17 protein-coding genes (2 of these 17 running past the window's edge) are annotated in these 57671 nt (G+C 69.9%); 7 read left to right on the top strand and 10 right to left on the bottom strand.

Going from position 1 to position 57671, the window contains the following annotated elements; genetic code table 11:
• On the top strand, positions 1 to 330 hold the 3' portion of the coding sequence (locus FOH10_RS16645) for a TetR family transcriptional regulator (protein WP_143981426.1). It extends 288 nt beyond the left edge of the window; only the last 330 of its 618 coding nucleotides appear in the window; its start codon lies beyond the left edge, outside the window; its stop codon occupies positions 328 to 330.
• Between the two features lie 37 nt (positions 331 to 367).
• On the opposite strand, the gene FOH10_RS16640 is transcribed toward FOH10_RS16645, so the two are convergent.
• Together FOH10_RS16640 and FOH10_RS16635 are read right to left on the bottom strand one after the other, a co-directional pair.
• On the bottom strand, positions 368 to 1525 hold the full coding sequence (locus FOH10_RS16640) for a DUF7802 domain-containing protein (protein ID WP_143981425.1): 1158 nt from the start codon (positions 1523 to 1525) through the stop codon (positions 368 to 370).
• Positions 1525 to 2457, bottom strand: coding sequence for a metal-dependent hydrolase (locus FOH10_RS16635; RefSeq protein ID WP_143981424.1), 933 nt, complete (start codon positions 2455 to 2457; stop codon positions 1525 to 1527). Before FOH10_RS16635 ends, FOH10_RS16640 begins: the two co-directional genes overlap by 1 nt.
• A gap of 161 nt (positions 2458 to 2618) precedes the next feature.
• Here FOH10_RS16635 and FOH10_RS16630 point away from each other — a divergent pair, with 161 nt between their 5' ends.
• Positions 2619 to 3242, top strand: coding sequence for a TetR/AcrR family transcriptional regulator (locus FOH10_RS16630; protein WP_143981423.1), 624 nt, complete (start codon positions 2619 to 2621; stop codon positions 3240 to 3242).
• A 556-nt stretch (positions 3243 to 3798) separates the two neighbouring features.
• Here FOH10_RS16630 and FOH10_RS34855 read toward each other — a convergent pair.
• Positions 3799 to 3963: a DUF6374 family protein gene (locus tag FOH10_RS34855; protein WP_186000870.1), complete on the bottom strand. Its 165-nt coding sequence runs from the start codon at positions 3961 to 3963 to the stop codon at positions 3799 to 3801.
• A gap of 154 nt (positions 3964 to 4117) precedes the next feature.
• Between FOH10_RS34855 and FOH10_RS16625 the strand changes: the two genes are divergently transcribed.
• The gene (locus FOH10_RS16625; RefSeq protein WP_143981422.1) at positions 4118 to 4492 is read left to right on the top strand and encodes a DUF6300 family protein; all 375 of its coding nucleotides are present in this window, start codon (positions 4118 to 4120) and stop codon (positions 4490 to 4492) included.
• A 27-nt stretch (positions 4493 to 4519) separates the two neighbouring features.
• Here FOH10_RS16625 and dnaE read toward each other — a convergent pair whose 3' ends face one another.
• The 7 genes from dnaE to FOH10_RS16560 all read right to left on the bottom strand — a co-directional run bounded on the left by dnaE (position 4520) and on the right by FOH10_RS16560 (position 54083).
• Positions 4520 to 8038, bottom strand: coding sequence for a DNA polymerase III subunit alpha (gene dnaE, locus FOH10_RS16620; protein ID WP_244962088.1), 3519 nt, complete (start codon positions 8036 to 8038; stop codon positions 4520 to 4522).
• A gap of 169 nt (positions 8039 to 8207) precedes the next feature.
• Complete coding sequence (locus tag FOH10_RS16615) at positions 8208 to 9008, bottom strand: thioesterase II family protein (RefSeq protein ID WP_244962022.1); 801 nt, start codon at positions 9006 to 9008, stop codon at positions 8208 to 8210.
• Between the two features lie 78 nt (positions 9009 to 9086).
• Positions 9087 to 9545 (bottom strand): nuclear transport factor 2 family protein, encoded by a 459-nt coding sequence (locus FOH10_RS34850; RefSeq protein ID WP_186000869.1) that lies wholly within the window; start codon positions 9543 to 9545, stop codon positions 9087 to 9089.
• Positions 9542 to 20551 (bottom strand): type I polyketide synthase, encoded by an 11010-nt coding sequence (locus FOH10_RS35240; protein ID WP_221937990.1) that lies wholly within the window; start codon positions 20549 to 20551, stop codon positions 9542 to 9544. The genes FOH10_RS34850 and FOH10_RS35240 overlap by 4 nt, the downstream gene beginning before the upstream one ends.
• A gap of 15 nt (positions 20552 to 20566) precedes the next feature.
• Entirely contained in the window at positions 20567 to 34831 is a 14265-nt protein-coding gene (locus FOH10_RS16570; RefSeq protein WP_143981419.1) for a type I polyketide synthase, read from the bottom strand.
• Positions 34832 to 34878: 47 nt separating this feature from the next.
• Positions 34879 to 52743, bottom strand: coding sequence for a type I polyketide synthase (locus FOH10_RS16565; protein WP_143981418.1), 17865 nt, complete (start codon positions 52741 to 52743; stop codon positions 34879 to 34881).
• A 293-nt stretch (positions 52744 to 53036) separates the two neighbouring features.
• The gene (locus tag FOH10_RS16560; RefSeq protein WP_143981417.1) at positions 53037 to 54083 is read right to left on the bottom strand and encodes an aldo/keto reductase; all 1047 of its coding nucleotides are present in this window, start codon (positions 54081 to 54083) and stop codon (positions 53037 to 53039) included.
• 189 nt (positions 54084 to 54272) lie between these two features.
• Here FOH10_RS16560 and FOH10_RS35685 point away from each other — a divergent pair, with 189 nt between their 5' ends.
• The 4 genes in view from FOH10_RS35685 to FOH10_RS16545 are tightly spaced (at most 17 nt apart) and all read left to right on the top strand, a layout consistent with a single transcriptional unit that may run on beyond the window.
• Complete coding sequence (locus FOH10_RS35685) at positions 54273 to 54425, top strand: hypothetical protein (RefSeq protein ID WP_244962021.1); 153 nt, start codon at positions 54273 to 54275, stop codon at positions 54423 to 54425.
• On the top strand, positions 54426 to 55535 hold the full coding sequence (locus FOH10_RS16555) for a cytochrome P450 (protein ID WP_244962020.1): 1110 nt from the start codon (positions 54426 to 54428) through the stop codon (positions 55533 to 55535).
• Positions 55536 to 55552: 17 nt separating this feature from the next.
• Positions 55553 to 56818 (top strand): LLM class flavin-dependent oxidoreductase, encoded by a 1266-nt coding sequence (locus tag FOH10_RS16550; RefSeq protein ID WP_143981416.1) that lies wholly within the window; start codon positions 55553 to 55555, stop codon positions 56816 to 56818.
• Positions 56815 to 57671: the 5' portion of an LLM class flavin-dependent oxidoreductase gene (locus tag FOH10_RS16545; RefSeq protein ID WP_143981415.1), read on the top strand. It continues 127 nt past the right edge of the window; only the first 857 of its 984 coding nucleotides appear in the window; the start codon lies at positions 56815 to 56817; its stop codon lies beyond the right edge, outside the window. Before FOH10_RS16550 ends, FOH10_RS16545 begins: the two co-directional genes overlap by 4 nt.

Genomic DNA, 57671 nt, shown 5'->3' with positions numbered 1-57671 from the left:
CGCGAGGACCTGGTGCGACAACGCCAGACCGTCATTGCCGCCAACCCCGAACTCCAGGAACGCGAACTGGCCAAACTCGCCGCACTCGCCGCCGCACTCACCCGGGTGCTGCGCGAACGCGGTCTGGACATCACCACCGCATCACTTGCCGCGGAAATCGGGATCGCCGCATTCAAGATCGCCTATGAACACTGGGTCAACGACCCCGACGGGCGCCCCCTCACCCAGCACATTCGGGAAACGCTCGACACGGCCGGGCGCCTGACCACGCCGGAACATGCCGCCGCGACCGACAACGTGAGTTTTACGGGTCAGGAGGGAGCGGCATGAATGCGGTGGCAGTCACTTCACACGGTAGTTCCCCGCGCTAACTAGCCTCGGTGGCAATGGGTTCGGCCTCTTCCGGTCGATCGTCGCGTGAATCACCCTGCGGCACGGTGAAAATGGCGACGGCGGCCGCGACGGCGATCACGAAGCAGGCGATCGTGTACCAGAGGTTGCCGATGGGGTCGCCGTTGGCGGTGACGCCGTCCTCCGCGGCGAGGAAGTCGGGGAGGGCGGTGATCCAGAGCAGCGCCATGACGGCCAGATAGATCACGGCGTACGACTGCACGAAGCGGTTTCGGTAGCCGGGTGGTGTGGCGGTGCCGTTGCGCAGCGCGGACCACTGGCGGGCCAATAGCACCACCGCCACCACCGACAGCACGAAAAGCTCCGCGGCGTAGAGGAATCCGCGCACGGCGTCGCTGCCCATCCCGAAAATCGTCGCGGGCAGTGGCAGGACGAAGGTGCCGACCGACGCCAGCAGACCGATAACCACTGTGCGCCAGACCAATTGGGGGCCGCTGAAGTGCTGCCCGGAATCGACGTGGCGGCCGACGAAGTACTGCACGCACAGTGCCAGCGACATCGGCCACAGCGCCGCGAAGACGACCACGCTGGGCAGCGGCACCGAATCGAACATCGGTTGGTTGATCGGATTGTCGACCGCCCACTCCCACCAGCGCAGCTGCGGGCCGATCTGATCGAAGAGCTCGTAGTAGGCATGGTGGACGAACCCCACGCAGGCCGCGCCGAGGAAAACCCCGTAGCGCCGGAAAACGCCCAGCATCCGGACGGTTTCGTAGGCGAGCGTGGCCATCAGCGGATAGATCGCGATGATGTAGAGCGGCAGCCGCCCCCACAGGAATTCCACCGTGAACAGGTTGTGCGCGAACATCGTATCGACGTGTTCGGCGATGCCGAAGGCCGACGGGAAGTACAGCGGCGGTTCGATGATGAACAGGTAGGCGGTCGCACCGAACCAGAGCACCAGGTTGGTGGGGTCACCGTGCCTGCGTAGCCGGATGATCGCGTACACGAGCGCGAGCACCGAGCCGAGCACGATGGTCAGCTCGAGCACCGGCAGCGTCCAGTTCTCCAGCGCGGCGGGATTACGGAATTCGACCAGCCCGCCGGTCTCGTCGCAGGAGAAGCCCATCCGCGCGGCGAGATCGGCGAAGGTGGGTGTGCACAGGTCTGCCATCAGTTCACCTCCGAAGCGGTCAGCGCGTCGGCGGTGTACCAGCGGGTGCAGTCGTACCCGGCGTCGTAGCGCTCGAACCAGCGATCGGCCAGCTCGGGCAGCTTCTCGTGTGCCGGATCATGTTTGGGCAACTGGCTGCGGACCACACCGGCGAGGGCGGTGAGCTGCTCCCGCCGCGACAGACCGTCGAAGGCACGCGGCATCGGACCCTTGGTCAGATACGGCGCGAAGTACTCCAGCACCCGCTGCTTGGCGCGGTGCCGGGCGAACATGGACAGCGAGTCGACCTGCCGGTCGGCCAGCGGGACGTGCTGGTTGAAACCGGCGCACGCGATCCGGATCACCTTCATCACATGCGCGAAGATCGACGGCGCCATCCGCATCCGATAGAGCTCGTCGCCGACGAGGGCGTTGAACAGGATCAGCGCGGAGCTGCGATGTTCGACCTCCTCGACGAAATGCCAGATGAACAGCGAGGCGACCCGGTCGTCACCCGGCCGGAACAGTGTGTCCTCGTTGTCGAGCATGAGCTTGAACACCGGTGTGAAGGTCGCCTCCAGGTCGGCGGTGTAGGCCAGTCGATAGTTGTGCGAGGTGGCCTCGGTGAGCAGATCGAATTCGCCGATCACCGCGTCGAGGGTGTTCTGCAGCCCGGGATACCGCTTGATGAGCGCCTTGACGTGCTGCCGGTGCGCGGTCGAGTGGTGGCCTTCCTGTCGCATGAACGCGTTGGCCTCGGCGGCCACTTCCGGATCGGTGAGCACCGGCTTGAGCTGCATGATCAGCTTCACGATCATCTTCTCGAAGCCGACGGCCAGGAACGAGACCGCGTTGGACATGCTCGACCAGGCCGGATTCTGCGGATTCCACAGGAAGGGGACGTCGGCGTCTTCGAAGCCGAAATCCATTTTTCGGGGTTGCACATGGGTCACAGGGCGTACCTCGCCTCGGGATATGGGGGTCGATCGGGGTGTCGCGCCCGGTAGGCGCGATACGACAACCATACAAGTACGTGTCTCACTGTATGATCACTTTGTCGGGAATCCGCTACTCCTGCGCGGAGGCGGAGCGGTGCTGTGATACTGTCCGCCCGGTGGCGCGCAGACGCGGATGGGGCGGGAGTCCGCCCGCGAATGACCAAGAGGCGCATAGTCGTATCGTCGCCACCGCGGTCGAATTGATCGGGGAGACCGGCGCGGCGATCGGCATCGCCGACGTGGCGGAGGCGCTCGGCATCATCCGACAGACCGTGTACCGGTACTTTCCCAGCGCCGACGCCTTGATGACGGCGGCGGCCATCGCCTCGGTCGACGGCTTTCTGGACCGGCTGACCGCGCACGTCGCGGGCCTGGACGACCCCGTCGAAGCCATGACCGAGGGCGTGATCTACACCCTCGCCGAGGTCCGCCGCACCCCGCACCTGGGCATTCTGCTATCCAACTCCTACTCCAACGTCGACCCCGACAGCCTCACCTCCGAACAGGCCAAAGCCTTCGGCATGTCGATGATCCGGCGCTTCGACGTGGACTGGGAGAAGTACGGCTACGACGACGCGGCGCTGCTGGAACTGGTCGAGTACGTGCTGCGCACCATGCACTCGTTCTTCGTGTCCCCGGGCAGTCCGCCGCGCACCGAGGAGCAGTTGCGCGCCTATCTGCGCCGCTGGATGGGTTCCGCGATCGCCGCCCAGCGCGCATACGCGCAGGGCGGACTCTGACGCACTGACATCGTGAGACGCGTGTCCGCGTGGAATCGCGCGGCGGGCGCGAGCGGCAAACAGGGCGGAAACCGGGCCGTGTCGGCCGGCGCCGAGTTTGCGGAATGTTCGACTGTCCGCGCGTGAGCACGTATCGTTGTCGGTGTTCCCCCTGGAGTCCTGAAGCGTGGCCGGGGATGTGTCCACGCTGACAGGAGGAGTGTCGTGGTATTCGCAGCAGTGGCATCGGCAAGCGCCGCACGAACTTCCGCCGCCATCGCGGAATCGCTGCTATCACCTGTTCTGCTGGATCACCCGCACATCCTGCTCTGTGAACGCTGGTGGGCGTCCTGCGCCGATGCCGATCGCCTGCGCGCCGGGGACGATCGCCGACGGTATCGGACCTAGCACATTCAGAGCATGGTCGCTCGCGGTTCGTTCCTGTCATAGCTGTGCCCCGGCCGAAGCCGTAGCCGCGGAACCGCTTCGTACGCTCGCCGAGTGAGATGCCTTGCCCTGGCGGGCCTTACGATGGCTCGATCGGCACGATGGCGGTCGCGGCCGAGAGGTCGATTCGTCAGGTCTCCTCGGTAAGAATCCGCAAGCTCTCGGAGAGTTTTGCGGCGAGGTGTTCGAGCTGGTCGGGTGTGATGCTCTTGCCGAAGGCCGCGGCATCAAGCAGTTGGCGCCGTACATTGTCGATCTGCGTCTGGGCAAACGAGATTCGAGATAGTCCGAGCACTCGGGAAGAATACATCACGGCAGGATCCGTTCTGGTGCTGTGTGTTATCGACAACTGGCGGTTGGGAATTAGGTGTGTTGTTTGTTGGACAAGGAAGTGAGGATCTAGTCGAATCTTTTCGCAGGGCATGCTCGCAGCAGAGAGAGGCGGCGAAGTGATCGAGACCGGGGACGGGCGAGTGAGCGACTCGCCGGGACTGGAATGCGAATTCCTGCTGGTGGAAGATCTTCCGTGTCACAGGTGTGGCGATTCGTTGATTTGTGCGGTGCGGACACGGAGTTCGTTTCTGCGCGAGGATGGTCTGGAGGTGCGAGGATTCCGGACCGTGGGTCTCTGTTCGAACTGCGACAGGTTGAATCCGGCGGCTCGAGCGGTCATCGACTACGTCGCGGGCCGTGGTGGAATGACCGATTCGTCACTGCTGGAGTTCGCCACGGTACTGAGCGACTGGCTGAGCGAGGTCGTACCCTCCCGAATCGACGAGGCTCAACTCGCAGTTTTCCGTGAAGGCGGCCCCGCTTCCGCCTGATCAGGGTGCGAATTGTGAACACCGTTGTCATGACATCACTTTCACGCCTCTAACCGCTCGCAACTCACCCAGCAGGGCGGATGTCACAGTCACCGGGAAGTCGTCGACCGCGAGTGTGGTCCGGCGTTCCCGGTAGCACAGGACGAGACGTACTGGAGTTCCCCCACGGTGGGATCGCAGAGCGGACTTGAGTTCGAGTACGCTGTCCCGATCGGTGGTCTCGGCATTGATCTCGAGCATCAGCGGGGGTGTCTGCTCGCCACGTTCCACGGAACCGACGTCGAGTGGTGCGAGGTGAGTGCCGAAAACCCCCAGCTTCTCTTCGCGCCAATTGACCCGTCCCTCTACGACCACAACCGAGTCGACGACGAGATCGGCCGAGAATACGCTGTAGCTCTTGGGGAAGAACAAAACCTCGACCGAAGCATCCAGATCTTCGATAACGGCGATCGCCCAGCTTTCACCCTTCTTGTTGACTCGGCGTTCCAGCGCGGAGATAATTCCCGAGATCGTGATCGTCCCTTCGCGCGGAGCGTTCGCCAACACAGTCGCGATCGGCTTTGGAGCTGCCTTTCGGAGAATATGGCTTGTGCCATCGAGGGGGTGACCGGATACGTACAGCCCCAACATTTCTCTCTCGATGCCGAGTAGTACTTTGCGAGGCCACTCTTCGCCGTCGAAGCTCAGGTGGCTCAGTGGCGAGGAGTTGCTGGAGTCTTCCTCCGCACCACCCTCGATACCGAACAGATCGAACTGCCCCATCGCCTCTTGACGCTTGAGGCCCGTAACAGCATCCACGGCTTCCTCGTGGACGTCTATGAGCGCCTTGCGCGGATGGCCGAACGAGTCGAACGCACCAGCCTTGATCAGGGATTCCAGGACGCGCTTGTTGCAGCAGACCAGTTCCGACTTCTCGACGAAATCGGCAAAGGACGTGTACTTGCCCTTCTTGTTGCGGGTGTCGATGATCGACTCGACCACGTTGGCGCCGACGTTGCGAATGCCGCCGAGCCCGAACCGGATGTCGTTGCCGACGGCGGAGAACCGCAGCGAGGACTCGTTGACGTCGGGCGGCAGCACCTTCAGGCCCAGCTGTCGGCACTCGGCCAGGTAGATCGCCGACTTGTCCTTGTTGTCTGCGACCGAGGTCAGCAATGCCGCCATATACTCGGCCTGGTAGTTGGCCTTGAGATAGGCCGTCCAGTAGCCGACCAGTGCGTAGCCCGCAGCGTGTGACTTGTTGAACGCGTACCCGGCGAACGGCAGAACCGTGTCCCACAGGGCCTGCACCGCCTCGTCGGAGAATCCGTTCTCGCGCATGCCCGCCCGGAAGCCTTCGAATTCCTTCTCCAGAACCTCGAGCTTCTTCTTGCCCATCGCCCGGCGCAGGACGTCGGCGCGGCCCATCGAGAAGCCGGCCACCCGTTGAGCGATCTGCATGATCTGTTCCTGGTACACGACCAGGCCGTAGGTCTCGGCCAGAATGTCGCGCAGCGGCTCGGCCAGTTCCTCGTGGATCGGCTCGATCGCCTGCCGGCCGTTCTTGCGGTCGGCGTAGTTGTTGTGCGTGTTCATCGCCATCGGTCCCGGCCGATACAGTGCGTTGACGGCGATGATGTCCTCGAAGCCGGTGGGCCCCAACCGGCGCAGCAGGTCGCGCATCGCGTTGCCATCGAGCTGGAACACCCCGAGGCTGTCGCCGCGGCCGAGCAGCTGGTATGTCTTCGGGTCATCGGTCCCGAGCGAATCGAGCTCCACCTTCTCGCCGCGGTTGGCCTCGATGTTGTCGATCGCGTCGCCGATCACGGTGAGGTTGCGCAGGCCGAGGAAGTCCATCTTCAGCAGGCCGATGGCCTCACAGGACGGGTAGTCCCAACCCGTGATGACCGCGCCGTCGTCGCGCTGCCACAGCGGGATCACATCTGCCAGAGGTTCCGAGGACATGATCACCGCGCAGGCGTGCACGCCCGCGTTTCGGATCAAACCTTCCAGCCCGCGGGCGGTCTCGAAGATGGTGGAGACGTCTTTGTCGGTCTCGATCAGTGAACGGACCTCGGCGGCTTCGGGATACCGCTCGTGCTTCGGATCGACGATGCCCGCCAGCGGGATGTCTTTCGCGGCGACGGGCGGCGGAAGGGCTTTGGAGATCCGGTCGGCGATGGAGAACCCCGGCTGGCCGAAGTGGACCCGGGCGGCATCCTTGATCGCCGCCTTGGTCTTGATCTTGCCGAAGGTGATCACCTGCGCGACGCGATCGGTGCCGTACTTTTCGGTGGCATAGCGCACCATTTCCCCGCGGCGACGATCGTCGAAGTCCATATCGATATCAGGCATGGACACGCGCTCGGGGTTGAGGAACCGCTCGAACAGCAGGCCGTGCTCGATGGGGTCGAGATTGGTGATGCCCAGCGCGTAGGAGACGAGCGACCCGGCCGCCGACCCGCGACCCGGGCCGACCCGAATGCCTTGCCTGCGTGCATGATTCATCAGGTCGGCGGTGATGAGGAAGTACGCCGGAAATCCCTTCTGCACGATGATGTCGATTTCGAACTCGGCGCGGCGGATGTACTCGTCGGGTACGCCGGCGGGCAACCGCCACTCCAGGCCGCGCATGACCTGTTCGCGAAACCACGAGGTCACGTCGTAACCCGTGGGCGCCTCGTAGATCGGCATCCGATCGGTGTGCTGCCACACCTCGGAGTAGGACTCGACCCGTTCGGCGATCAACAGGGTGCTGTCGGCCGCACCCGGGACCTGGGTGTCCCAGTACGCCCGCATCTCCTCGGCCGACTGTAGGAAGTAGCCGTCGCCGTCGAACTTGAACCGAGTCGGATCGCTGAGCGTCTTGCCGGCCTGGACGCACAGCAGCGCGGCGTGGGCGTCGGCCTGATCCTTGGTGACGTAGTGAGAGTCGTTGGTGGCCACCGGGGGCAGGTCGAGTTTCGCGCTGATCTCGAGCAGGCCCTCGCGGACCGACCGTTCGATGGGCAGGCCGTGGTCCATCAATTCGACGAAGAAATTGTCCTTGCCGAAGATGTCCCGGTAGTCGGAGGCGGCCTGGAGGGCCTCGGCATGCTGGCCGAGCCGCAGCCGGGTCTGCACCTCGCCGGAGGGGCAGCCGGTGGTGGCAATGATTCCCTCGGAGTGCGCGGCGATCAGTTCGCGGTCCATGCGGGGCTTGCGGTAGTAGCCCTCCATGCTCGCCAGCGAGGACAGCTTGAACAGGTTGCGTAGCCCTCGGGCGTTCTGCGCCAGCATGGTCATGTGTGTGTAGGCACCGCCGCCGGAGACGTCGCCGCCGACGCCCTCCCCGTTGGAGCCGCGCTGGTTGGCCTGGCCCCAGAACACCGGCTTCTTGTGGAAGCGGCTCCCGGGAGCGACGTAGGCCTCGATGCCGATGATGGGTTTGATGCCCATCTTCGTGGCGACCTGGTAGAACTCGTCCGCGCCGAACATGTTTCCGTGGTCGGTCATGCCCACCGCGGTCATACCGAGTCGACCGGCCTCCTCGAACAGTGGCTTGATCTTCGCCGCACCGTCCAGCATCGAGTATTCGGTGTGAACATGCAGGTGAACGAACGAGGACAACGGACGCCTCCAGACGCGACTCAGGCTCGGATCGACCTATTCGAGCCGAGCCGACGATCGAGGGTCAAACAATCGACACGCACACTGTGACAACCACTGGTTGTCTTGGCTGGCCCTGTGCCGCAAGCTATTCCGCGCGCGGACCGGACACGCTGAGCAAGGTTTTCGTGATCGTGTCGAGGACGGCGGTCCGGTGGGTGGTCAGGTAGAAATGCCCGCCGGAGAAGATCAGGGTCTCGCACGACGCGGTGGTGTGCCGCGCCCAGTCGCGCGCCTCGTCCACGGTCGTCTTCGCGTCGTCGTCACCGACGAGCACCGTGATCGGGGATCGGACGGTGGCCCCGGGGGCGCACCGGTAGGTTTCGATCGCCTTGTAGTCGCTGCGGATCGCGGGCAGGATCATGCGCAGTATCTCCTCGTCGCCGAGCAGCGTGCTGTCGGTGCCGCTGAGGGATCGAAGCTCCGCGACGATCGCGTTGTCGTCGCCGGTGTGCACGTGCTCGTCGCGATGCCGGGAGGGTGCGCGGCGGCCGGAGGCGAACAGCATGGCCAGCACGACCCCGTCCCGCTCCTCGAGCAGCCGCGCGACCTCGAAGGCCAGGATCGCGCCCATGCTGTGGCCGAAGAAGGCCAGCGGGATATCGGTCCACGGTGTCAGCGCGGCGTAGATCTGTTCGGCGAGTGCGCCGATATCGTCGATACACGGGTCCAGGCGCCGGTCCTGCCGCCCCGGGTATTGCACGGCCAGTACTTCCACCGCACGCGAATCCGCACCGGACAGCGCCGCCGAAACCGGGAAGAAGAAGCTCGCCGAACCCCCGGCGTGCGGGAAGCAGACCAGCCGGATCGCCGGTGCGGATGCCGGATGGGGTCGTCGGATCCAGAGCGCGTTGTCCGCCGTCGGTTCGGCCATGCGTTGGGTACTCATGTGTTCTCTCGGTCGAAATTCCCGCTCCGCCAACCGGTAATCGGCCGGCGGAGCGGGGGGGGGATGGGCTCGCGGTGGTCAGTAGCGGCGCTCGCCGTCGCCGCTCAACGGCGACCACCACTGGGTGTAGTTCGTGGCGCCGTCACCGAAGATCCCGCCGGCGCCCTCGACGACCTTTCCGTTCTCCCACTTGAGCATCTGCACGCCGGAGATGTCGAGCACGTCGAACGGGGAGGTGCTGCCCTCCGGCGCGCCCTTGCGCACGGCGTGGATATGGTTGGCGTCGATGGAATAGCCGTCCTCATTGTTGATGAGCAGCGTGACGGGCCGCATGCTCCAGGTGCCGCCGGAAGCCTCCAGCATGCCCTGCACGTAGTCCATGAAGTCGTCGATGCCGATTCGCCAACCCGCCTGCGCGTGGCTGCCCGGCGCGAGGAAGCGCAGGTTCTCCGACCAGTATTGCGCGGTCTTCTCGCGGTCTCCGGAGCTGACCGCCTCGTAGGCGGCGGCGACCAGTTCGGGGGTGATCTCGGTCATGTGTTCCTCTCTTGTTCGGTTGTCACCGGCAGTGCGGTGAGCCACGAATCCACCGCTCGCGCAGCGTCTTCGACATGCTCTCCCACGATCGTGAAGTGGTCGCCCGCGACCGTGAGATCGGCGTCGCAGAGCTTCCAGGACGGTCCCCAGTCGGCGTCGGCCAGCGGGGTTTCGTCGGTGTCGGGCAGCGCGTCGGCGGCGCGCAGGAACAGCGTCGGTACGCCGATGCGCTGCGGCTCCCAGGCGCCGAAGACCTCGAAGTAGCGGCCCATCGCGGTCAGCGACACGTGGTCCATCGACACCAATTCGCTGCGCCGCGCGAACAACCCGTGTGTGAACGCCCTGCTGAGCCTGGGATTCATCTCCAGGGGCAGATAGGTGTCGACGAGCACGACGGCCGTCGGCGGCGAATCGGTCTGTTCCAGGCGGGCGGCCACCTCGTGGGCGATCCATCCGCCCGACGAGTAGCCCAGCAGTGCGTAGGGCTCGCCCGCCGCGTGCTCGAGCACCGCCTGCGCCTGCGCCTCGGCCAGGGCGGCCACGGTGGCCGGGAGCCGCTCTCCGGCGCCGAATCCCGGCTCCGGCAGCACGACGGTGTCACGGCGGTCGCGCAGGGTCGCCGCGAACCGCGCGTATTGGTGCGCGCCGGACATCGCCACCACCGCGGGGAAACAGATCAACCGCGGTCGATGCGGCCCACGGGCCAGCGGTACCGGATTCGGCCGCCGGTCGAGTTCGTCCGGCCCGTGGAACACCGGGCGCAGGCGCGCCGCCACACGCGCCAGCTCCATGCCCGCATCGATCCGGTCCTCGACGCAGGCGAGGCGGAACAGGGCGCCGAGCGTGTCGTCGGCCGCGGACGGCGTCGGCGCGGCCGTCTGTGCCAGTTCGTCGGACAGGAATCGGATCAGCGCGGGTGGCGTCGGGTGATCGAACACCAGGCTCGCGGGCAGGCGCAGCCCGGTCGCGCGTTCCAATCGGTTACGCAGATCGACGGCGGTCAGCGAGTCGAAGCCGAGCTCGGTGAACGCCCGCCCGGCGTCCAGTTCGTCCGGCGAGGCGTGGCCGAGCACGAGGGCGACCTCGCGCCGGACCAGGTCGAGCAGCGCCAGTTCGCGCTCCTCGTCGGACAATTCGGCCAGCCGCGCGGACAGATCCTGTTGCGCCACCGCGGGCGTGCCCGTCCGGGTGGGGCGGATCAGCCCGTGCCAGATCGGTGGCAGCGGCTCCCGGGCGGCCGTGGCCCGGAGCCCGGCGGTATCCGCATGGACCGGCACGAGCAGGGGTTCCGGCCGGGTCAGCGCCGCGTCGAACAGTGCCAGACCCTCCTCGACCCGCAGCGGGACGAGCCCGCCGCGGACGAGCCGGCGTTGCTCGGTCGCCATGCCGTCCTCGATGTCCCAGGGGCCCCACGCCAGCGAAACCGCCGGGAGTCCGTTCGCGGCGCGGTGGGCGGCGAGGGCGTCGAGGAATGCGTTGCCTGCCGCGTACGCGGCCTGGCCCGCCGAGCCGAGGATGCCCGCCACCGACGAGAAGAGCACGAATGCCGTGGGATTCCCGGCCAATTCGTGCAGGTGCCAGGCCGCGTCCACCTTCGGGCGCAGCACGCGCGCGAGTTGTTCGGCGGTCAGCGACTCGACCACGCCGTCGTCGAGCACACCGGCGGCATGCACCACCGCGTGCACCGAACGGCCCGCGAGCAGGGCGGCGACCTGGTCGCGCTCGGCGATATCGCAGGCGGCCACCTCGACGCGTGCGCCCAGATCCGCTAATTCCGTACGCAGGGTGTCCATTCCGCCGCTCCGGCTGACCAGAAGCAGGTCGCGGACGCCGTGTGCGGTGACGAGGTGGCGGGCCAGCAACTGCCCGAGGGCCCCGGACGCACCGGTGACGAGGACGGTGCCGCCGCTCAAATCCACCGGGGCCGACGCGGTCCCGGTGAGCTGCGCGAGCCGGGGCACGTGCACGCCGCCGTCGCGGATCACGGCCTCGGGTTCGCCGGAGGCCAGCACCGCGGCCAGCTGTCGCTCACCGGGTCGATCCGCGCCGGATGCGATATCGACCGTGGTCACCCGGCCGGGATGCTCGGCCTGGGCGGCGCGCAACAGACCGGTGAGTGCGGCCATGATCGGGTTCGTCGCGGCGTCTCGGGTCACCACGACCAGCCGGCTCGCCGAGAAGCGCGAGTCGGCCAGCCACGCCTGCAGGAGCGCGAGGACGCGCGAGGTCAGCCGCGTGGTGGCCGCGGGCAGGTCGCCGCCGGGTGCGGTCGGTGCGAGGAAGACCGCCTCGGGGACGGCGCCGGAAGTCGTTGCCGCCGAGGCCAGCTCGGCCAGATCGGCATACGGCTCCACGCGGGCGCCGCTGTCGCGCACCATCGACGTCAGCCACCGCTGCTCGTCGTCGAGGACGACCCACCACGACGGGGCGGCGGCCTGTTGCGGGGGCAACTCGTGCCAGCGCACGCCGAGCAGCGCCCTGGGGGGCTCGGTCCGCACCTGGTCGATGGCCAGCCGGCGCAGGGTCAACGCTTCCACGCTGCCCACCTCGCGGCCGTCGGAATCGGAAAGATGAAGTGCCACGGTGTCGTTGCCGGTCGACCGGAGCCGCACGCGCACAGCGGTGGCGCCGGAGGACACGACACGGACACCGCGCCAGGCGAAAGGCAAGCTCGGGGCGGAGTCGGAGGCGTCGACGAGGTCACCGAGCCCGATGGCGTGCAGTGCCGCGTCCAGCAGGGCAGGGTGGACGACGTGTCCGGTGAGGTCGGTTCCCTCCGGCAGGGCCACCTCGGCGAACACCTCGTCGGACGTCCGCCACGCGGCACGCAGACCGCGGAACGCGGGGCCGTAGTGCAAACCGTTGTCCGCCAACCGATCGTAGATCGTGTCGAGGTCCAGACTCTGCGCGTCCTGAGGCGGCCACGGCGGCACGGCCTCGGTGGCTCGAGACGAGCTCGGTTCGGTGAGCACGGCGGTGGCGTGACGGTTCCAGGTGTTCTCCGTGCCGGATTCGCGGCTGTGCACGCGGGCGGTCCTGCGGCCCGCGGCATCGGGCGGCTCGACGGTCACCCTGATGTCCAACGCCGCATCGGCGGGGAGCACGAGCGGTGCCTCCAGGATCAGATCGTCGAGCTCGCCGAGACCGCATTCGAGGCCCGCGTGCAGGAGGAGGTCGACGTGCGCGGTGCCAGGGAGCACGACCCGATCCCCGACGGCGTGATCGGCGAGCCAGGGATGCGTGCCGAGGCCGATGCGGCCGCAGAACATCAGCGCATCCGACTCCGGGTCGGCGACCACCGCCGTCAGCAGGGCGTGCCCGGCCCCGTCGACACCGGCCGCTTGGAGATCCGCCGGGCCGGATGCCCGATGGTCGAGCCAGTAGCGCTGGTGTTGGAACGGGTACGTCGGCAGCGCCGTGACGCTCGCACCGGAGCCCGCGAAGCAGTTGTGCCAGTTGGGAGTCGCGCCACCCGCGACCAAGCGGGCGAGAGCCGTGGTGAGGGCGTGGGGTTCTGGTGCATCGGTGCGGAGACTGGCGACGGCTCCGGCGGGAAGGTGGGGGACGAGGGCGGATTTGGGGCCGATCTCGAGGTAGGTGTCGGTGGTGATGTGTGCGAGGGCGTCGGCGAAGCGGACGGTGTTGCGGGCGTGGTGGACCCAGTAGTCCGGGTCGGCGAGGGTGGTCGCGTCGACGGGGCCGCCGGTCACGGTGGAGATGATCGGCAGGGTCGGTGGCGAGAATGTCAGTTGCGCGACGACTTCGCGGAATTCGTCGAGGATGGGGTCCATCAGTGGTGAGTGGAAGGCGTGGGAGACCCGCAGCCAGCGGGTGCGGGTTTCGTGCAATCGGCTCGTGATTGCGGTGAGTGCGGCGCGGTCTCCGGACAGGACGAGGGATGTGGGTCCGTTGACGGCGGCGATGCCGATCTCGTTCTCGTATCCGTCGAGCAGTGGCCGGATCTTGTGTTCGGTCGCCTCGATGGCGATCATGGCGCCGCCCTCGGGCAGGGATTGCATGAGTCTGCCGCGGACGCTCACGAGGGTGGCGGCGTCCGTGAGGGTGAGCACGCCCGCGATGTGGGCGGCGGCGATCTCGCCGATGGAGTGCCCGGTCACGACGGTGGGGGTGATGCCCCACGATTCCCAGAGTCGGTAGAGCGCGACGTGGACGGCGAACAGGGCGGGTTGGGCGTACCGGGTTTGGTTGAGCAGGTCGGGGTTGTCGCCGAAGACGATGTCGCGCAGGGGTTGGGGCAGGTTGGGGTCGAGTTCGGTGCAGGCGGCGTCGAAGGCTTCGGCGTAGACCGGATAGGTGTCGTAGAGTTCGCGGCCCATGCCGGGGCGTTGGGTGCCCTGGCCGGAGAACACCATCGCCACCCCGCCCCGAAACGCGCGGCCGACGACGACGTCCGGATGCGAGCCGCCCCGCGCGAAGGCGAGCAGCGCCTGGGCGCCGCGAGCCGGATTGTTCGCGACCACCACGGCGCGTTCGTCCAGCGCGGCCCGGCCCACGGCCAGCGAGTAGCCGACATCCGCGAGGGCCTTGTCGTCCAGGGCGTCGGCCAGCCGAGCTGCCTGGGCGCGCAGGGCCGTTGGCGTGTGCGCGGACAGTACCAAGGGTACGGCGGTGCCGTTATCGGGTCGTGGTGTGGCGGGGTCGGCCGCGTGCGGTGGTTGCTCGAGGATGACGTGGGCGTTGGTGCCGCTGATGCCGAACGACGACACGCCCGCGCGGCGCGGTCGATCGTGGTCGGGCCACGGCTGGTTCTCGGTGAGCAGTGCGACCGCGCCACTGGTCCAGTCGGCGTGGGGTGTGGGCTCGTCGATGTGGAGGGTGCGGGGCAGGGTGCCGTGTCGCATGGCCATGATCATTTTGATGATTCCGGCGGCGCCGGCGGCGGCTTGGGTGTGGCCGATGTTGGATTTGATCGAGCCGAGCCAGAGGGGTGTCTCGCGGTGTTGTCCGTAGGTGGCCAGGAGTGCTTGGGCTTCGATGGGGTCGCCGAGCCGGGTGCCGGTGCCATGGGCCTCGACAGCATCGATGTCGGACGGTCGCAGACCCGCGTTGGCTAGGGCCTGGCGGATCACCCGCTGCTGCGAGGGACCGTTGGGCGCGGTGAGGCCATTGGACGCACCGTCCTGGTTGATCGCCGAACCACGGACCATCGCCAGTATCGGGTGACCGTTGCGTTGCGCATTGGAGAGTCGTTCGAGCAGAAGCAGACCCACACCCTCCCCCCAGCCGGTGCCATCGGCATCGCTGGAGAATGCCTTGCAGCGGCCGTCGGGTGAAAGTCCGCCCTGCCGACTGAATTCGGTGAATGTGGTCGGGGTGGCCATGACGGTGACGCCGCCCGCCAGTGCCATCGCGCATTCACCGTTGCGCAGTGCCTGGGCGGCCAGATGCACGGCAACCAGCGACGACGAGCACGCGGTGTCGATGGTGACCGCGGGGCCTTCGAGCCCGAAGGTGTAGGAGATGCGACCCGAGGCGATGCTGCCCGCGCTGCCGTTGCCCAGGTATCCGGCGACCTCCTCGGGTGCCCGGTCGAAACGGGCGGCGTAGTCGTTGTACATGACACCGGTGAAGACGCCGGTCTTGCTGCCGCGCAGCGACATCGGGTCGATACCCGCGCGTTCGAATGCCTCCCAGGTGATCTCCAGCAGCAGCCGCTGCTGCGGATCCATCGCGAGCGCCTCGCGCGGGGAGACCCCGAACAGCGCGGCGTCGAATTCGGCGGCCTCGTGCAGAAATCCGCCCTCGCGGGTGACGGACCCGCCCGCAGTGTCCGGGCCGTAGATCCTCGCCTCGTCCCAGCCACGGTCGGTGGGAAAGGCGGTGACCGCGTCCTGGCCGGAGGCCAGCAGCTGCCACATCTCCTCCGGGCTGTCGATGCCGCCCGGGTACCGGCAGGCCATGCCCACGATGACGATCGGATCGTCCTGGGAGGCAACGGCAATCGCCGGTGCGGCGTCGACCGTGGCCGTGCCGAGCAGCTCGCCGTGCAGGTGGTCGACGAGCGCGGCCGCGTTCGGGTGATCGAAGACGAGCGTGGCCGGAAGTTCGAGCCCGGTCGCCGCATTCATGCCGTTGCGGAACTCGACGGCGGTGAGCGAGTCGAAGCCGAGGTCGTGGAAGGCACGCTCGGGCGCGATCGCGGACGTGTCGGCATGGCCGAGCACGGCAGCGACCCGCTCGCGGACGAGGGCGAGCAGGGCGGTGTCGCGATCCGCGGGGGACATCCGACGAAGCCGCTCGCGCAACGAATCCGCCTCGCCCGCAACGGCCCTGCGAGGCGCGGTGGACACGAGTGCACGCAGCAGAGCGGGCACCGACCCCGTGGCGGCGGCGACCGCGTGCGGGTCCAGATGCATCGGGACGATGACGGGGGCACCCGACGTCAGTGCCGCGTCGAACAGCCGAAGACCCTCGTGTTCGGCCAGCGGCCGCATGCCGCGCCTCGTGGCCGCGGCGTTCGCCATGCCGGTGTTCCAGAGTCCCCAGGCGATGCTGGTGGTGGGGTGTCCGTTGGTGGTGCGGTGGTGGGCGAGGGCGTCGAGGTAGGCGTTGGCGGCGGCGTAGTTGGCTTGGCCGGGTGAGCCGAGTGTGGCTGCGGCGGAGGAGAACAGGATGAGGGTGGTGTTGTGGTCGCGGGTGAGTTCGTGCAGATGCCACGCCGCGAGGGCCTTCGGCGCGAACGCGCGGTGCAGGTGCTCGGGTGTCTGGTTGGTGAGGACCGCATCGTCGAGGATGCCCGCGCAGTGGACGACCGCGGCGAGGTCGCGGCCGTGCAGGACGGCGGCGAGCTCCGCACGGTCGGTCAGATCACACGCGATCGACGCCACGTGAGCTCCGGTGGCGCTCAACTCCGTCAGCAGTTCCGCCGGGACCGGGCGGCGTGCCAGCAACAGGAGGTCGCGGGCGCCGTGCGTGTGCACGAGGTGGCGGGCCACCGAACCGCCGAGCGCGCCCGTGGCTCCGGTGATCAGCACCGTACCGGCCGCCCAGTCCGGGCCCGCGGTCGTGTCCGGCACCGCGCGCACCAGCCGGGGCGCGTACACCTCGCCGCGCCGGACCGCGAGCTGGGTTTCCCCCGCGGCCACCGCGGCGACGACCTGCTCGCGCCACGATGCGTCGAGATCGTCCACGTCCACCAGCACGAACCGGTCGGGGTGCTCGGACTGCGCCGATTTCGTCAGACCCCATACCGCCGCATTCGCCAGGGCCGCCCGCACATCGGTCGGTTCGTCGTCGTCGAGCAGATGGGAGCCGGTGGTGACCACCGCGAGGAGCGCGGACGAGCCGCGCTCGTCCGTCAGCCAGTCCTGCAGGATCGACAGCGCTTGTGCCGCAGTGCCTTCGGCGTCGTCGGCCGGTGGTAACGGGAGGAAGACCACCTCCGGTTCCGTGGCGGGCCGCGCCTGCGGCAGTGACACCCAGGTTGTCCGGAACAGCGAGCGGTCGAGCCGACCTGTGGTGCGCGACTGCGGCAGCGGCCGCAGCGTGAGTCGGGCGACGTCCAGCACCGGGCGGCCCGAGGCGTCGGCAAGCAGCAGGGCCACGGTGTCCCGTCCGGCCGAGGAGATGCGCACCCGCAGATGCCGGGCGTTGACGGCGTGCAACGCGAGTCCGCTCCACGAGAACGGCACGATGGGTGTGTCGGCGGCGTCGAGGAACGGCGTGAGCCCGATGGGGTGCAGCGCGGCGTCGAGCAGGGCCGGATGCACCGCGAAACGGTCCGCGTCGGCGTGTTGTGCCTCGTCCAGTTCGACCTCGGCGAATACCTCGCCCTCGCGCAGCCAGGCCCGGCGCACTCCCTGGAATGCGGGGCCGTACCGCAGGTCGGGCCGATCACCGTACAGCGCACCGGTATTCAGCGGCGTGGCGCCTGCGGGCGGCCACGCCGTGAGATCCTCGACCGGACGTGCGATCTCGGCGGTCAGCCGTCCCTCGGCATGTTTGGTCCACGGCTCGCCCGGCTCGGCGTCGGCTGCGCGCGAGAAGACGGTGACCGTTCGCCCGGCGGCATCCGGTTCGTCCACCAGAATCTGCAGATGGACGTTGGTGTCTCGGGGGAGGACGAGGGGAGCGCCGAGGGTGAGCTCGGCCAGCTGGGGATGGTTCACGTGTTGACCGGCGTGCAGAGCGAATTCGACGAACGCGGTGCCGGGCAGCAGTGCGTCACCGTGCACGGTGTGATCCGCCAGCCACGGGTGCGCGGCCAGGGACAGCGTGCCGGTGAGGAGCGCTCGGTCGCCGTCGGCGAGGCCGACCACGGTGTGCAGCAGTGGGTGTGCCGAATGTCCGCCGACCTCGGCCGATTCCAGCCAGTACCGTGCGTGCTGGAAGGGATAGGTCGGCAGCGGCACTTGCTGCGCGCCGCTGTCGGCGAAGTAGTTGTGCCAGTCCGGATTCAGTCCGCCGGTCACGAGGTGGGTGAGAGCAGTGGTGAGCGCGTGCGGCTCCGGCTGTCCGGGGCGCAAGCTGGCGACTGCACCGGCGGGCAGGTGCGGGATGAGCCCGCTGCCGGGGCCGATCTCGAGGTGGGCGGCCGGTTCTCGGGCCGCGACGGCGGCCATGGCGTCGGCGAAACGGACGGTGTCGCGGGCGTGGCGAATCCAGTGCTCGGGGTCGGCGAGGGTGCCGTCGTCGACCGGCGCCCCGGTGACGGTGGAGATGAGCGGGCAGGTGGGTGAGCGGAAGCCCAGACCGGCTACGACGTCGCGGAAGCGGTCGAGGATCGGGTCCATCAGCGGGGAGTGGAAGGCGTGCGAGACGCGCAGCCACTTGGTCCGATGCCCGTCGAGGTGACCGACGATCTCGGCGAGTGCGGCGCGATCACCGGACAGGACAAGAGAATTCGGGCCGTTGACGGCCGCGATGCCAACCCTGCCCTCATATCCGGACAGCCGGGGAAGGATGTCGTCCTCGGTGCAGTCGACCGCGACCATCGCGCCGCCCTCGGGCAGCGACTGCATCAACCTGCCGCGGTGGGCGACCAGGGTGGCGGCGTCGCCGAGGGTGAGGACGCCCGCGACGTGTGCGGCGGCGATCTCGCCGATGGAGTGCCCGGCGAGAACGGCGGGTGCGACGCCCCAGCGCTCCCAGAGCCGAAACAGGGCGACCTGCACGGCGAACAGCGCCGGTTGGGCGTATTGCGTGCGGTCGAGGAGTTCGGCGTCGGACCCGAAGACGATCTCGCGCAACGGATTCGGCAGATGCGGGTCGAGTGCCGCGCAGGCGGCGTCGAAGGCCTCGGCGTAGACGGGGTGGGCGTCGTAGAGTTCACGGCCCATCCCCGGGCGTTGGGTGCCCTGTCCGGAGAACACCATGGCCACACCGCCCTTGGCTGCCCGGCCCGTGACCGCCGCGGCGGGATGGTCGCCCGCGGCCACCGCGAGCAGTGCCTGCCGGTACTCGTCGCGGTCGCCACCCAGCACCACGGCACGTTCCTCGAACTGGGCGCGCGTGGTTGCCAGCGAGTAACCGATGTCGAGCACCGCGGCCTCGGTGTCGACGCGGTCGGCCAGCCGGGCAGCCTGGGCGCGCAGAGCCTCGGGTGTCTTGGCCGACAGCAGCCAGGGCACGACCGGCGGGGGAGTTCCTCTGTCCGCCGGTGCTTCCGGTCCCGGCGCCTGTTCGAGAATGACGTGGGCGTTGGTCCCGCTGAAGCCGAACGAGGACACGCCCGCGCGGCGGGTGCCGTCGCGCTCGTCCCAGGCGACGGGGTCGGTGAGCAGTTCGACCGCGCCGGAACTCCAGTCGACCTCGGGGGTGGGTTCGTCGACGTGCAGCGTGCGCGGCAGGGTGGCGTGCCGCATGGCCATCACCATCTTGATCACGCCCGCGATGCCCGCGGCGGCCTGGGTGTGGCCGATATTGGATTTGATGGAGCCCAGCCGCAGCGGCCGGTCGCGGTCCTGTCCGTAGGTGGCGAGCAGGGCTTGGGCCTCGATGGGGTCGCCGAGCCGTGTTCCGGTGCCGTGTGCCTCGACCGCGTCGACCTGCTCGGCGCGCAATCCGGCGTCGATGAGGGCGTCGCGGATGACGCGCTGCTGCGACGGCCCGTTCGGCGCGGTGAGACCGTTGGATCGGCCGTCCTGATTCACCGCGGTGCCGCGCACGATCGCCAGGATCGGATGGTGGTTGCGGACGGCGTCGGAGAGCCGCTCGACCACCAGCATGCCCGCGCCCTCGGCCCAGCCCGTGCCATCGGCGGTGCGGGAGAACGACTTGCACCGGCCGTCCGATGCCAGGCCCTGCTGCCTGCTGAAGTCGATGAACGGCGCCGGGCTGGCCATCACGGTGACACCGCCGACCAGGGCGAGCGAGCATTCCGAGCGACGCAGCGCCTGACCCGCCAGATGCAGTGCCACCAGCGACGACGAGCAGGCGGTGTCGATCGTGACCGCGGGCCCCTCCAGCCCCAGCGTGTACGCGAGCCGACCCGAGGCGATGCTGCCCGAGTTGCCGGTGCCGAGAAACCCCTCGACCACATCCGGGATCTCGGCCAGGCGCGAGGCGTAGTCGTGGTACATGACGCCGACGAACACGCCGGTGCGGCTGCCGCGCAGCGCATCGGGAACGATGCGCGCGCTTTCCACCGCCTCCCAGGCGGTTTCCAGCAGCAGCCGTTGCTGCGGGTCCATGGCGAGGGCCTCGCGCGGGGAGATGCCGAAGAACCCCGCGTCGAATTCCGCCGCGTCGTACAGGAATCCACCCTGCAGGGTGTCGCTGCTGCCCGCTTCGCCGGGGCGCGCACCCCGCAGTCGGTCGATATCCCAGCCGCGGTCGTCGGGGAATCCGCCGATCGCGTCCCGCCCGGACGCCACCAGCTGCCACAGCTGTTCGGGCGTGGTCACCCCACCCGGATACCGGCACGCCATGCCCACCACGGCGAGTGGTTCCCGGCCGCTCTCCTCGGCCGCGCGCAGCCGCTGGCGGGTGTCGCGCAGCTCGGCGGTGAGGCGCTTGAGGTACTGAAGGGTCTTTTCCTCGTTCACGTCACGTCACTCTCGTCAGGACAGGCCGAGCTCGTCGTCGATGATGTCGAAGACCTCGTCCAGGTTTGCGTTCGCCAATTCGTCGCCGCCGTTGTCGTCGCCGGTCGCGGTGTCCTCCCAGGCACCGAGCAGGGTCCGCAGCCGACCGCGCACCCGGGCCGCGTGTTGCGGCTCGATGTGGGCGAGGCCGGCCTCCAGGCGGTCGATCTGGGCGAAAATCGAGTCGGCCGTGGTCGATTCGCCGGACAGCAGCGCGGCCTGCAGGTGCTCGTGCAGCGCGGCGGGCGTGGGATGGTCGAAGACCAGCGTCGCGGGCAGGCGCAATCCGGTGGCCGCGTCCAGCGCGCCGCGCAGTTCGACGGCCATCAGCGAGTCGAATCCGAGGTCGGTGAAGGGCCGATCCATCGAGATCGCCTCGGCCCAGCCGTGACCCATCACCGCGGCGATGCGACTGCGGATCAGCTGCGCGAGCCGCTCGCGTTGCTCGTGTGGTGGCAGTCCGCGCAGGGTCTCGGCCAATGCCTGCTCGGGCGCGGCCGACGCCGCGGCCACGCGGGCCGGGCGCGGGACCAGATCGCGCAACACCGCCGGGAGCGGGCCGTCCACGGCGCGACGGCGCAGCACCGCCCGGTTCACCGGCAGCGGCACGACGACCGGTTCGCCGCCGGCCACGGCCGCATCGAACAGGGCGAGCCCGTCGGCCTCATCGATCGGAGCCAGACCGGTGGCGGCCAGCCGCCGCTGATCGGCGTCGCTCAGCCTGCTTGCCATGCCGGTGTTCCAGAGTCCCCAGGCGATGCTGGTGGTGGGGTGTCCGTTGGTGGCGCGGTGGTGGGCGAGGGCGTCGAGGTAGGCGTTGGCGGCGGCGTAGTTGGCTTGGCCGGGTGAGCCGAGTGTGGCTGCGGCGGAGGAGAACAGGATGAGGGTGGTGTCGTGGTCGCGGGTGAGTTCGTGCAGATGCCACGCCGCGGCCGCCTTGGCGCCGAAGGCCACCCGCAGGTGTGCGGGTGTCTGGTGCTCGATCGTCGCGTCGTCCAGCGCGCCCGCGGCGTGGACGAGGGTGAGCGGGCGATCACGGGGGATCGCGTCGAGCGCGGCGGCGATCTGCCGCGGATCGGTGACATCGCACGCGATCCGGGTGACGGTGGCACCGTCGGGTTCCGGTGCGTCGCCGGTGCGGCTGAGCAGCACCAGATCTCGGGCACCGTGCGCGTCGACGAGATGTTGGGCGATGAGGGTGCCCAGCGCGCCGGACGCACCGGTGATCACGGCGGTGCCCGAGCCCCAGTTCGGGGCGGCCGAGGCCGGAGCGGGTGCGGGAACGAGACGGGGCACGCGAATCTCGCCCCCGCGCAGCGCCATTTGCGGTTCGTCGCAGGACAGCGCATGAGGCAGGGCCGCCCACGACCGCTCGTCGTCATCGATATCCACCAGCAGCACGCGTCCGGGCCGCTCGACCTGTGCCGCGCGGACCAGCCCCCACACCGCCGCACCCGCGGGCGCGGGTTCGCCGTCCACCGCGACCGCGTTCTCGGTCACGACCACGAGGGCTCGATCCTCGGTGCAGGATTGGATCGTGCTCAGCACCGCCGTCACCGCCGCCAGCGCGGCATCGGGGTGGAGGTCGTCGCCGTGATTCGCGCGCAGCAGCACGTGCGTGGCGTCCGCGGGCCCCGGCTCGTCGCCGAGCGTCGTGAACACCGTTGCCGCCGTTGGAAGTTCCCGGGGCAGCCAGGCCGGTACGAACATCGACCGCTGCGTGCTCGCGAACTGTTCCGGCGCGATCTTGCGCATCGTGAGGCGATCGACCTCGGCGACGGGCCTGCCCATGACATCGGAGACCAGCAGCGCCACCGCGTCCTCGCCCTTCGGCGACAGCCGGGCGCGCAGTACCGACGAACCGGCGCCGTACAGGGTCACTCCGGACCACGAGAACGGCAGCCGGGCTTGGCCGTCCTCGCCGAACATCCGCCCGATGCCGACGCCGTGCAGCACGGCGTCCAGCAGTGCCGGGTGCAGGTCGAAACCGGCGGCGCGATGGTCCTCGCCCGGGGGAAGCGCCACCTCGACCGCGACGTCCTCACCGATCCGCCACGCGGACCGCAGGCCCTGGAACAGCGGGCCGTAATCGATGCCGGCGGAGGCGAATTCGGCGTAGACGTCCTCGACGGGCAGTGCGACCGCGCCCCGTGGCGGCCAGGTGTCCAGCGACCACGACGGTTCGGAGACGGGTGCGGCGTCGAGGACGCCGGTGGCATGCGGCTGCCACCCCTCGCCCTGCCCGTCGTGCCGGGAGTGGACCGTGACCGCACGGCGGCCCTCGCTGTCCGGTTCGCCCACGGCGATCTGTACGTCGGTCGCGCCGTTCTCCGGCAGCGTCAACGGGTTCTCCAAGGTGAGCTCTCGCAGGCTCCGCAGTCCCGCCGCCCGGGCGGCCTGCAGAGCCAGCTCCACGAACCCGGTGCCGGGGAACACCACCGCGCCCGCGACGTTGTGGTCGGCCAGCCAGGGGTGGGATGCGAGGGACAACCGGCCGGTGAGCACGACACCAGTGGTGTGGGCGAGTTCCACGCTGGCGGTGAGCAGCGGATGATCGGAACCGTCTCGATTCGGTGCGGCGGTCGCGTCCGGCCAATAGCGGGCGTGCTGGAAGGCATAGGTGGGCAACGGGATTCGATGCGCTCCGGTTCCGGCGAAGTAGCCGTGCCAATCGGGGTCGATGCCGCCCGCGACGAGCCGCGCGAGGGCGGCGGTGATCGCCGCGGTGTCACCCTGCTTGCGGTGCAACGACGGGATCGCCGTGCCAGGAACGTGCGGGACCAGTGCGGCGTCGGGACCGATCTCGAGGTGGACCGACGCCGCGGTGTGTGCCATGGCGTCGGCGAAGCGGACGGTGTTGCGGGCGTGGTGGGCCCAGTAGTCCGGGTCGGCGAGGGTGTCCGCGTCGACGGGGGCGCCGGTGACGGTGGAGATGATCGGCAGGGTCGGTGGCGAGAATGTCAGTTGCGCGACGGCTTCGCGGAATTCGTCGAGGATGGGGTCCATCAGTGGTGAGTGGAAGGCGTGGGAGACCCGCAGCCAGCGGGTGCGGGTTTCGTGCAATCGGCTCGTGATTGCGGTGAGTGCGGCGCGGTCTCCGGACAGGACGAGGGATGTGGGTCCGTTGACGGCGGCGATGCCGATCTCGTACTCGTATCCGTCGAGCAGTGGCCGGATCTTGTGTTCGGTCGTCTCGATGGCGATCATGGCGCCGCCCTCGGGCAGGGATTGCATGAGTTTGCCGCGGACGCTCACGAGGGTGGCGGCGTCGGTGAGGGTGAGCACGCCCGCGATGTGGGCGGCGGCGATTTCGCCGATGGAGTGCCCGGTCACGACGGTGGGGGTGATGCCCCAGTATTCCCAGAGCCGGTAGAGGGCGACCTGCACCGCGAACAGGGCGGGCTGGGTGTACTGCGTCCGATCGAGGAGCGCCTCATCGACGCCGAACACCGCATCGCGCAACGGATGTGGCAGATCCACTGCGGCACAGGCGGCGTCGAAGGCCTCGGCGTAGACCGGATAGGTGTCGTAGAGTTCGCGGCCCATGCCGAGGCGTTGGGAGCCCTGGCCGGAGAACACCATCGCCACGCCGTCGCCGGTGGCGCGACCGGTGAATACCCCGGGCACGACCTCTCCGGCGGCCAAGGCGGTCAACGCTCGCAGGCGTTCACCGACATCGCCTGCGACCAGGACCGCGCGGTGTTCGAATGCATGGCGGGTGGTGGCGAGCGAGTAGGCGACGTCCAGCATCGAAGCATCGCCGTCGAGCCGATGCGCCAGGCGTTCGGCCTGCGCGCGCATCGAGGCCTCGTCCCGTCCGGACAGGACCCACGGTACGGTGACCGGCGCGGATTGTGGCTCCTCGGATTCGTCGGTGGGGGGTGCCTGTTCGAGGATGATGTGGGCGTTGGTGCCGCTGACGCCGAAGGAGGAGACGGCGGCGCGCCGGGGCCGGTGGTGGCCGGGCCAGGTCTGGTTCTCGGTGAGGAGGGCGACTTTGCCGGTGTCCCAGTCGACTTCGGGGGTGGGTTGGTCGATGTGGAGGGTGCGGGGCAGGGTGCCGTGTCGCATGGCCATGATCATTTTGATGATTCCGGCAGCGCCGGCGGCGGCTTGGGTGTGGCCGATGTTGGATTTGATCGAGCCGAGCCAGAGGGGTGTCTCGCGGTGTTGTCCGTAGGTGGCCAGGAGTGCTTGGGCTTCGATGGGGTCGCCGAGTCGGGTGCCGGTGCCGTGGGCCTCGACGGCGTCCACCTCGGATGGCTGCAGGCCCGCGTTGGCCAGGGCTTGGCGGATGACGCGTTGTTGGGCGGGGCCGTTGGGTGCGGTGAGCCCGTTGGAGGCGCCGTCCTGGTTGATCGCCGAACCACGGACGATCGCGAGGATCGGGTGATTGTTGCGCCGCGCGTCGGAGAGGCGTTCGACGAGCAGCAGGCCCACGCCCTCGGCCCAGCCGGTGCCGTCGGCGTCGCTGGAGAATGCCTTGCAGCGGCCGTCGGGTGAGAGTCCGCCCTGTCGGCTGAATTCCACGAAAGTGGTGGGGGTGGCCATGAGGGTGACGCCACCGGCCAGTGCCATCGTGCATTCGCCGTTGCGCAGTGCCTGCGCCGCGAGATGAAGTGCGACCAGCGACGACGAGCACGCCGTGTCGATGGTGACCGCAGGGCCTTCGAGACCGAAGGTATAGGAGATGCGTCCCGACGCCACGCTGGTGGTGTTGCCGGTGAGGAGATAGCCCTCGGTGCCCTGGATCCCGTTGTGCAGCAACGACACGTAGTCCTGGCTGTTCCCGCCGACGAAGATGCCGGTCCTGCTGCCGCGCAACGCCATCGGGTCGATGCCCACGCGTTCGAAGGTCTCCCACGCGGTCTCGAGCAGCAGGCGCTGCTGCGGATCCATGGCGAGCGCCTCCCGCGGCGAGATTCCGAAGAACTCCGCATCGAAATCCGCGGCGCCGTCGAGGAATCCCCCCGCGGTCGCCGTGCTGCTGCCGCGTTCACCGGAGGCGGTTTCCAGCAGCGAGCCGAGGTCCCACCCGCGATCGGTGGGGAACGCGGACACCGCGTCGCGGCCCGACAGCACGAGCTCCCACAGATCCTCGGGGCCGCGCACACCGCCGGGGAAGCGGCAGCCCACCGCGACGATGGCCAGCGGCTCGTCGGACTCCGCGCGTGTCGTGACGGGCTCGTGCTGCGGCTCGTCGCCGAACAATGCGGTGAGGTGAGCGACCAGTCGCTCCGGGCTCGGGTGATCGAACACCGTGGTGGCCGGGAGCGTGACGCCGATGGCCGCTCCCAGGCGGTCGCGCAGCTCGACCGCGGTCAACGAGTCGAATCCGAGGTCACGGAACGCGCGGTCGGGATCGACCTCGCCGGTCTCGGTGTGCCCCAGCACGGTTGCCACCTCGGCCAGGACGACCTCTAGCAGGTGTGACCGCCGTTCCGCGACACCGAGTGTGGAAAGCCGGTGCCGCACAGCCGTTTCGGGCACCGCGGGCGTGCCGAGAATCGCGCGCGCCTCCGACAGGTCCAACAGCAGCGCACTGGGCCGGGCGGAGACGAACAGCGGCAGGAAATCCTCCCAGCGCACGTCCGAGACGGTCGAACAGGGTTCGTCGTCGTGCAGTGCCTGCTCCAGCGCCGCGATCGCCATGGTCGGCGGCAGCGGGACCAGGCCGCGGCGGCGCATGTGCGTACCAGACTCACCCTGCGCCATCCCGCCTTCGGCCCACGGGCCCCACGCCACCGACGTCGCGACGAGCCCGCGATCGCGGCGATGCCGCGCGAGCGCGTCGAGGTAGGCGTTGGCGGCGCCGTAGGCGGCCTGTCCACCGGTGCCCCACACGCCGGACACGGAGGAGAACAGGACGAAAGCGTCCAGCGCGCGGTCACCGATGAGCGCGTCCAGATGTGCCGCCCCGGCCGTCTTCGCCCGCACGATATCGGCGAACTCGTCGATCCCGGTGTCGGCCAGCGGCGTCAGCTGACCCACACCGGCGGTGTGCACGACGGCGCTCAATGGCCGGTGGTCCGGCACGGCCGCAAGCAGATTCGCGACCGAGGCTCGATCGGAGACGTCGCACGCGGTGATGGTCACCTCCGCGCCCAGCGCGGACAGTTCGGCCTCCAATTCGGCCGCGCCCGGTGCCGCCGGGCCGCTCCGGCTGACGAGCAGCAGATGTTCCGCCCCGCGCCGGGCCAGCAGGCGGGCGACATGCGCGCCCAGTGCCCCGGTACCGCCGGTGATCAGGACGGTGCCCCGCGGGTTCCACTGCGCGGCGGCCGATGCGGCGTAGGGAGCGCGCGCGAGACGCCGCCCGAACATGCCCGAGGCACGCAGGGCGAGCTGGTCCTCGCCGTGCGGATCGGCCAGCAGTGCGGGCACTCGAGCAAGGGTGCGGTCGTCGAGCGTCGCGGGCAGATCGACCAGCCCGCCCCAGCCCTGCGGCCACTCGAGCGCGACGGCGCGCCCCATGCCCCAGAACTGGGCCTGAGCGGGCGAGCGCAACTGCTCGGAGCGACCGATGGCCACGGCGCCGCGGGTCAGACACCACAGCGGTGCGCCGACGTCGTTGCGCTGCAACGTCTGAATCAACGCGACGGTCGCGGTCAGTCCGCGCGGCAGCGCCGGATGCGTATCGTCGGGCTCCTCGTCGAAGGCCAGTAGCGACACCACCCCGGTGAGTTCGGAGCCGTCGCCGATGTCGGCGACGTGTCCGATTCGCACGTCCGCGCCGCTGTCGCGGAGGGCGGTGAGTACGGCGCTCACGTCCGCGTCCTCGCGATGAGACGGGGGCATGACAGCGAACCAGGTGCCCGAGAGTTCGTGTGCGGTCGTGGTCAGGGGTGCCCAGGTGACGCGATAGCGCCACGAATCCACCACGGACTGGTCGCGTTTGCGCTGCCGCCAGCCCGCGAGCACGGGCAGCGCGGCCGCGAGCGCCTCCTGATCCTGACTGCCCAGTTCCCGCGCCAGCGCCGGAAGATCCGCCCGCTCGACCGCATCCCAGAACCGGGACTCGGCCGCGTCCGACGTCGCCTCACCGCTGCGCGCCTGCTCCTCCCGCCCGAGCCAGTAGTGCTTGTGCTGGAACGGGTAGGTTGGCAGGGGGGCGGTGCGGGCGCCGGAGCCCGCGAAGTAGTTGTGCCAGTCGGGATTCGCGCCGCCGACCACGAGGTGGGCGAGGGCGGTGGCGAGTGCCTGCGGCTCGGAGGTGTTGTGCCGCAGGCTCGGGACGGCCGTGCCGGGGAGGTGGGCGGTCAGCGCGGCATTGGGGCCGATCTCGAGACAGGTGCCCTCGGTGACGTGTGCGAGGGCGTCGGCGAAGCGAACGGTGTTGCGGGCGTGGCGGACCCAGTAGTCCGGGTCGGCGAGAGTGGTGTCGTCGACCCGTTCGCCGGTGACGGTGGAGATCATCGGCAGGGTGGGCGGGGAGAAGGACAGGCCCGCCACGGTTCGGCGGAACTCGCTGAGGATGGGGTCCATCAGCGGTGAGTGGAAGGCATGCGAGACCCGTAGCCAGGTGATGCGGTGACCGTGCAGGGCGTCGGTGATTGCGGTGAGCGCCGCGCGATCTCCGGACAGGACAACCGATTTGGGTCCGTTGACGGCGGCGATGTCGACGGTGTCGCTGTGGTCGCTCAGGTGCGGGAGCACTTCGTCCGCGGTGGCGTCGATCGCCACCATCGCGCCACCTTCGGGGAGCGACTGCATGAGCCTGCCCCGGACGCTCACGAGGGTGGCGGCGTCGGTGAGGGTGAGCACGCCCGCGATGTGGGCGGCGGCGATCTCGCCGATGGAGTGCCCGGCTACCACGTCGGGGGTGATGCCCCACGACTCCCACAGTCGGTAGAGCGCGACCTGCAGGGCGAACAGTGCGGGTTGGGCGTACCGGGTTTGGTTGAGCAGGTCGGGGTCGTCGCCGAAGACGATCTCGCGCAACGGTTGGGGCAGGTTGGGGTCGAGTTCGGTGCAGGCGGCGTCGAAGGCTTCGGCGTAGACCGGATAGGTGTCGTAGAGTTCGCGGCCCATGCCGGGGCGTTGGGTGCCCTGGCCGGAGAACACCATCGCCACCCCGCCCTCCACGGCGCGACCGGAGATCACGTCCGGCACGGCCTGCCCGTTCGCGAACGACCGCAGCGCGTGCGCGCGTTCGGCCGCATCACCACCGGTCAGCACCGCCCGCTCCTCCAGCAGGGCGCGCGAAGTGGCGAGGGAGTAGCCGATGTCGAGCACGCTGGTCTCGTCACCGACATGGTCGGCGAGCCGGGCGGCCAGGGTCGACAGCGCGCCTTTGTCACGCGCCGACACCACCCACGGAACCACCGGGGGAGGTGCCGGGATGGTGACGACCGGCTCTTGTTCGGGCGCCTGTTCGATGATCACGTGCGCGTTGGTTCCGCTGACACCGAACGCGGAGACACCCACCCGGCGCGGCCGGTCGACCTGCGGCCAGCTCCGGTCCTCGGTGAGCAGCGAGACCGCACCCATGGCCCAGTCGACGTGCGGCGTGGGCTCGTCGACGTGCAGGGTGCGGGGCAGGATGCCGTGCCGCATGGCCATGACCATCTTGATGACACCCGCGGCGCCGGCGGCGGATTGGGTGTGACCGATATTCGACTTGATCGTTCCCAGCCACAGGGGCTCGTCGCGGTCCTGTCCGTAGGTGGCCAGCAGCGCCTGGGCCTCGATGGGATCGCCGAGCCGTGTGCCGGTGCCGTGTGCCTCGATCGCGTCCACCTCGACCGGCTCCAGGCTCGCATTCGCCAGGGCCTGGCGGATGACGCGTTGCTGCGCGGGTCCGTTCGGTGCGCTGAGGCCGTTGGAGGCGCCGTCCTGGTTGACCGCCGAACCGCGCAGCACGGCCAGCACCGGATGGCCGTTGCGCCGAGCGTCCGACAACCGTTCCAGGAGAACGACTCCGGCACCCTCGCCCCAGCCGGTGCCGTCGGCGGCCGCCGCGAACGCCTTGCACCGGCCGTCGGCGGCCAAACCCCGCTGGCGGCTGAATTCCACGAAGGCCGCGGGCGTGGACATCACCGTCACGCCGCCGGCGAGCGCGAGGGAACACTCCCCGGCGCGCAGCGCCTGCGCGGCGAGGTGCAGCGCGACCAGCGACGACGAACAGGCGGTGTCGATGGTGACGGCCGGACCCTCGAGACCGAATGTGTAGGAGATACGGCCCGAGACCACGGCAGTCGCCGTGCCGGTGATGAGATAGCCCTCCGCGCTCTGCCCGGCATCACCGGTGGCGTAGTGCGAGGTGGCGGCGCCGATGAACACACCGGTTCGGCTCTCCCGCAGGGCATCCACCGCGATGCCCGCTCGTTCGAACGCCTCCCAGGAGGTCTCCAGCAGCAGTCGCTGCTGCGGATCCATCGCGACCGCTTCCCGCGGCGAGATCCCGAACAGCGCGGCATCGAACTCCGCGGCCGAGACGAACGCGCCTTCGCGGGCGTAGGAGGTGCCCGGCCTGGACAGGTCCGGATCGTAGATGCCCTCGACGTCCCAGCCGCGATCGGCGGGGAATTCGGAGACCGCGTCGCCGCCGCGCGTCACCAGCTCCCACAGTGCCTCGGGTGAATTCACGTCACCGGGGAATCGGCAGCTCATAGCAACGATCACCACGGGATCGTCGTCCCGGGGTGCCGCCTCGACCGTCGGCGCAGTCCGGGCGTCGTCACCGGACAGCTGCTGCTCCAGGTGCGTCACCAGCGCGGCGGGCGACGGGTGGTCGAATACGAGCGTCGCGGGCAGCGCCAAGCCGGTGGCGGTCCGCAGCCGGTTGCGCAGCTGGACGGCGGTGAGGGAGTCGACACCGAGGTCCCGGAACGCCGCACGCGGCGATACCGCCTCGGGCGAGGCGTGCCCGAGCACGGCGGCCGCCTCCGCGCGCACCAGGTCGAGCAGGACGCGGCGGCGCTCGGTGGCGGTGAGCCCGGCGACCCGCTGCCGCTGCGGGCTGTCTCCCGAATCGGCTGCGGCAGAACGGGGTTCGTCGAGGACGGCGCGCGCTTCGTCGAGGTCGTCGATCAGCGGGCGGCGGCGCGCGGCACTCAGCGTCGGCGCGAAGGTGTCCCACACGATGTTCGCGACCGTGACGGTGGTGTCGTCGCCGTCGAGCGCCTGCCGCAGCGCCTCGACGGCGAGTTCGGGCGCCATGGCGGGTAAACCCGTGCGGCGCAGGGCCGCTGCGGCCGAACCCTGTGCGGCCATACCGTCGCCGCCCCACGTCCCCCACGCGACGGCCAGGGCATGGATCCCGCGGTCTCGGCGGGCCTGCGCCACCGCGTCCAGGTAGGCATTGGCGGCGGCGTAGGCGCCCTGCCCGCTGCCGCCCCACACGCCCGCGCCCGAGGAGAACAGCACGAACGCATCGAGTTCGGTGTCGGAGAACGCATCATCGAGGTTGCGGGCGCCCAGCGCCTTGCCCTCCCATGCCTGCGCCAGCAGCCCGGGGTCGGTGTCTCGCAGCGACGCGGCGGTGCCGATGCCCGCGGTGTGGAACACGGCGGTTATCGGGTTCCCCACCGAGCGCAGCAGTCCGTCGAGCGCCGCGCGGTCGGCGACGTCGCATGCCTCGATGTCCACGCGGACCCCGGGAGCGATCTGCTCCAGGTCGGCCCGCAACTCCCGGGCACCGGGGGCGTCGATTCCTCGCCGACTGGTGAGCACGAGATGCCGCACCCCCGAGCGGGCCAGCCACCGCGCGACATGACCGCCGAGGGCGCCGGTGCCGCCGGTGACGAGCGCGGGACCCGTGGTGGACCACGAGCGTCCCGCGGTCGCGCTCGAGGCGCGGGTCAGTCGGCGGGCGAACACGCCCGAGGCGCGCACGGCGAGTTGGTCCTCGTCCCAGCCGCCCGCCATGATCGTGGCGAACCGGGCGGCGGCGCGGTCGTCGACCTGCTCGGGCAGGTCGATGAGACCGCCCCACCAGCGCGGGAATTCGAGGCCGGCCACCTGACCCAGGCCCCACACCGACGCCTGCTCCGGGTCGCGGAGCCGGTCCCCACGGCCGAGGGATACCGCACCGGACGTCACGCACCACAGCGAGCCGTCCAGGTCGGCGTCCGCGCAGGCCTGCAGCAGCGTCAGGGTCGCGGCCGCAGGGTCGGCGGCGAACGCGAGGAACGAGAGCACCTGCCGCGGTCGGTGTTCGGTGAGCAACGCGGCGATCGAATCGCGAGTCAGCGTGTTGTCGAACGGGATTCGGACAACGTCGGGAAGCGCGTCGAGAGTGCCCGTGATCGCGGGATGCTCGGCGTGTTCGGCCGGAACGAAGGCGATCAGGTGCCCACCGATCTCGGCCGCGGCGCGCGACGCCGGAAGTGGGCGCCAGGTGATCTGGTATCGCCACGTTCCGACGGTCTCCCGAGTGGCGCGCTTACGGCGCCAATCCGACAGCAGCGGCAGCGCCGGGCGCAGCACATCCTGCGAGTCCTGGTCGCCGACCGCCAGCATCGCCGCCAACGCTTCGAGGTCCTCGTGCTCGACCGCACGCCAGAAGTCCGCATCGGCTGCATCGTCGGCCGCAACGGCCCGGGCCGGAGTGTCGAGCCAATAGCGGGTGCGCTGAAAGGCGTAGGTGGGCAGAGGGATTCGGCGTGCGCCGGAGAAGTGCCCGGACCAGTCGATGTCGACGCCGCGTGTCCATGCCTCGGCCGCGGAGACGAGCAGCTGGGTGAGGGTACCGTCGTCGCGGCGCAGCGTGCCGATAGCGACGACCGTGTCGGCGGTGTCCTGGATGGCCGCGGTGAGGACGGGGTGTGGGCTGGGTTCGATGAAGGTGGTGTGGGTGGGTAGGAGGGATTGGACGACGGGGTGGAACAGGACGGTGTGGCGGAGGTTGCGGAACCAGTAGTCGGGGGTGAGTTGGGTGCCGTCGAGTCGGGTGCCGGTGACGGTGGAATGGAAGGGGATGCGTCCGGCGCGCGGTGTGATCGGTGCCAGGGCCGCGGCCATTTCGGGTTCGAGGGCGTCGACGTGGGCCGAGTGTGAGGCGTAGTCGACGGGGATGCGGCGCACTCGCACGCCCTGCTGTTCCAGTGTGGCGAGCAGGTTTTCGATCGCGTCGGCGGAGCCGCTGACGACGGTGGATTGGGGGCCGTTGAGTGCGGCGATGTCGAGGTCGGGGTGGTGGGTGAGGTGGTTGCGGAGGGTGTCGGCGGGCAGGGCGATGGAGGCCATGGCGCCGTGTCCGGCGAGGTGGTCGGCGATGATGGTGCTGCGGAGGGCGACGATGCGGGCGGCGTCGTGGAGGGTGAGGATGTCGGCGATGGTGGCGGCGGCGATTTCGCCTTGGGAGTGGCCGATGACGGCGGTGGGTTCGATGCCGAGGGAGCGCCAGGTGTGGGCGAGGGCGACCATGGTGGCCCAGAGGGCGGGTTGGACGATGTCGACTCGGTCGAGTGCGGTGTGGTCGTGGCGCAGGACGTCGGTGAGTGACCAGTCCACGAACGGTGCTAGTGCTTGTTCGCAGCGGTGGATCCAGTCGGCGAATATGGGTGTGGTGTCGAGGAGTTCGGTGCCCATCCCGGCCCATTGCGAACCCTGACCGGGAAAGACGAACACAACCTTGCCCGCGGAGTCGGCCGTGCCCTCGACCACGGCCGGGTGCGGAATCCCGTCCGCCAGCGCCTGCAACCCGTCGACAAACTCGGCGTGATCACCGCCGACCACGACCGCCCGGTGGGCCAGCGCCGCGCGCGAGGAGACCAGTGACCAGCCGACGTCGGCCGGGTGAGAGCCGGTCAGCGTCATCAGCCGCCGGGCCTGATCGCGCAGTGCCGCACCGGTGGTGGCCGACACCGCCCATGGCACCGCGACCGGCGCGGGTCGTGGCGCGTCGGATTCGTCGGTGGCGGGTGCCTGTTCGAGGATGACGTGGGCGTTGGTGCCGCTGATGCCGAAGGACGACACGCTCGCGCGACGCGGCCGGCCGTTGTCCGGCCAGGTCTGGTTCTCGGTGAGAACGGCGACTTTGCCCGTGTTCCAGTCGACTTCGGTCGTGGTCCGGTCGACATGCAGGGTGCGCGGCAGGGTGCCGTGCCGCATGGCCATGATCATCTTGATCACGCCCGCGACCCCGGCAGCGGCCTGGGTGTGGCCGATATTGGATTTGATCGATCCGAGCCAGAGCGGGTGCTGACGGTCCTTGCCGTAGGTGGCGAGCAGGGCCTGGGCCTCGATGGGGTCGCCGAGTCGTGTTCCGGTGCCGTGGGCCTCGACGGCGTCCACGTCGGCGGGTCGCAGTCCGGCGTTGGTGAGTGCCTGCCGGATGACCCGCTGCTGGGCGGGGCCGTTGGGTGCGGTGAGCCCATTGGAGGCACCGTCCTGATTGACGGCCGAGCCGCGCACGACCGCCAGCACGGGATGGCCGTTGCGCTGCGCGTCGGAGAGGCGTTCGAGCAGCAGCAGGCCCACGCCCTCACCCCAGCCGGTGCCGTCGGCGCCGTCGGCGAACGCCTTGCAGCGTCCATCGGGCGACAACCCGCCCTGCCGACTGAACTCCACGAACGTTCTCGGCGTGGACATCACGGTCACACCGCCGGCCAGGGCCAGGGTGCATTCGCCGTTGCGCAACGCTTGCGCGGCCAGATGCAGCGCGACAAGTGAGGACGAGCACGCCGTATCGATGGTGACCGCCGGACCCTCGAGTCCGAAGGTGTAGGAGATGCGGCCAGAGGCGATGCTGCCCGCACTGCCGTTGCCGAGATGCCCCGCAACCTCGTCGGGGACCCGCTCGAAACGTCCCGCGTAGTCGTTGTACATCACGCCGGTGAAGACGCCGGCCTTGCTGCCGCGCAACGACATCGGGTCCAGGCCCGCGTGTTCGAAGGTCTCCCAGGCGGTTTCCAGGAGCAGCCGCTGCTGCGGGTCCATCGCCAGCGCCTCGCGCGGCGAGATCCCGAACGGAGCCGGGTCGAAATCGGCCGCGTCGTGCAGGAATCCGCCCTCGCGCACGGCGGAGGCGCCGGGCGCGTCCGGGTCGTCGCCGAACAGCTCGTCCAGCGGCCAGCCGCGATCCTGCGGGAACGCCGAAATGGCGTCCCCACCCGAGGACACCAAGCTCCACAGCGCTTCCGGGGTGTCGGCACCGCCGGGGAATCGGCATGCCATCGCCACGACCGCGATGGGCTCGCGGTCCCGGCTCTCCACCTCCGACAGGCGTTCCCTCGCCTGCTGGAGATCAGCGGTGACCCGCTTGAGATAGCCGAAGAGCTTTTCCTCCTGCGCCATGCGTACAACCACCTGTCGATTCGAGCGGATTTCGGGACGGGACTGTGTCAGAGGTTGCGGTCGATGAACTCCATCAACTCTTCCGGCGTGGTGGTGTCGGCAAGGTCCGTGCCGTGGTGTCCGTTCCCGTTGCCGGAGCCGCGCAGGTTCCAGACGGTGAGCAGGCTCGTGATGCGCTGGGCGACCTGCTCGTGGTCGGCGGCCGACTCGGCGCGCAGCAACGCCTCCAGACGATCGAGCTCCGCGACCAGAGTGTCGGTGGCGCTGGGCAATTCGTCGTCGAGGAACGCGGCGAGCGCCTCCGGCGACGGGTGGTCGAACGCGAGAGTGGCCGGGAGCGGCACTCCGGTGACGGCGGTGAGCCGGTTGCGCAACTCGACCGCGGTGAGCGAATCGAAGCCCAACTCGGTGAAGCTCCTGCGGGCGTCGAGGGCGGCGGGGGAGGCGTGCCCGAGCGTCGCGGCCACCTCGGTACGCACGGCGTCGAGCAGCAGGCTCCTCCGCTCCTCGCCGACGAGACCGCCGATCCGATCCCGCAGCGATTCGACGGCCCGCTCGGCAAATTCGGATTGCCGAGTCGCGGCCGGTGCGAATCCGCGCAATACGGCGGGAATCTCGGCCGCCTCCCGCAGCGCCGCACGGTTCAGCAGCACTGGGACGACGAGCGCGTCCTCGGATCCGAGCGCGTCGTCGAACATCGCCAGGCCCTGGTCCTCCCGGATAGGTACCACACCCGTGCGCGCCAGGCGGCGACGATCGGCGTTCGCGAGTTCGCCGGCCATGCCGTCCGCGGCGCCCCACAGGCCCCACGCCAGCGAGAGCGCGGGAAGTCCCTGTTCCCTTCGGATGTCGGCGAGCGCGTCCAGGACCGCGTTCGCCGCGGCGTAATTCGCCTGTCCGGCCGAACCCAGCACCCCGGCGGCGGAGGAGAACAGCACGAACGCCGACAGATTCAAATCGCGGGTCAGCTCGTGCAGATGCCACGCGGCATCGGCCTTGGGCGCGAAGACGGTCCGCAGGCGTTCGCCCGACTGGCCCGCCAGCGTCGCATCGTCGACCACTCCGGCGCAGTGCACGACCGCCGACAGCGGCCACTGCCCGGGCACCGTGGCCAACAGCCGCGTGAGCGCCTGCCGGTCCGCGACGTCGCAGGACGCGAATTCCACCTCGGCGCCGAACTCACGCAACCGGGCGGCCAGATCGTCGGCCCCCGGAGCTTCGGCGCCCCGGCGGCTGACCAGCAGCAGCCGTCGAACCCCGTGTGATTGGACCAGATGCCGGGCGACCACGCGGCCCAGCGCTCCGCTCGCCCCGGTCACCAGCACGGTGCCGTCCCAGGAAACGTCGACGGCGGACGGAATCCCGCGTACGAGCCTCGGAACGAAGGCGTGACCCCAGCGCAGTGCGATCTGTGCTTCGCCGGACGCCACGGCGGCGGCGAGTAGGTCGGTGCCGCCGTCGGCGTCGACCAGCACCACCCGGCCGGGATGTTCGACCTGCACCGATCGCACCAGACCCCACACCGCGGCGGCGGGTAGACGGCGGTCTGGATCGCCGGATCGGATGCCGTCGGTCACGACGATCAGCCGGGTGGCGATGGTGGGTTGCCGCGCGAGCCAGTCCCGGACGGAATTCAGCACATGCTCGGCCGTGAGCCGGGCGGATTCGGCGAGATCCCCCCGAGCCGACTGTCGCACAACGACTTCGAGAGTCGCGGTGCCGGCCGGAAGCTCCGTCGCGGGCGGCAGCGCGATCGGCTGCCAGTCCATCCGCAGCGACGATGCCCGCGCCGTGCGCAGCCGGTCGTCGGAGATCGGCCGCCCCACGAGCGAGGAAACCGAGACGAGCGGAGCGCCGGACTCGTCGGCCAGGTCGAGCGAGACCTCGTCGGGACCGCGGCGGACGAGCCTGACCCGGAGCTCCCGGCCCACACGACCGTGCAGCGCGACACCGGACCAGTGGAACGGAAGGTTCGCCTGCGCATCGGCGTCGACCGCGGTGATGTGCAATGCGGCGTCGAACAATGCCGGGTGCACGGCGAAACCGTCGGCCGCGTCGTCCAACTGGACCGAGGCGAACATCTGGTTGCCGCTGCGCCACGCCGCCCGCAGACCGCGGAACGACGGACCGTACGCGATGCCGGTCTCGGCCATTCGCACGTAGAAGTCGGTGACGGCGACCGGGGTGGCGTCCGCGGGACACTGGATGGGCTCGGGCCGCGCGATGGGTGCGGCATCGAGCACACCGTCGCAGTGCCGCGTCCACGGCTCGTCGGGATCCGCGCCCTCCGGTTGGGAGAACACCGCGACCGCCCGGCGGCCGTCCACCGGCTCGTCGACCTCGACGCGAATCCGGACGCCCTCGGTCTCGGCGAGGACCAGCGGCACACCCGAGGTGAGCTCCGCCACCCGCGGGTGGCCGCTGCGGCGTCCGGCATACAGCACCAGATCGACTAATGCGGTCCCGGGGAACAGCACCGCGTCGCCCACGGTGTGGTCGGCCAGCCACGGGTGCGCCTGGAGTGACACGCGGCCGGTGAACAGCATCCGATCCGACGACGCGAATGTCACCGACGCCTTGAGGATCGGGTGGTCCGCGCCGTCCAGACCCGCCACCCCGAGATCGACCACCCCGGAGGGCTGGTTGTCGAGCCAGAGGCGCCGATGCTGGAACGCATAGGTCGGCAACGGTATCGCGCGGGCGTTCGTGTTCGCGAAGTAGTTGTGCCAGTTCGGGTTCTGGCCCGCGACGACGAGGTGCGCCAGTGCGATAGCGAGCGCCTGCGGCTCGGGCCGGTCGTGACGCAGCGACGCGACGGCGGTGCCGGTGACGTGTGCGGTCAGCGCGGCGGTCGCGCCGATCTCCAGATGCACGGCGGGGGTGTGCGCCGCGATCGCGGCGAGGGCGTCGGCGAAGCGCACCGTCAGGCGCGCATGCCGGACCCAGTGATCGGGATCGGCGAGGGTGGTGTCGTCGATCGGCGCCCCGGTGACGGTCGAGACCATCGGAAGCTTCGGCGCCGAGAACGTCAAATCGGTGACGGTGCTGCGGAATTCGTCGAGGATAGGCTCCATCAACGGGGAGTGGAAGGCGTGGGAGACGCGCAGCCAGCGCGTGCGATGCCCGTCGAGGCGTGCGGTGATGTCGACGAGTGCGTTGCGATCGCCGGACAGAACAAGGGAATTCGGTCCGTTGATCGCGCCGATGCCGACCCGGTCGCGGTATCCGTCCAGCAAGGGCAGGACGTCGCTCTCGGAGATGTCCACGGCCACCATCGCCCCACCCTCGGGCAAGGACTGCATCAACCGGCCGCGGACCGCGATCAGTTCGGCCGCGTCGGCGAGGGTCAGTACTCCGGCGATGTGGGCCGCGGCGACCTCGCCGATGGAGTGCCCGGCCACGACGGTGGGGGTGATGCCCCACGATTCCCAGAGCCGATAGAGGGCCACCTGCAGGGCGAACAGCGCGGGCTGGGCGTAGCGGGTCTGGTTGAGCAGATCCACGTCGTCGCCGAACACGACGTCCCGCAACGGTTTCGGAAGGTGCGGGTCGAGATGGGCGCATACCGCGTCGAACGTCTGCGCGTACACCGGGTGGGCGTCGTAGAGGCCGCGGCCCATGCCGAGCCGCTGGGAACCCTGGCCGGAGAACATCATCGCCACCCCGCCCTCGGTGGCACGTCCGGTGATCACCGCCGGGTGCGTGACACCCTCGGCGAGTGCGCGCAGCGCGGCTGTCCGGTCGGCCTCGTCCGTCGCGAGGACGACGGCGCGGTCCTCCAGCGCGGCACGGGTGGTGGCGAGCGACCAGCCGACGTCGAGCGTCGAATCGGCCTCCGTCACCGCGTCCGCGAGCCGAATCGCCTGGGCCCGCAGGGCGGCCGGGCCGCGAGCCGACAGCACCCACGGCACGACGGGCAGCGCGCGCGGGTCGTCCGCATCGGGCTCGATCGCCGGTGCCTGTTCGAGGATGATGTGGGCGTTGGTGCCGCTGACGCCGAAGGAGGAGACGGCAGCGCGGCGTGGGCGATCGTGGTCGGGCCAGGTCTGATTCTCGGTGAGGAGGGCGACTTTGCCTGCGTCCCAGTCTACTTCGGTCGTCGGCTGATCGACGTGCAGCGTGCGGGGTAGGGTGCCGTGTTGCATGGCCATGATCATTTTGATGATTCCGGCGGCGCCGGCGGCGGCTTGGGTGTGGCCGATGTTGGATTTCACCGAGCCCAACCACAGAGGTGTCTCGCGGTGTTGTCCGTAGGTGGCCAGGAGTGCTTGGGCTTCGATGGGGTCGCCGAGTCGGGTTCCGGTGCCGTGGGCCTCGACGGCGTCGATGTCGGAGGGTTGTAGGTCCGCGTTGGCGAGGGCTTGGCGGATGACGCGTTGTTGGGCGGGGCCGTTGGGTGCGGTGAGCCCGTTGGAGGCGCCGTCCTGGTTGATCGCCGAACCACGCACGACCGCCAGGACCGGGTGTCCGTTGCGTCGAGCGTCGGAAAGCCGTTCCAGCAGCGCCATTCCGGCCCCTTCGCCCCAGCCGGTGCCGTCGGCGTCGCTGGAGAATGCCTTGCACCGGCCGTCGTGCGACAGGCCGCCCTGCCGACCGAACTCCACGAACGGGGCGGGCGTCGCCATGATCGTCACACCACCGGCCAGTGCCATGCCGCATTCGCCGGAGCGCAGCGCCTGCGCCGCGAGATGCAGCGCGACCAGCGACGACGAGCACGCGGTGTCGATGGTGACCGCGGGCCCCTCCAGACCGAAGACGTAGGCGACCCGGCCGGAGGCGACACTGCCCGCGCTGCCGTTGATCAGATATCCCTCGACGTCGGCGGGCACATCGGTCAGGCGCGCGCCGTAGTCGTGGTACATCACGCCCGAGAAGACGCCGGTTCGGCTGCCCCGCAACGACATCGGATCGATACCCGCGCGTTCGAACAGTTCCCAGGAGGTCTCCAGCAGCAGCCGCTGCTGCGGATCCATCGCGAGCGCCTCGCGCGGGGAGATCCCGAACAGGTCCGGGTCGAACTCGGCCGCGTCGTAGAGGAATGCGCCCTCGCGCGGTGCGCCCGGATCCCATCCGCGGTCGGACGGCATGGTCGATACGGCATCGCCGGCCTCGGAAACGAACTGCCAGAACGCTTCCGGGGTCGTGCCGCCGCCGGGAAACCGGCAGCTCATCGCGACGATGACCACCGGATCGTCGTCGATCTGCCCGGCGGGCAGGGCCTCCGGCGGCGCGTCCGCGCATCCGTGCAGCGCCTGTTCGATGTGCTCGGCCAGCGCGATCGGGTTCGGGTGGTCGAAGACGATGGTGGCGGGCAGGCGCAGGCCGGTCGCTACATTGAGACGGTTGCGCAGTTCGACGGCGGCGAGTGAATCGAACCCGAGGTCGCGGAACGCGCGACTGGACGGAACCCCGTCGGCGGAGCCGTGCCCCAACACCGCCGCGGCCCGGGTCCGGACGAGGTCGAGCAGGACGCTCGCCCGTCGATCGGCGGGGATGCCTGCCAGCGGTCGTGCGTCGTCGTCCGGACGTGCGGCCGCACGCCGAACCGGCACGCGAACCAGGTCCCGCAGCAGCGGGGGGATCGGACCGCCGGATTCGATCAGCGCATGGGCGTCCACCCGTACCGGAACCAGCGCGGCGTCGTCGTGCTCGCCGTTCCAGGCCGCGTCGAACAGCGACAGCGCGGACTCGGTCGGCATCGCGCCGATACCCAGTTCGGACAGGCGGCGCAGGTCCGTCTCGGTCAGGTCGGCGGTCAGCCCGCTGCGCTCGTCCCACAATCCCCACGCCAACGATACCGCCGGTGCGCCGTGCCGCCTGCGGTAGCGGGCGAGCGCGTCGAGGAATGCGTTCGCCGCGGCATATCCCGCCTGACCGGCGGGACCGAGAACCCCTGCGGCCGAGGAGAACAGGATGAACCGGCGCACGCCGTGCTCGCGGGTCAGGTCGTGCAGGTGCATCGCGGCATCGACCTTCGGCCGCAGCACCGCGTCGAGCAGCTCGGGGGTGAGCGAGTCGACGACTCCGTCCGCGAGTGCGCCCGCGGCGTGGATCACGGCGGTCACCGGGTGGGTGTCGCGCAGATCGTCGAACAGGCGCGTCAGCTCGGGCCGGTCGGCGACATCGCACGCGACGATCTCCGCCTGCGCGCCGGCGCCCCGCAGGTCGGCGAGCAACTCGGCGGCGCCGTCGGCACTGCCGCCGTGCCTGCTGAGGAGCAGCAGGCGGCGCACCCCGTGTTTCTCGACCAGATGCCGAGCGACGAGTCTGCCGAGAGTTCCTGTGCCGCCGGTGATCAAGACGGTGTCGTCGGGACCGACGGGCGCGTCCGCCCGGGCACCCTCGCCGACGCGCACCAGCCGGGGGAACAGGGGCCGGCCCTGGCGCACGGCGATTCGCGGCTCGCCGCTGGCGACCGCGATGGGCAGCCTCGGATACGAGGCGTCGGCGCCGTCCACGTCGGCGAGGACGAATCGGTCCGGATGCTCGGTCTGGGCCGAGGCCACCATGCCCCAGACGGTCGCGAACCGGGTGGACACCGGATCGTCCGGGAGCACCGCGACGGCGTGCCGGGTGACCAGCACGAGCTGCGACTCGTCGAACAGCGGCTCGGCGAGCCAGTACTGCAGCAGTTCCGACGCCCGCACGGCCTCGGCGCGCGCGACCGAGGCCGACGGCTCCGCGCCCTCGTCGAGCCCGAGGTCGAGACGGGCGAACACCAGGCTCGGCAGCTCGGCGTCGTCGTCTTCGAATGCGGCGGCCAGCGCGGCCAGCTCGGCCGCATCCGACACGTCGACACGCGAGACGACATCCGCGGGCACCACCGAGGCCGGGGTGAACTCGCTCCACTCGACGCGCAACAGCGCGTCACTGCGCCCGACGCCGAGGCGGGTCAGCCCGGCGAGATCCACCGGGCGCAGCAGCAATGCCTCGGCCTCGGCGACCGGCACGCCCGCGGGGTCGGTGATCGACAGCCTCGCCTCGGTCGGGGAGACGGTGTGCAGATGCGCCCGCGCCGCCACGGCGCCGGTCGTGTGCACGGTGAAGCCGCGCCACTCGAACGGCAGCACCGAGGGCGCGCCGTCCCGCAGCGGTGCAGCGAGCAGGACGGTCTGCGCGGCCGCGTCGAGCAGTGCCGGGTGCAGGGTGAACCGTTCCGCGGCCGCGCGCAGCTCTTCGGGCAACGCGATCTCCGCGAATACGTCACGGCCCGAACGCCGTACGGCCCGCAGCCCCTGGAACGCGGGGCCGTAGGAGTAGCCGTGCTCGGCGAGGCGTCGGTACACCGCGTCCACGGATACGACCTCGGCGTCGGGGGCCGGGCGGGCGGCGGACCTCGCAGGTGCCGTGCGGCGCGAGCGCGTCAGCGTGCCGCTCGCGTGCAGCGTCCACCCGTCACCCTCGAGCACATCCTCCGGTCGCGCGTAGACGCTGACCGTGTGGCGGCCATCGCCCGTTGACGACACCCGCACGCGCAGGTGGATTCCGCCGCGCTCGGGCACCGCCAGTGGCGTGGTGAGCGTCAGCTCTTCGACGAGATCGCAGCCGACCTCGTCGCCCGCCCGCACCGCCATCTCCAGCACGGCCGTCCCCGGCAGCAGGAGCACGTCCGCCACGGCGTGATCGGCGAGCCACGGATGGGTGTCGACCGAGATCCGGCCCGTGAGCAGAATCTCGCGCCCGTCCGGCTGGTCTACGCGTGCCGAGAGCAACGGATGGTTCAGCGCCGTCTGCCCGGCCGCCGCGAGATTCGCCGCGCCGGTCGTCTGTCCCTCCAGCCAGTAGCGGGTGCGCTGGAACGGATAGGTGGGCAAGGGAATCGGTCGTGCACCGGGGAATTGCGCGGCCCAGTCGACGTCGATGCCGTGGGCCCACGCCGTCGCCGCGGAGGTGAGCAGGCGGGTGAGGCCGCCGTCATTGCGGCGCAGGGTGCCGATGGCGGTGACGGTGTCGACGGATTCCTCGAGGGACGGGAGGAGGACCGGATGCGGGCTGGGTTCGATGAACGTGACGCGGTGGCCGGAGACGAGGGTTTCGACCGTGGGGTGGAACAGCACCGGCTGCCGCAAGTTGCGGAACCAGTAGTCGGCCGTGAGTTCCGTGCCGTCGAGCGGGGTTCCGGTGACGGTGGAATAGAAGGTGATGTCGCCCGGCCGCGGAGTCACCGGTGCCAGCGCCGCGTCGAGCTCGGCTCGGATCGCTTCGACACCCGGTGTGTGGGAGGCGTAGTCGACCGGGATGCGCCGCAGCCGGACGTCGCGCTGTTCCAAGGTCGACAGCAGATATTCCAGTGGCTCTCGAGGTCCGGCGACGACGGTGGACTGCGGTCCGTTGAGGGCGGCGATGCTGAGTTCGGGATGGTCCGCGAGCAGGTGCTCGAGGTCCTCGGCGGGCAGGGCGATGGAGGCCATGCCGCCATGGCCGGCGAGATGGTGGCCGATGATATGGCTGCGCAGGGTGACGATGCGCGCGGCGTCCTCGAGGGTGATGATCCTGGCGATGTAGGCGGCGGCGATCTCGCCCTGCGAGTGGCCGATGACCGCGTCGGGTTCGACACCGAAACAGCGCCACGTCTCGGCGAGGGCGACCATTACCGCCCACAGCGCCGGTTGCACCACGTCGACGCGGTCGAGCACGGAGTCGTCGTCGGTGCGCAACACCTGGGTGAGCGACCAGTCGACGAACGGCGCCAGCGCTCGTTCGCAGCGTGCGATGGATTCGGCGAATACCGGTGCAGTGTCGAGCAATTCGGCACCCATACCCAGCCATTGGGAGCCCTGTCCGGGAAAGACGAACACGATCTTGCCGGCGGAATCCGCCGTGCCCTCGACGACCGTCTCGGCCTGCGCCCCCTCGGCGAGGGCGGTCAGCCCCGCCAGCAGTTGGTCGCGGTCACCACCGACGACGACCGCGCGATGGTCGAGCGCGGCACGGGTGGCGGCCAGCGACCATCCGATATCCGCCAGGTCCCCGTCGGCGCCCGCCAGCAGTCGCCGGGCCTGAACACGCAGTGCCTCGGGAGTTTTCGCCGACAGCACCCAGGGCACGGCGCCGGGGGCGGGCCTCGGGGTGTCGGGCTCGTCGGCGACGGGAGGCTGTTCGAGGACGACGTGGGCGTTGGTGCCGCTCACGCCGAAGGACGAGACCGCCGCGCGGCGTGGGCGGTCGTGATCGGGCCACTGTTGCTGCTCGGTCAGCAGTCGAACCGCGCCGGAGTCCCAGTCGATCTCGGGAGTCGGCTCGAGGACGTGCAGCGTCTGCGGCAGGATCCCGTGCCGCAAGGCCATGATCATCTTGATGACACCGGCGGCGCCCGCCGCGGCCTGGGTATGGCCGATATTGGATTTCACCGAGCCCAGCCACAGCGGCTCCGCGCGGTCGCGCCCGTAGGTGGCCTGCAGCGCCTGCGCCTCGATGGGGTCGCCGAGACGTGTTCCGGTGCCGTGAGCTTCGATGGCATCCACGTCGGTGGGTTGCATTCCGGCGTTGGCGAGGGCCTGGCGGATGACCCGTTGCTGCGAAGGACCATTCGGGGCCGTGAGCCCGTTGGACGCGCCGTCCTGGTTCACCGCCGACCCGCGCACGACGGCGAGCACCGGATGGCCGCGCCGCCGGGCCTCGGACAGCCGTTCCACGAGCAGCAGGCCCACGCCCTCCGCGGAGCCGAACCCGTCGGCGTCGCTGGAGAATGCCTTGCACCGGCCGTCCGGCGAAAGTCCTTGCTGGCGGCTGAATTCGGTGAACATGTGCGGCGTCGCCATGACCGCGACACCGCCGGCCAGGGCGAGGGAACATTCGCCCCGCCGCACCGCCTCGGCGGCGAGGTGCAATGCCACCAGCGACGACGAGCACGCGGTATCGATGGTGACGGCCGGGCCTTCGAGGCCGAAGGTGTAGGAGATACGGCCCGAGGCGACACTGGGTGTCGCACCCGTCAGCAGGTACCCCTCCAGATCCTGCGGCGGCTCGGCGACCCGGGTCTGATAGTCGTGATAGGACATGCCGACGAACACGCCGGTAGCGCTGCCGCGCAACGACATCGGATCGATGCCGCCGCGCTCGAAGGCCTCCCAGGCGGTCTCCAGCAGCAACCGCTGCTGCGGGTCCATCGCGAGCGCCTCGCGCGGCGAGATCCCGAACAATGCCGCGTCGAAATCCGCCGCATCGTGGAGGAACCCACCGCGACCGGTGACCGAGGTCCCCGGCCCGCCCGGCACCTCCGGCAGCAGCCGCGCGAGATCCCAGCCGCGGTCGGCAGGGAAGTCGCCGATGGCATCGCCGCCGTCGACGACCAGCCGCCACAGCGCCTCCGGCGAGTCGATCCCACCCGGATAGCGGCACGCCGCCGCGACGATCACCACCGGGTCGTCGTCGCTCGCCGCCGCGATCGTGGGGCGCGCCTCGGTCTCGTCCGCGCCCAGGATGACGGATTCGAGATGGCGGGCCACCGCGGTGGTTGTCGGGTGGTCGAACACCAGGCCCGACGGCAGCCGCACGCCGGCCTCGGCGCCGAGCCGGTTGCGCAGTTCCACGCCGGTGAGCGAGTCGAATCCGAGGTCGTGGAAGGGCTTGTCGACATCGACGGCGGCCGGGTCGGCATATCCCAGCACCGCGGCCGCCTGCGCCCGCACCACCTCGAGCACCGCCGCCGACCGCTGCTTCGCGGGCAGCGTGCGCACCCGCGTCGCCAGCCCCGAACCGGACTCGCCGCTCCGAGTAGCCGCGCCCGTGTCGAGCTGCGCGCGAACCTCAGGCAGGTCCTCGATGAGCGGCCGGCGGCGGGCCTCGGTGTAGGCGAGGAAGAAACGGTCCCAACGGAAGTCGGCCACCATGACGGTCGCCCGGTCCTCGGGCTCGTCGCGGGTGAGAATCGCCAGCGCGCGGTCGGGCGCGAGGGGCGGCACGCCGTGGCGGCGCAGCCGGTCCTCTACGCTGCCGATCGCGGCCATGCCGTCACCCGCCCACGGACCCCACGCGTAGGAGGTGGCCGGAAGGCCGCGCCCGCGGCGGTGCTCGGCGAGCGCGTCCAGATAGGCGTTGCCGGGGGCGTAGCCGCCCTGTCCGGGGATGCCGAGAACACCGGATATCGAGGAGAACAGGACGAATTCGTCCAGTTCCGTGTGCGCGGTGAGTTCGTGCAGATGCCGCGCACCCTCGACCTTCACCCGCAGCACCCGGTCGAGCTGCTCGACGGTGAGGGAGTCGACCACGGCATCGTCGAGCATGCCCGCGGCGTGGATCACCGAGGTCACCGGGAACCGAGCCAGCAGCCGCCCCACGGCCTCCCGGTCGCCCATATCGCATGCCACGACGTTGACCTCGGCGCCGAGGGCCCGCAATTCGGCGGCGAGCTCGTCCGCGCCGGGCGCCTGCGGTCCGCGGCGACCGGCGAGCACGAGGTGGCGCGCCCCCTCCAGGGCGAAGCGCCGAGCGACCTGAGCGCCGAGCGCGCCCGTGCCGCCGGTGATGAGCACCGTGTCTCGGGCCGCGCGCTTCTCCGGGGCCGGGGCGGCGGCGGTGGCGTGCACCAATCGGCGTGCGAATACACCGTTTTCGCGGATGGCGACCTGGTCCTCGGTCCGCTGAGCCAGCACCGCGAGCAGCCGTTCGATCCCCCGATCGTCGGGCTCGGCGGTGACGTCGACGAGCCCGCCCCAGTGTTCGGGCTGTTCCAGCGCCACTACGCGACCGAGTCCCCACACCTGGCTCTGCACGGGACTGCGCAGGTCGTCGGCGCGGTTCACCGCGATCGCGCCGGAGGTGAGGATCCACAGCGGGACCTCGAGCTCGGCATCGGCGAGCGCGTGGACCATCGTCAGCGTCGTCGCGATACCGGCCGGGACCGCGGGGCTGCCCGGATACGGCGACTCGTCCAATGCGAGCAGGGACAGCACCCCGTCGACGGTGTGGGGAAGACGATCGCGCAGTGTGACGCGGTCGGCGGTGCCGAGCCGCAGCTCGACGACCTCCGCGCCGCCCACGCGCAGCGCGGTGCGCACCGCCGGTGCCCAGGCGGTCTCGTGCGCGGTGTCCGGCACGACCACGAGCCACGTACCGGCCGGCGCTGCATCGCTGATCGTGGTCGACGGCGTCCACTCGACCGAGTACCGCAGGGCATCGAGTTCGGTGTTCGCGCGCCGCGATTCGCGCCAGTGCGCCAGCGCGGGTGTCGCCTGCGCGAGCCAGTCCGGCCGGTCCTCGCGCAGACCCAGCACCGACGCCACCGCGTCGGCGTCGTGGGATTCCACCGCCGCCCAGAATCCGTCGTCGCCCGCTTCGGCGGCGACCGGATCCACGGCGGTGTCCAGCCAGTAGCGGGCGCGCTGGAACGGATAGGTGGGCAACGGGATTCGAGGTGCGTCGGGGAACTGCGTGTGCCAGTCGACGGGGACACCGTGCGCCCAGGCGTGGGCGGCGGAGGTGAGCAGGTCGGCGCCGGTGCCCTGGTCGCGGCGAAGGGTGCCGACGGTGGTGACGGCGGTGTCGGCGGTGTCGGCGGTGTCCTGGATGGCCGCGGTGAGGACGGGGTGTGGGCTGGGTTCGATGAAGGTGGTGTGGGTGGGTAGGAGGGATTGGACGACGGGGTGGAACAGGACGGTGTGGCGGAGGTTGCGGAACCAGTAGTCGGGGGTGAGTTGGGTGCCGTCGAGTCGGGTGCCGGTGACGGTGGAGTAGAACGCGATTCGGCCCTGTCGCGGGGCGATGTTCGCCAGTGCCGCGTCCAGCTCGGCTCGAATGCCGTCGACGTGCGCGGTGTGTGAGGCGTAGTCGACGGGGATGCGGCGCACCCGGATCTCGCGCTGTTCGAGAGTGGACAGCAGTTCTTCCAGCGGCTGCGGTGATCCGGCCACGACGGTGGATTGGGGGCCGTTGAGTGCGGCGATGTCGAGGTCGGGGTGGTGGGTGAGGTGGTTGCGGAGGGTGTCGGCGGGCAGGGCGATGGAGGCCATGGCGCCGTGTCCGGCGAGGTGGTCGGCGATGATGGTGCTGCGGAGGGCGACGATGCGGGCGGCGTCGTGGAGGGTGAGGATGTCGGCGATGGTGGCGGCGGCGATTTCGCCTTGGGAGTGGCCGATGACGGCGGTGGGTTCGATGCCGAGGGAGCGCCAGGTGTGGGCGAGGGCGACCATGGTGGCCCAGAGGGCGGGTTGGACGATGTCGACTCGGTCGAGTGCGGTGTGGTCGTGGCGCAGGACGTCGGTGAGTGACCAGTCCACGAACGGTGCTAGTGCTTGTTCGCAGCGGTGGATCCAGTCGGCGAATATGGGTGTGGTGTCGAGGAGTTCGGTGCCCATCCCGGCCCATTGCGAACCCTGACCGGGAAAGACGAACACAACCTTGCCCGCGGAGTCGGCCGCACCGCGGACGAGTCCCGGATGCGCCTGTCCCACGCTCAGCGCGGCCAGCGCCTCGGCGCGCTCGGCGGAACTCGCGCCGATAACCGCGGCCCGCAGCCCGAAGACGGGACGTGCGGTCGCGAGCGTGGCACCGACCGCGACCGGATCGATCTCCTCCCGCTCCTGCAGGTGTTCGCGCAGACGCCGCGCCTGGGCGCGCACCGCGGTCTCGTCGACAGCCGACAGCAGCCACGGCGCGTCGAGCTCGCGATCGGCCGTGCCGTCCCGCGGACCGGACGCGAGGACCTCGGCGTCCGGCGACTCCTCCAGCACCACATGGGCATTGGTGCCGCTGATGCCGAACGACGAGACACCGGCGCGGCGCGGTCGATCGTATTCGGGCCAGGCCTGCTGTTCGGTCAGCAGCCGGACGGCGCCCGCGGACCAGTCGACGTGTGTGGTGGGACCGTCGACGTGCAGGGTGCGGGGCAGGACGCCGTGCCGCATGGCCATGACCATCTTGATCACGCCCGCGACGCCCGAGGCGGCCTGGGCGTGGCCGATATTGGACTTGATCGACCCCAGCCACAGCGGTTGCGGGCGGTGCTGTCCGTAGGTGGCGAGCAGGGCCTGGGCCTCGATGGGGTCGCCGAGTCGTGTTCCGGTGCCGTGGGCCTCGACGGCGTCCACGTCGGCGGGTCGCAGCCCGGCGTCGGCGAGGGCCTGCCGGATGACCCGCTGCTGCGACGGGCCGTTGGGCGCGGTGAGCCCGTTGGACGCGCCGTCCTGGTTGATCGCGGAGCCACGCACGATCGCGAGGACGGAGTGGCCGTTGCGCCGGGCGTCGGAAAGGCGTTCGACGAGAAGCAGACCCACACCCTCGGCCCAGCCGGTGCCGTCGGCGCTGTCGGAGAACGCCTTGCAACGACCGTCCGGTGACAACCCACCCTGCCGGCTGAACTCGACGAAGATGCCGGGGGAGGACATGACCGTCACGCCACCGGTCAACGCCATCGAACACTCGCCGCGCCGCACCGCCTCCGCGGCGAGGTGCAGGGCGACCAGAGACGACGAGCATGCGGTGTCGACGGTGACGGCCGGCCCTTCCAGGCCCAGCGCATAGGCCACCCGGCCCGAGGCCACGCTGCCCGTGGTGCCCGTCAAGCGGTAACCGTCGGTGCCGTCCGATGGTTCGTGCAGCCGTGGGCCGTAATCCTGCGCCATCGCACCGATGAACACGCCGGTGTCGCTGCCCCGCAGTGTCTGCGGGTTGACGCCGGCGCGTTCGAGGGCCTCCCAGGCGGTTTCGAGCAGCAGCCGCTGCTGCGGGTCCATCGCCAGGGCCTCGCGCGGGGAGATGCCGAAGAACGCCGCGTCGAACTCGGTCGCGTCGTAGAGGAATCCGCCGCGGGAGGTGATCGAGGCACCCATGCCGTCGAGGTCCCAGCCGCGGTCGGCGGGGAAGGCGCTGATCACGTCGCGGTCGGCGGCGACCAGCCGCCACAGCTCCTCCGGCGTGGACACCCCGCCCGGATAGCGGCAGGCCATCCCCACGATCACCACTGGATCGTCGTCACGGGCCGTCGTCCGTGTCGGGGCGACCGGGACGGCGGCGGCAGTGGCGCCCCGCACGCGCTCTTCGAGATGGGCGGCCAGGGCCAGCGGCGTCGGATAGTCGAAGACCGCCGTCGGTGGCAGGCCCACCCCGGTCGCCTTGGCGAGGCCGGTGCACAGCGTCGCCCCGACGATCGAGGTCAACCCCTGCGACCGGAACGGCGTCGCGTCCTCGACCGCACCGGGCGTGTCGAAGCCCAGCGCCACCGCCGTATGCCTGCGCACCATGTCGAGCAGGACATCGCGCAGATTCTCGGTGCCCGCCTCCCGCAGGCGTAGCGCCAGCGCCGACATGTCCTCCGCGACCACGGCGTCGACGGTGTCGAGCCAGTGGCGCGTGCGCTGGAACGGGTAGGTGGGCAACGGAACTCGGCGTGCGCCGGTGCCGTCGAGCACCGCGGTCCAGTCGATCGCGACCCCGGCGGTCCAAGCCTCGGCGGCCGAGTTCAGCAGCCGCGTGTGCGTGCCCCCGTCACGACGCAGTGTCCCGATCGCCGCGACCGTCGCACCGGCCGCCTCGGCGGTCTCCTGGACGCGGACCGTGAGTACCGGGTGCGGGCTCGGTTCGATGAACGCGGTGTGCCGCTGCGACAACGCCGCCACAACGGGCTCGAACAGAACGGTCTCGCGCAGGTTGCGGCACCAGTAGGCCGCGGTGAGCTCGGTACCGTCGAGCTCACCGCCGGTGACGGTGGAATGGAAGGCGATATCGCCGGCCCCGGGCGCGATCGGGCCGAGGGCGTCGAGCAACTCCTCGGTGACGGCGTCGACGTAGGCCGAATGCGAAGCGTAGTCGACAGGGACGCGCCGCACCCGAACCGCACGGCTGTCCAGCAGCTCGAGTAGTCGTTCGAGCTGTTCGGACGCGCCGCTGACCACGATCGACCGCGGCCCGTTGAGCGCCGCCAGACCGACCTCGGGATAGTCGGCGAGGATCTCGCGCAGCTCGTCGGCGGGCAGCGCGACCGTCGCCATTCCGCCCCGGCCCGCGAGGTGACGCGCAATGATCCTGCTGCGCAACGCGACCACACGCGCACCGTCGGACAGCGAGAGCACGCCCGCCACGCACGCGGCGGCGATCTCACCCTGCGAGTGACCGACGACGGCGGCGGGCCGCACACCCAGCGATCGCCACACGTCCGACAGCGCGACCATCACCGCCCACAGCGCGGGCTGCACCACGTCGACACGGTCGAGGGCCGCGGCGGATCCGTGGCCGCGCAGCACCTCGGTGAGCGACCAATCCACGAACGGCGCAAGGGCGTTCGCGCACCGGTCGATCGATGCGGCGAAAGCGGCCGAGGAGTCGAGCAATTCGGCCGCCATGCCGACCCACTGCGACCCCTGACCGGGAAATACGAATACCGGGCCGACCTCGTCGACCGCCCGCCCGACCACTACCGCGGGATCGGGCTCGCCGGACGCGACCGCCGCGAGCCCCTCGAGCGCCGAGCCGACGGTATCGCGATCGGGTGCGAGCACCACGGCGCGGTGCTCGAACTCCGAACGCGTGGTGATCAGCGACCACCCCACATCGCGCAGGCCCGAACCGTTTTCGAGCGCGGTGGCGAGTTGGCTCGCCTGTGCCCGCAGGGCCGCCGCACCGGCGGCCGACAGCACCAGCGGCACCGGTGCCGCCGCGGCGGGCGAGCCTTCCGCTCGGCGCGGTGACGGCGGCGGCGCGGACACCGCGACGTGGCAATTGGTTCCACCGATGCCGAAGGAGCTGACGCCGAGAACCGCCGAGTCGCCGGGAATCGGCTCGACGTCGGTCTGGACACGCAGGTTCAGCTCGTCCAGCGGGATGTCGGGGTTGGGTGTGCGGAAATCCGCGGTGGGAACGAGAGTTCCGGCGCGTACGCACAACGCGGTCTTGATGAAACCGGCGATACCGGCCGCAGCTTCGAGATGACCGATGTTCGACTTGATCGACCCGACGTGCAGGGGATTTTCCGCCTCGCGCGGCGCGCCGAGCACCGTGCCGAGCGCGGCGGCCTCGACCGGATCACCGGTCGGCGTGCCGGTCCCGTGCAGCTCGATATGCGCGACCGTGGTGAGGTCGATGTCGGCCTGCCGGTACGCGGAACGGATCGCCTCGGCCTGACCCTCGACGGTCGGCGTCGAAAGCTGCTCGCCGCCACCGTCATTGGTCACGGCGCTGCCGCGAATGACGCAGTAGATGTCGTCGCCGTCGGCGAGCGCGGCGGCCAGCGGCTTCAGCACGACGGCGCCGCCGCCCTCACCCTGCGCGAAACCGTTGGCGCGTGCGTCGAACACATGGCACCGCCCGTCCGGGGACAACGCGCCGATCCGGTGGGCGGCGAGGGCATGATGCGGCGTGAGCCGCAGGGTCACCCCGCCCGCGATGGCGAGGGAGCATTCGCCCCGGCGCAGGCTCTCCGCGGCGAGGTGGACGGCGACCAGTGAGGATGCCTGTCCGGCATCGACGACGAGGCTGGGGCCCTTGGCCTCCAGGAAATACGACACGCGATTGGCGACGATGGAGCGCTGGGATCCGGTGAAGGTGTGCGCGGTGATCGCGTCGGCGCCCCGGTCGCGCACGAGCGTGGCGTAGTCGTCACCAGCGACGCCGACGAATACACCGGCGCGGGTGGCCGGCACCGATCGACCCGCGATTCCCGCGTCCTCCAATGCCTCCCAGCTCAGTTCCAGCATCAGCCGCTGCTGGGGATCCATCGTCGCGGCCTCCCGGGGCGACACCCGGAAGAACTCGGCATCGAACCCGGCGACGTCGTCGAGGAAGGCGCCGCGCCGGATGATGTCGGCCTCGGCATCGGACACGCCCGCCAGTGCGTCGGGCGCCCAGCGACCGTCCGGAACCGGTGAGTCGACGGCGGTTCCGGACGTCAGCAGCGACCACAACGCCTCCGGGCCCGCGGCGCCGGGAAACCGGCAGGCGAGTCCGACCACCGCGATGTCACCATCCATACGCAGCGGCATCTACTTCCCCCTTCGTGGGTTCGTGTTCACTGGAGACCGATCGTGTCGTCTCGCGGTCGGCGGCGCGGCGGTGTAAATCGGACGACGAATACACGTGCTCGAGTCGAAAACGGAGATTCGGTGCGGGGGCGCATCGAAGACCGGCGAGAGTAATCTCTGACGAATAATTTCTACGTAATACCGACCCGGAGGTAAAGTGGACCTTTGTACACGCAAAATGGGGCTGTGTACAAAAGTTCAATTCCCGGTACGAAGGTTCGATTCGCGGGTAATTCCGGTGCGGGCGCGTGCGGTCACTGCAGCAGACGCGACCGCAGGGCGGCGCCGAACTCGCCGTAGGGATAGCCGCTCGGGCACGGATCGCTCGCCTCGGTCAACCGTGCCATCTCCTCGTCGTCGAGGGTGAGATCGCGGGCCGCCAGATTATCGGCCACCTGCTCGCCATTGCGGGCGCCGAGCACCACGCAGCTGACCCCGGGCCGGGCGGCGACCCAGGCCAGGGCGACACCGGCGGGCGTCACGTTCCTCGCGGCGGCGATCTCGTGCAGGATCTTCAGCACTTCCCAGGTGCGATCCCGCGCGACATGGGAGCTGTAGAGGGCCGCGACGTAGTTGTCGTGCATCATCCCGCGCTCCAGGTGCTCGCCGAAGCGGGAGCCCTCGGGGCGGGTGTGCGGGGAGTACTTGCCGGTGAGCAACCCGCCGGAGAGCGGGGACCAGGCCAGCAGGCCCAGGTTGTTGGCCATGCCCGCCGGGATGATCTCCCATTCCACCTCGCGGCACAGCAGGCTGTACTGCGCCTGGTACACCACCGGTCCGATCAGGCCGAGCGCCTTGGCGAGGTCGACGGCCTTCTGCAGCTGCCATCCGGTGAAGTTGGACAGCCCGATGTACTGAATCTTGCCCTGGCGCATGGCGTTGTCCAGGAACGACAGCGTCTCCTCCAGGGGAGTCAGGGGATCCCATGCGTGCACCTGGTAGAGGGGTATGGAATCGACCCCGAGTTTGGTGAGCGAGGTGTCGAGCGCCCGGGTGAGGTTGTGCCTGGTGTTTCCCCATTCGTTCATCGCGGCGGTCGTGGTGTACCCGCCGCCCTTGGTCGCGATCAGGACGCGCCCGCGGATCTCGGCGGACTGTCTGCTCAGCCAGCGGCCGACGATCTCCTCGGCGCGCCCGCCGGTGTAGCCGTCCGCGGTGTCCACCAGCAGTCCTCCGGAGTCCACGAACACATCCAGCGCGCGGCCCGCTTCGGCTTCGTCCGTGGAATCGCCGAATGTCGCGGTGCCGAGCGCGAACACCGACGTGCCGATGCCACTGGCGCCGAGTAATACCTGCTTCATCTAATTGCCACCTCGCTGGCCTGTGGTCACGAGCAACGTTTTCATCCTGCCTACCGGTGCGGCGCAGTTGAATTGAACTTTCGTACAGGAACGTTCGAAAATGCACCAAGGTTCAATTCACATGCGGGTTTCGGTGCGGTACGAACGAATTGATGTGCAGCGCACCTTCCACGGGATTCGAGGATGAGAATGTCCGATAAAGTGCCGGAAGTCGACTACGACCACCATTCGGCCGAGTACGCCCGTGATCCATGGGCCGCAAACATTGCACTGAATCGCCATACGCCGGTGGCCTACAGCAGGCATCACCGCGGTTTCTGGCTGGTGACCGGCTACCAGTAGGTGTCGCACGTCGCACACCAGCCGCAGCTGTTCTCCTCGGCGCACGAACTGCCCAACACCCCCGGGCGCCCGCAGGGGACCGTCGTGCCGGCCTCGTCCTTCCGCGGGCTGCCACTCGAGATCGACCCGCCCGAATTCCTGGAGTGGCGCAAGGCGTTGAACACCTTCTTCTCGCCGCAGGCGGCACGGCGGCTGCGCCCCCGTATCGAGCAGTTCGCCACCTGGTGCGTGGACCAGCACATCGAAAGCGGCGAGATCGATCTCGTCCTGGATCTGGCGAATCCGGTGCCCGCGCTGGTCACGCTCGACATCGTGGGGCTGCCGATGGACGACTGGCGGCTCTACGCCGACGTCGTGCACGCACTGGTCTACACACCGCCGGGCACACCGGAATTCGCGCGGGTCGAGGCAGGCTTCGCCCAGCTCATCGAGACCGTGGCGGAGTTGATTCCCAAGCGGCGTGCCCAGCCCGGAGACGATCTGCTCAGCTTCCTGACCCAGCTCGAGATCGACGGGGCCACGATCTCCGACGAGGACATCATCGCCGTGTGCAACGCGGTCATCCCCGGCGGAGTGGACACCACGACGGCGCTGCTCGCCTCCACCCTGGACTATCTGGATCACAACCGGGAAGCCCGCCGGCGGCTGATCGACTCGCCGGAGCTGATCGCCTCGTCCTGCGACGAGTTCCTGCGGTACTACACCCCTGTCATGGGGGTCGGCCGCACCGCGATGGAGGACACCGAGATCGACGGCTGCCCGGTGGGCAAGGGCGAGCGGATCCTGTTGTCCTGGGCCGCGGCGAATCTGGACGAGAAGGTCTTCCCCAACCCGGACGTCATCGACCTGGATCGCGACGCACGCAAGCAGGCCGCCTTCGGCATCGGGATCCACCGCTGCATCGGACGCCATATCGCCCGAATGGATTTCGAGGTCGTCCTCACCGAGGTGCTGCGACGCATGCCCGACTACCGGATCACCGGGGCCGAGAAGTACCCCACCGTCGGGCAGATCAACGGCTTCGTCAGGATGCCCGCTCACTTCACCCCGGGGCCCCGGATCGGCACGCCCGCCGCCGACACCTCCGCGCTGCCGATCCTGTCGGACTGACCGAGACGAGGAAAACCATGACACAGCAGCACAGAACGCTGCGCCTGGGCGCCTGCATCGATGGCCCCGGCGGCCACATCGCGTCCTGGCGACATCCGCAGACCCCCGCCGATGCGCAACTGGATTTCGCGTTCCATCGGCGCAACGCCCAGACGCTCGAACGTGCCGTATTCGATTGCATTTTCGTCGCGGATGTCGTCGCGCTGTGGGGCACGGATGTGGAACACCTGAGCAGGACCGCCCGCAACGAGCACCTCGAGCCGCTCGCCCTGCTGTCGGCCTACGCCGCGACGACCGAGCACATCGGGCTCGTCGCGACCGCCACCACCACCTACAACGAACCCTACGACCTCGCGCGGAAATTCGCCTCCCTCGACCACCTCAGCGGTGGCCGGGCGGGCTGGAACGTGGTGACCTCCGCCGCGCCGTGGGAATCTCGCAACTTCGGGTTCCCGGAGCATATGGAGCACGATCTGCGCTATACCCGCGCGGATGAGTTCGTCTCGGTGGCGAACCGGCTGTGGACATCGGGTGCCGTGCCGATCGAGCACAGCGGCCGGTTCTTAAGCGTGCGCGGCCCGCTCAATGTGGCGCCCCCTCCGCAGGGACGGCCGGTCATCTTCCAGGCCGGTGCGTCCCCGGTCGGCCGCGCGTTCGCGGCCCGGCACGGCGAGGTGCTCTTCACCCGGCACACCCAGCTGTCCGACGCCCAGGAGTTCTACGCCGATATGAAGTCGCGCGCCGCCGCGAACGGCCGGGCCCCCGACACGATCCAGATCTGGCCCGGATTGCAGCCGATCGTGGCCGGCACCGAGGCCGAGGCGAAGGATCGGCTGCGGCAGTTACAGGAGCTGATGCCGGACATCGTCGCGCTGCGCGCGCTGCAGGCCCAGCTCGGTGATATCGACCTGACCGAGTATCCGCTGGACGGACCGGTACCGGACCTGCCGGTCACGAACAACTCGCGCAGCACCGCCCAGCGCTGGATCGACCTCGCCCGCAGGGAGAATCTGACGCTGCGCCAGCTGTCGTTGCGGACGGCGGGAGACATCGTCGCGGGCACCCCCGAACAGCTCGCCGACCATATGGAGACAATGTTCACCCAGGGCGCCGCGGACGGATTCCTCGTCGACTTCCCCTGCCTTCCAAGTTCATTGGACGACTTCGTCGAGCACGTCGTGCCGGAGCTGCGTCGACGGGGGCTGCTGCGCACGTCCTATGTCGACGGCACGCTGCGGGACAATCTCGGCCTCGCCGAGTCGGCTCTGGCAGGTGTGCGATGACCATCGTGCTCTTCGCGCAGTTGACCACCGCGGGTGGCGGTGGCGGCAACGGCCGTGCCACCTTCGCCCACGTCTGCGAGTGGGCCCGCGCCGCGCACCGCGCCGGAATCGACGCCCTGCTGTTCGACGACCGCCAAAGCCTCCAGCCGGAGGGAGCAGGGGCTTTCGAGGCCGGAACCCTCACGGCCGCACTAGCCGCCGCGACCGACGGCATCGGCCTGGTGCCGTCGATCTCGACCGAGCATCTCGCGCCGTACCACGTGGCCCGGCTGCTTGCGACGATCGACTACCTCAGCGGCGGCCGCGTAGGGTGGGAGATGAGGACTCCTGGCGACGGCGGCGAAACCGCCAACTACCGCGCGGACGGCATGGCGGCGATCGATCGGCAGCTCGCCCGCGCCGAGGAATTCGCGCAGGTCGTCGGCGGGCTGTGGGACAGCTTCGATGACGATGCGTTCCTGCGTGACCGTGAATCCGGCGTCTACTTCCTGCCGGAGCGGCTGCACACGCTCGATCACGAGGGCGAACACTTCGAGGTGGCGGGACCGCTCAACATCGCCCGCCCGCCGCAGGGACATCCGGTCTCGGTGCGTCGCGTCGACAGCGACGAGGCCGCCGCGCTCGCGGGCCGGGTCGCCGATGTCGCCATCGTGCCGATCGATCGGGCCGACGAGGTGCGCGAGATCGGGGACGCGGTGACCGAAGCGGCGCTGGGAGCCGGCCGGCGACGCGGCGACGTCCTGATCCTGTTGGAGCGGTCGGCATCCACACCCGTCGAACACCTGCTCCGATTGGCCGGTACGGGCGTGGTCAATGGCTTCAGTCTGCTTGCCTCGCAGCACGATTCCCCCGA

Origin of the sequence: Nocardia otitidiscaviarum (genome assembly GCF_007362295.1) — a bacterium.
Classification (GTDB): Bacteria; Actinomycetota; Actinomycetes; order Mycobacteriales; family Mycobacteriaceae; genus Nocardia; species Nocardia otitidiscaviarum.
Note: the sequence above shows the minus strand (reverse complement) of the source record. Positions and strands in the feature narration are given on the sequence as shown.

Excerpts from the sequence above, each read along its gene's own strand:
- FOH10_RS16640 (WP_143981425.1), bottom strand. The coding sequence starts at position 1,525 with ATGGCAGACCTGTGCACACCCACCTTCGCCGATCTCGCCGCGCGGATG.
- FOH10_RS16615 (WP_244962022.1), bottom strand. The coding sequence starts at position 9,008 with ATGAGTACCCAACGCATGGCCGAACCGACGGCGGACAACGCGCTCTGG.
- FOH10_RS16565 (WP_143981418.1), bottom strand. The coding sequence starts at position 52,743 with ATGCCGCTGCGTATGGATGGTGACATCGCGGTGGTCGGACTCGCCTGC.
- FOH10_RS34850 (WP_186000869.1), bottom strand. The coding sequence starts at position 9,545 with ATGACCGAGATCACCCCCGAACTGGTCGCCGCCGCCTACGAGGCGGTC.
- FOH10_RS16560 (WP_143981417.1), bottom strand. The coding sequence starts at position 54,083 with ATGAAGCAGGTATTACTCGGCGCCAGTGGCATCGGCACGTCGGTGTTC.
- FOH10_RS35685 (WP_244962021.1), top strand. The coding sequence starts at position 54,273 with ATGTCCGATAAAGTGCCGGAAGTCGACTACGACCACCATTCGGCCGAG.
- FOH10_RS16550 (WP_143981416.1), top strand. The coding sequence starts at position 55,553 with ATGACACAGCAGCACAGAACGCTGCGCCTGGGCGCCTGCATCGATGGC.
- dnaE (WP_244962088.1), bottom strand. The coding sequence starts at position 8,038 with ATGCTGGACGGTGCGGCGAAGATCAAGCCACTGTTCGAGGAGGCCGGT.
- FOH10_RS16570 (WP_143981419.1), bottom strand. The coding sequence starts at position 34,831 with ATGGCGCAGGAGGAAAAGCTCTTCGGCTATCTCAAGCGGGTCACCGCT.